We start from the raw sequence: 55489 nt of genomic DNA, 5'->3' as shown, positions 1-55489 counted from the left end.
CCTTCGCCTCGTACAGGCCCAGGTTTGCCCGGCGCGGCGCGGCGTCGACAGGCACTGCGCCCTGGAACTCCTCCTTGGAAACCGCAAACGGCTTGCCGGTATCCGTGCGGATGAGGCTCGTGCCTTCCTTCTTGACCGGAATCGTCTTCGCGAACATGCGCGGGGACTCAGGGATGCGGCCGGAGAACCACTTCATGAAGTAAAGAACCGCCAGCGGAATCAAAAGGCCCAAAAGGACCGCCAGCACGAATGCCAGGCCGAAGGCACTCTTGCTCAAAGGCGTGGTCATCGAGCCCTTCAGCTGCAGCGGCAGCTGCGCTTCCTGATTATCTTCCGCAGACTGCAAGCTCAGCGTTGGCTTGAGCGCCAAAGCGCCGTCTTCCATGTTCTCTGCAGAAAGGGTGATCGGCAGCGTCGCCTCTTCGCCCTCACCAAGCTCGAGCGCGTTATCCGCGGAATCGTGCTTGGACGTAACCTTGAGCGCATCCACGCCCTTCGGCAGCGTGGCCTCGTCAGCGCCGAAGCTTTGCTCCGCCAGCCACACCTTGCCCGGACCAGTTACCGGAACATCAACGGTGACTTCCTTTTCCGTCATCGACACCACCTGTGCCGAGCCGACGGAGGGCATGTTGACCGGGGTAATCGTCAGCGGGGTTTCACTCTTGATGGGGTTGAGCTTGGAGCCCGGCTGATTATCGACGCCCTTCGTGGTGATGTCCACGCTGGTCACCAGCTTGCCCGCGGCAACGTTTTCGACCTTGTCCAACGGGATATCCACCGCGTTGCCGTCCACGATCGGGGCGTTTTCGAGAAGCGTTACTGGCTCGCCCTCTTCGGGGACGAACTCCGCGCGCAGCGTGCCTTGGCCTTCGAGCTTGCGCGGCTCACCGCCGCCGTCGACAAGCTGTGCCTTAATAACTTGGTCGGAGTTGATGCCGCCGCTTAGCTTCTCACCGTTTTCGCGCTGCAGGTTGAGGTTCAGACCCGGAATCATCACCATGGATGCCTGGTACTCGCCCTCGGCGCCGCCCTCCAGCTTGTAGCCAAAGGTCCACTTGCCGGCCCAGCCTTCGCCGCCCTTCTTCATTGCGACGTCGACCATGCCCGGAAGGCGGTCATTGGTGGTGATCTCCACGTCAGCGCCGGCGACCTTCTTGGTATCCGGCTTCAGCTCTACCGTTTGCCCATCAGGACCGGTGAGGGTCGGAATGATCTTGCCTTCTTCTACGCTGGTCTTCGGAACCGCGGACAGGCGGACTGGGTCGACCGAATTATCCAGGAAGAAATCGAATTGCTCGGTGAAAGTGCCTTCCTTGCTCAAGCCACCGGAGGTAGGAATGAGGTTACGGAAAGCTGCAAACAGTGCGGCGGGATCCTCACCGCCGTTGAAGAAGGCGCCGTTGGGTTCGCCTTGGCCACAGCCCTCGCCTTCAGCCAGGTCGGTGAGAAGCTCCGTCTGCTCCTTCGCATCGCGCGCCGGTACGAGACCGACGTTGAAGAGGCGGATATTGGACTGGCGGAATGCGGACACCGTGGAATCCGGGGTGCACAAAATGTTGCGGGCTGCTGCGTTGTCCTTGCCGGTCTCAACGCCCACGTAGGCGCCGTCGGTGAAAAAGACAATGGCGCGGCAATCGCTGCCATCATGATCGCCGAATTCCTTGAGCGCGCCCGAGTAGGCCAAACCGTAGTCGGTTTCTAGATCGGAGGTGCGCTCCTTGTTGCGGAAAGCGTCAATCTCCTTGTCCAAGGCGCCGGCGTTTCCGGAAACATTGGTCCAGCCGCCGTACTCGCCGGCCTCGGAGTAATAGCCTGAACCGAATCCGGCAAGCTTGACATTGATATCCGCGCCGGCGTCCTTGCCTAGGCTGGCCAGCTGATTGACGATGTCCTTGGTGGCATCAACACGGAAGTGGGAGCCATCGGTGGCTGGTTCGCCTTCGTAACCGATGAGGGACTGCGACTGGTCGAGCACGAACAACAGGTCCGCGGATTTCTTATCCGCGATACACGAACTAAAGTCCGCTAGGTTTTTCTGCGAGGCCTCAGAGAGGCTGCTCTCGGAGGCCTGCGGTGCTTTATCCTGTGGAGCTTGTTCTGGTGGGGCTTGTTCTGCCGGCGGGGCCGCCTCGGGCGCTGGTGCTTGCTCAGGCGCTGGCGCATCTTGCGCGGAAGCTCCCAAGGAACCTGCGAAACCGCACAACAGTGCAGTGCTGCTGAGAGCGAGGAGACGATTTAGTTTTCGCATTAGGCGCCCATCACCTTTCCTACGTAGAAGGCGATCTCCACTGCGGAAGCGATCACAAGCAAGAAGCCGCCGATCATGACGAGGCGGTAGACCAGCGTCTGGCGCGTATCCTCAATGTAGAAGCTTTCCGCTTGGCGCCGAGTATTTTGCAGGGTGTATAGGCCAAGGAGCACAAAGGCGACGATGCCGGCAAGCACCCATCCCGCGATGGCCAAGCCAAAGAAAAGGCCTTGGGTTGCAGTGGAGGCCAATGGCGCGGCGATTACCGCGATTAAGGAGAAAATAGCGGCCACACCAGCGGCGATGAGCAAAGGCCACGGCCCCTTGGTGGGTGCGGCTGGGGTGGCAGGGCGCGAGCTGCGCGGCGCGCTGGGCTGCCCGCCTGGTGCGCCAAAACCCTGGCCGCCACCTTGTGCGGGGCCAGCTGCGCCAAACGACGGCGCGCTTCCTCCTGGTTGATTCGGCGAACCGAAGCTAGGGGAACTTGGGAATCCGAACCTCGGGCCGGCTGCATTGTTAGGGCCGTTGTTGGGGCCGCTACCCGCTCCGGGGCGCGGACCACCAAACTGGGGCGATGAGCCAAGCGAACCAAATGTCATAACTAATGACCTTTTCTCAAATAGCGCTCCCCCAGCCAAGAGAGCGGCCAGGGAAACCAAAGGGAACAAAATAGGCACAAGTGTTGCAAGCAAAAGAATGCCATACTTAAGGCCTCATTTCGCCTCTTCCTTGGGATTTACCCTCCACTACGCCAGCGCCACATCGATAATGCCGGATTCAGCTGCACATATCTCGCTGGATCTACCTTGAGGATCATTCCCCAGTCTCCCCTAAGATGTGTGAGCATTTCTGTTTTCTCAGGCCATAAGACAGCGCCATAAGACAACGCCATAAGACGGCATGGCAAGATAACTGCCCATGACAGAAAAATCGGCAACCGCAACCACTTCCAGTGGCGAGAGCATCCGATTCATCCCGGTACAGTCCACGCTGTACCCGTGGCTGGTTACGGTGTTCGTCGTTACGTTCCTCATTTCCAACATCAATGCCACAAAGGGCGTCCAGCTCGGTCCGCTCATCACCGACGGCGCCTTCTTCTTATTCCCGCTGGCTTATATCGCAGGCGACGTCCTGTCCGAATGCTATGGCTTCAAGTCCACGCGGCGGGCGGTCTACATCGGATTCGTCATGGCGATTCTGGCCGCGGTGTGCTTCTATATCGCGATTTGGCTGCCAGCGGCGGATTTCTATGAAGGCCAAGAGGCCTTCGCCGCTACCTTGGGCCTTGTGCCGCAGATCCTCGCCGCTTCCTTGGCAGGCTACTTGGTGGGCCAGCTGCTCAATTCCTTCACGCTGACCCGCATGAAGGCAAAGTCCGGTGAACGCGGGCTCATCGGCCGTTTGGTGGCCTCAACCGTCGTGGGCGAGCTCGGCGATACTGTGTTGTTCTGCATCATCGCCGCACCAGTCATCGGCATTTCCACATTCAGCGGCTTTCTCAATTACGTAGTGGTCGGCTTCGTGTGGAAAACCCTCATCGAGGTGGTCATGCTGCCGCTAACCACCGTCGTCATCAAGTGGATTAAATCCCGCGAAGACTACGTTCCCAGCAGCTAACCCGCAAATACCCAGACCTAGAAACCCAGGGCTGGAACTGCAGCTTCCTGGTGAAAAGGGCGGCGTCGGCAAGCGCGAGAAAAGCCGAACAGGAGGTCTGCAGTTCCAGCCCTGGGTATTTGCGGAAAAGAGGCGGCGAGCGCAGGGAGGTAGCTTACTTGCCGGCGTAGTAGCGGCCCATGAACTCGTCGCGGTAGGCCTCGTAGTAGCCGCCGTCGATGGAGGCGCGGATGTTGTCCACCAAGCGGATCATGAAGGTAAGGTTGTGCATGGTGCACAGCGTGCCGGCCAGGAATTCGTTGGCCTTGAGCAGGTGGTGGATGTACGCGCGGGAATAGTTCTCCGAGACGTAGCCGCCGAACTCCTCGTCGATGCCCGTGAAGTCGCGCTTGAAGCGCGCACCCTTGAGGTTCAAGCGGCCATCGAGCGTGTACACGCCGCCGCGGCGGCCCAGGCGGGTCGGCGCAACGCAGTCGAAGGTGTCGGCACCAGCCTCGATCGCGGTAAACAAATCATCGGGCTCGGAAATGCCCAGCAGGTGACGCGGTTTATCCTCAGGAAGCTCGTCGCAGACCCAGCCCACGATGGTGCCCAGGTTCTCCTTCTCCAGCGCGCCGCCGATACCAAAGCCGCCGAAACCGCGCTTGCCGTCCGCCTCGGCAGCCTGGGAAAGCTCCACCAGACCGCGGGTGGCTTGGCGGCGCAGGTCCTCGTACTGCGCGCCCTGGACGACGCCCCATAGGGACTGGCGCGGCTTCTGCGGGCCACGCTCCTCGGTCAGGCGGTGGTGCTCGTCGAGGCAGCGCTGCGCCCAGCGGTGCGTTCGCGCGACGGATTCCTCCTGATAGGCACGGCTATCGATGAGGGTGGTCAGCTCATCAAAGGCGAACATGATGTCAGCACCCAAACCATGCTGAATCTGCATGGAGACCTCCGGGGTAAAGCGGTGCTTCGAGCCATCGATAACAGACTTAAAGTCCACGCCATCCTCGTCGACCTGCGCCATACGCTCCTTCTTGGCCGCGCGGATGTCCTTTTCGGTCAGGTTGGCCGTGTCCATGGCCAGGACCTTCTTGAATCCCACGCCAAGCGACATCACCTGGAATCCGCCGGAGTCCGTGTAGGTGGGGCCATGCCAGTTTTCAAAGGTCGCGACGCCGCCAGCCTCATCCACGATGTCGTGGCCCGGCTGCAGATAAAGGTGATAAGCGTTGGACAAGATAGCCTGCGCGCCCGTCTGGCGGATCTGCTCCGGGGTCAGGGTCTTAACCGTGGCCTTGGTGGCCACGGGGATAAAGGCTGGGGTCTGAATATCCCCGTGCGGTGTATGAATGGTGCCGCTGCGACCATGCTTGCCAGGACCAGCCTGGTCGAGGCGCGTGCGCACGTCGAAGCTCAGGTCAGTCTCTAGCTTGGGTGCAGGAAAAGGCGGCTGTTGCTCGATCATAGAGGCTAGTTTACGTGTTGCGTCGTATCCGCAGATGCGCCGCCATGCTCACGCTCCCACTCTTCTTCCAGAGCTGTGCCTTCGATGTCGAGGGAAGGCATGACCTTATCCATCCACTTTGGCAGCCACCAGGTCGCGCGGCCCAATAGGAACATCGTGGCGGGGACGAGGGACATGCGCACAAGGAAGGCGTCGAAAAGCACGCCTGCGGCAAGGGCGAAACCGAAGATCTGGATAAACGGCAGCGGCTGGTTAATAAACGCCACGAAGACCGAAATCATAATGATGGCTGCGGCCGTGACCACACGCGCGCCTTCGGTAAAGCCCGCGATGGTGGCCTCATCCACGGCGTTGTACTTGGTGCCATTGCCGCGTGGATAACGCGCGATGTGCTCGCGCATGCGGGTAACCAGGAAGACCTGATAATCCATGGCCAAGCCGAAAGTCACGCCGATCAGGAAGATAGGCATGAAGGAAATCAGCGGACCAGGCGCCGGAACCAGGCCGAAGAGGCCGTCCTGCCACACCAGAACCGTAAGGCCGAAGGCCGCGCCCACTGAGAGCAGGAAGCCCAAGCCAGCCACCACGGGGACCAAGACCGAGCGGAAGACTAAGAAGAGCAACAGGATGGCCAAGCCCACCACGATGGCGAGGTAAGGCAGCATGGCGGCCTCCAAGCGCTCGGTGATATCTAGCTGCACGGCGGTCAGGCCAGTCATGCCGATTTCCGCGCCGGTGACCTCGCCCAAGCGCTCGTTCTCTGCACGCAGAGCCGACGCCGTGCCGACGGTCGTGGGATCCGTCGGGCCTGTGGTCGGTGCGACCATGATCTGTGCCGCGGTCTGATCAGAGTTGAGGCCAACGATCTGTGCGTGCTTCACGCCGCCTACCTGGTTAAGCTGCTGGGTCGCGTACATGAAGGAGGCGAAAGTTGCCTTCTTTTGTTGGTCTTCGCCTTCTTGACCCTGAATCAGCGGCTGGAGAGCCGGCGCGTCTGGGTTGGCTTCCTCACCGTTGACGATGACCAGGAATGGACCATTGACGCCTGCGCCGAAGCCTTCGGCCAGCAGGTCCGCGGACTTGCGCTGGGTGGTATCCGGATTCGAGCTGGTATCCGCCGGCAGCGCGAGCTCCATGTCCAACACCGGGGCGCTCAACGCGCCAAGACCCAACACGACCACGGCCATGACCAGGCCCGGGGCCTTCTGCACCGCACGCACCCAGCGGTTGCCCATGGTGGCGCCCTTACGGCGCTTGCCCTTCCTATTCGGGTTGCCGGCGATGCCGGGGATTCGACCGGCAAAGGCTTTATCGCCGGCCAGGCCAAGCAGCGCCGGCACCAGGGTCAGCGCGACGAGCACCGCCATGAACACGGTGCCCGCGGCAGCCAAGCCCATGGCGGTGAGGAAGCCAATCTTGGCCACGATGAGGGCGAAGAGCGCCACGAAGACCGTGGCGCCGGCGAAGACCACGGAGGAACCTGCCGTGCCCACCGCCATGCCGGCGGCTTCGGGCCCATCCATCCGCGAGCGCTCCTGGCGGTAGCGCGACATGATGAACAGCGCATAGTCGATGCCCACGGCCAGGCCAATCATGATGGCCAGGACCGGGGTCAAGTTATTGAGCTCAATCCAGTGCGTGGCAATCATGACGCCGAGCGCGCCCAGGCCCACGCCCACGACGGCCGAGATCAGCGGCATGCCCGCCGAAACCAAGGAGCCGAAGGTAAAGATAAGGACGAGGAAGGCCACGCCCAGGCCGATGATCTCCGAGGTGGAGTTGACCTTAATCTCATCGCCAAAGCCCGCGCCGCCAGCCTCGACCGTTAGCCCCTTCTCGCGGCCCAGCTCCATCGCCGCGGTGACGACGTCCTTGTCTTCTTGCTCAACGGTGTAGGAGCTTTCCGCATCGAAGTTGAAGGTGGTGTAGGCGATGGTCTCGTCCTCATTAACCATCGCGAGGTTATCCGCATCCTTGCGGGCGGTCTCTTCCGGCAGGCCCATTGAGGTGAATTGATCGATAACCTGCTGCTGCAAAGCCGGCGATACGTCGAGCGGGTTGCCCCAGCGTTGCTGGTCCTTGATGCCGAGCTCGTTGGTGATCTGATCGACCACCTGCTGCATCGCTTCCTTATTTTGCGGGTCAGAAAGCTTCTGTCCCTCCGGCGCCTGGAAGACCAGGTTCACAGAAGGCGCGCTGGCCAAATTGCCGCTTTCCGGGAAGAGCTCGGCGGCGCGGTGGGTAGCGTCAATCGCCGGCGTGCCCTTGATGGAGTACTCCGAAGTCATGGGCTTCATCAAGGCAATCGTGGCGCCCACAGCGGCCACAAAGATCACAAGCCACGCGATGATCACTTTCCACCTGTTGAGGAAGGACCAGCGCCCAAGACGGTACAAGAGTTTTGCCACAGGAGTTACCTTCTGTCTCGTTGATTAACTTCGCCCAGTCTAGCGGCCAGCCGCTGGCAGCTAAAACAAGAAAAGCCGTGGAGCAATTACTTGCCCCACGGCTTTCGCTATGGCGGTGGCGGCGGGATTTGAACCCGCGGTTGGGGGTTACCCAACATTCGCTTTCGAGGCGAACACCTTCGGCCGCTCGGACACGCCACCGTGGTCTAGGTTACGTGTTGAAGCGCGCGGCACAAAATCCCGCCGGATTTACTTGTCCTTCAGGCCGCCAATAACCTCGTTGGCCTTGTCCTTTACGCCCTCGACAGCGTCAGAGACTTTGTCCTTAGCCTGGGAAGTAACCTGGTCTGCCTTGCCCTCGTTAGCAAGATCCTCGTTGTCGGTTGCGTTTCCCGCAGCTTCCTTTGCCTTACCTACTAGGTCGTCCTTCTTGTTTTCGAAATCGCCCATGTTATTTCTCCTTTTTGTTTGCGGTGACCCCATCCTACGCAATGTCAGCGCAGCTCGCCGAAGAAGCCGGTGAGCAGTCCGGCGCATTCTTCCTCGCAAACTCCGGCGCGCACTTCGGGCACGTGCAGGGCACCGGGGGCACGCAGGACATCGACAAGCGAGCCACACGCGCCCGTCTTCGGTTCGAAAGCACCAAAGACCACGGAAGCCACGCGGGCCCCCTGGATAGCCCCGGCACACATCGCGCACGGCTCAAGGGTGACCACAAGTTCGCAGCCTTCTAAGCGCCAGCCATCGCCATGCTTGGCGACGGCCGCGCGAATCGCCTCCACTTCCGCATGTGCGGTGGGATCGCCGCGCTGCTCCCGGCGGTTGACGCCGGTGGAAAGCTCGTTGCCGGCGGCGTCGTAAAGCACCGCTCCTACCGGGATGTCTCCCGCGGGTGTCTGGCGTGCCACCTCGAGCGCGCGGCGCATGCGCGCCTCGGCGCTGGCCAAGCCTTGGGATTTAAGCAATGATCTCTTCGAGCTCGTCACCGAAGCCTAAATCGCCCGCGATGCGCAGGAGCATATCGGAGGGCCAATCTTCGTCATTGTCGATGATGTAGCCCAACTGATCTTCACTGAGCCCAAGATCAGCAAAGATATCGAAGTCGCCGTCGCCATAAGGATCTGGATCCTCGTCGTCGTCAACGATTTCGGGAAAGTCAAGGTCGCGCAGCTCCAGGAAGTCTGCGGCAAAATCATCCTCGTCGGCATATGTGGCGTCAGAGATCAGCATGCGCACATCTCCCGGCACTGGGCGTACGACAACGAAGTATTCATCCTCTACGCACAGCAGCGCGAAGGCCGCGCCCTCGGAGCGCAGCGCGCGCACCGCGCTGATGGAGGTGTTGATGTCCTCGAAGTCGTCATCAAACTCCCGAACCACCCATTGCCCCTCATTGCGGGCAACGGTAACTGCGAAGGAGATGTTGTCATCACTCATACCTCGTGAGATTAGTCGTGTTGTGCCAGAATTGTCACCGTGAGTTCTAAAGACGTTCAACGACCCGTATGCATCATCGGCCTCGGCCTCATTGGTGGTTCCCTGCTGCGCGATCTCGCGGCAAGCAAACACGCAGTATATGGCTATAATCACTCAACTTCCGGTGCCCGCAGCGCCATCAAAGCGGGCTATGACGTCACCGATGACCTGCAGGCAATTTTGACCCGCGCGGAGGCAGATGATGCACTAATCGTCATCGCTACCCCGATGAAAGCGGTCGCTTCTGTCTTGGACGAGATTCAACAGCACGCGGCGAGCTGTGGCATCACGGACGTAGTTTCCGTGAAGACTGAGGTGCGCGATCTCTTCTTGGAGCGCGGCATGGAATCGCGCTACGTGGGCGGCCACCCGATGGCCGGCACCCAGAACTCAGGCTGGGACCACTCGCAGACCAAGCTCTTTAAGGGTGCAGCATGGGCAATTACCTATGACTACGCCGCCGAGTGCGAGGCCCGCGGAGAGCGCATCCCGAAGAAGTGGATTGAGACCTTCTCCGATGTAGTGCGTATGACGCAGATGGTGCACGCTGAGGCCGTCCCCGTGCGCGTGGCAAATCACGATGCCGCGGTGGCGCGCATTTCTCACCTGCCGCACGTCTTCTCTGAAACCCTCGCCGTGGTGGGCGACAACGGCGGCGTCCTCGCGCAATCACTGGCCTCGAGTTCTTTCAAGGACGGCACCCGCGTGGCCGGCACCGCCCCAGAGCTAGTGCGGCAGATGTGTGAGACCAACGCACCCGCGCTTGTCGACGCCCTCGATGAAGCATTGCAGCTCCTCCAGGCCGCGCGCGACTCGCTCGCCGCTGAGCAGCCCTCGGTTGCTGAACTCGCGGAAAATGGCTTCCGCGCCCGCACCCGCATTGAGGCACGCTCCGGCGCCCGCAAGGAATCGGTCTCCCCGGTCAAGATTTCCTCGCGGCCGGTACTGCGCCTGCACCCGGGTGGCCCGAACTGGGTGGCGCAGCTGCGTCAGTCGGAGTCTTTGGGCGGGCGAATCGAGATTTTCTAGCCCCGTCTAGTCTTCTAGGCCTGTCTAGGCTTCCCGCCCTGTCTAGCCTTCCCGCCCCGTCTAGTCACGGAACGTATCGTCGCGCCGCTTGCGGGACTTCGATTCATCCCTGCTCACCGCAAGGATGGGAAGTCCCAGAAGGCCCAGCGCGAGCCCAATCGGGAAAAGCACCAGCATTCCCGAGGCAACCCACAGCACCACGCCGAGGATTGCGCCCGCTACCAAGCAGGGCACGAGTTTGTTGTTGTTCACGCTCACCTTTCTAGTTCCCGTGGCGAAGGCAAACTTTTTACTGGCCATGAAGCTAAGCACCTAAAAATGAGGTCTCGTAAAGCGGTTCCGGGCTCATAGTACGCCGCGGCCTCTCTCGCAGCAGCTTCCGCGCCTCGCGGGTCCTTCGCACGGCACCAGGTTCTCTGCACGGCCCCTGCGGCTGCAAATCGCAAATGGTGAGGTCGCCCCGCAACGGAAGTGACTGGTGTTAACGCCCGTGGCTGGTGAGCGGTCACCTCACCATCTACACCTCACCATTTGACTGGCTGGCCTCACCATTTGACTCCGCGCCGCCGCCAAGAGCCACCAAGCGCCTCCTTCGCGCCACCCATACAAAACGAAAATCTCGCGGCCTCCAAGAAGGAAACCGCGAGAAAATTTTGTGCGCCCGGAGGGATTCGAACCCCCAACCTTCTGATCCGTAGTCAGATGCTCTATCCGTTGAGCTACGGGCGCTAACCGCTACTGCGTTTGATTGCTGTGCAATCTCTCGCTGCAACGTGGATTAACTATAGTGCCGTTCTTTAAAGGCGGCAAATCGCCAGGCCAACACACGTTTTTACGCGTTGTTAACCTGTCGATAACTGCACTTAAACACCAGCCTTTAAAGCACCAGCCCAAAGACCGGCACGGCCAGCAGGTAGACCGTGAGAGTAATCAGCACGCAGCCAATGAGGTTGAGACCGACGCCGCCCTTGATCATGTCGCCAATCTTCACGTAACCCGATCCGTATGCGATGGCATTCGGCGGGGTTGCCACCGGCAGCATGAACGCGCAGGTTGCCGCGAGCGCCACCGGAATGGTCAGCAGCAGGATGTTGATCTCGCCGCCCTCGGTCAGGCCAATGCCAACCGCAACGCCGCCCATGATGGGCAGGAAGGTCGCCGCCGTTGCCGTGTTGGAGGTGATCTCGGTCAGGAAAAGAACCAGCAGCGCAACTGCTGCGATGAGCAGCACCGTGGGCAGGCCGCCGAGACCCTTAGCCATCTCGCCGATCCACAGAGATAGGCCCGAGTTGTTAAACATCGCGGACAGAGACAGGCCACCACCAAAGAGAAGCAGGACGTCCCACGGCATCTCATTCGCGGTCTTCCAGTCCAGCAGGCGCACGCCGGTCTTGGCGTCGGCTGGGATGATAAACAGCAGCAGGCCGGCAGCAATACCGACGATGGCATCGTCGTAGTTTGAGTCCTCGCCAACCAAGAAAGGAACGACCACCCAGGCGATAGCTGCGCCTAGGAAGATGATGCCGGTGAGAATCTGCGGAGCAGTCCACGGACCAAGAGCTGCGATTTCGCGGTCAATTAGCTCCTTGCCGCCAGGAATACGGTCCATCTCCGGCTTGAAGATGGTCACCAACAACAGCCATGCGATAAACAGGAAGATAACTGCCAGCGGCATTCCCACGATCATCCACTTGCCAAAGCCGAGGACGATGTCGTGAGATTCCTTCATATATCCGGCCAACAGAGCGTTCGGCGGAGTACCGATCAGCGTGCCCAGGGAGCCAATGGACGCGGAATACGCAATGCCCAGCATCAGCGCCGTTGCAAACTTCTTCTGCTTGGCCATGCCACCCACGGTGTCTGCGGTCAGCGCCAGCACGGAGGTACCGATAGGCAGCATGACTACCGCGGTCGCCGTATTTGAGACCCACATGGACAAAAAGCCGGTTGCCAGCATAAAGCCAGCACAATGCGCTTTGGCGAGGTGCCAACCACCTTCACCACCGCCAGGGCCATGCGGCGGTGCAAGTTCCAACGCTGCAACGCGAGCGCAATGAGGAAGCCACCCATAAACAAGAAGATCGTCGCCGAAGCATAAGGCGAGCCAACTTCCTTAATGGTGCCCACGCCGGCCAGCGGGAAGATAACCAAAGGCAAAAGTGCCGTAGCTGCCAGCGGAATTGCTTCGGTCATCCACCACACGCCCATCAGGATGGTCACCGCCGCAACCGCGCGAATCGCGCCATAAGTATAGGTTTCCTCTGGGTCCGCGCCCGAGGATTGCAGCACGGTATCCACCGCATTCGACGGAAAAATAAACCACACCAGGGCGGCCAGCGCTAAGCCTAGAAACAGGCCTATAAGCATGCGGCGCCATTCACGCTTGGCGACGCCGTGATCTTCTTCGCCTTCTACGTGAGCTGTTGATTCATGTGTTTGCGGGGTCGTCATTCAGTTCTCCTTGCCAAACCTTCTAGCACGCGGGGATAAGCAAAATGCGAACCATGCAATACCCACGTTTGCGAACACCATACAACTTTGAACCAAAGAAAAAATCGGTTTTTAAACGCGGTTACCCCCACCAAGGCCCACCAGAGCCAGCACTGCCAGCAGCATCACGGCCACGGCTAGGCCCGCCAGCGCCGCGGCGCCGGGGAGGGCGCCGCCGGTGTGAAGAGCGGCGTCGTAAAGCGCGTTACGGCGGCGCACCCGCCAACCCAGCCAGGCGCAGGCACCCGCGCCGCCCACGAAGGCGCTGAGCTCCGCAATGGTCCACGGCAGCTCACTGCGCAAAACCACCAGAACCACCAGCACGAACGCCAAAAGGCTGCGCTGCCACGACAGCCGGGTGCGCTCCGGCTGCAGCCCTGGGTCATACATTTATGCCCCCGCGCCCACGAGCTGACCTACCAGGATCAGCACGCCGATAAGCAGCACCACCAACACGAGCAGAGGCATCGCGACATTCGGCGGCAGGGGCTTTTGCTCACGCATCGCGCTTTCCGACGCCGCCCAATGCGCCCACGCCACCGCCGGCAATACGATGGCGACCACCAGCATGATCACGGAGATGATGAGGGGCAGCGTGCCATGAATCGGGAGGTCGAAAGCCTGCAGTGCAACGCCACCTGCGATGAAAGCGAGCGAGGTACGAATCCATGCCAAGAACGTGCGCTCGTTGGCCATGCTGAAACGCGGATCGGGCTCTGTGCCTTTTTCATAGACAAAGCGTGGGAACCGGCCATTAGATTTTTCCATTGCTTTTTATATTTCCTTAACGCACTGCCTCTTGCCACCCGGCAGGGCGCTGCGCCTTAGGCAGCTTTTGCACCACCGCGGCATAAGATTCCTGGACGAGCTCCCGAACTAACTTGGGGTTTATCGAATCCCCGGGATACACGGTGTACCAGTGCCGCTTATTCATGTGATATGCAGGGCCGATGTCGGCATAACCAGCCTGCAAAGCGGAGACATCCTCCGGCGGAGCTTTGAGAATGATGGCCTTCTTTCCACCGAAGGGCTTATTCGCAGGCATGGTGGTGGCCAGCATGAACCACTTTCCGCGCACCCGCCAGGCTCGCCAGCCTTCGACGAAGGGATAGGACTCGGCGTCAATGAGTTCTTCCGCCGCATCGCTCGCAGTAGAAATAAGCTCTTTTTCGTTCATACGCCGACCTAAAATCCATCGAATTGAAAACGACAATTCCCCAGCGTAATGCGTAGGACTATCGGACGTCCAAGGCGTGGGCTAAGGTGACTGCTACAGACCTAAGCTAAGCAAAAAATTAAAGGGCCAGTCATGAACAAGATTTTCTTTCTGCTCGCCGTGGTTTTGTTAATCGCGGCCATCTACATGTTCTTTAAATCGCGCCAAGCCAAGGCGGCTAGCACGCAGGAGACGGGCGATACCTTCTCCAAGGATTACTTCGCCGAGGCCAAAGGCCAAAACGAGTTCAATCCAGAAAATCTTGGTCCGGGTGCAATCATCCGTTACGGCGCCACCGACTACGTCGTCCGCGGCACCCTGACCCTAAATGAGGGCCCTTATTACTGGTACGAGTACCTGCTCGACGGTGGAGATAACTCCTCCTGGCTGGGAGTCGAGGTCGATGAAGGCCAGCTCAATCTCACCTGGTGGACCTCCCGCAAGGGCGCCGGCGTCACGCCAGATCGCGGCACCGTGGAATTCGAGGGAGTTACATATAGTGAGGACGAGCGTGGCCATGCGCGCTACACCTCCACCGGCACCACCGGCCTGCCAGAGTCCGGCGAGATGCGCTACGTAGATTATTCCGCGGGTGACAAGCTGCTGGGCTTTGAGGGCTGGGCCAACAATGACAGCTGGGAGGTATCCACCGGCCACACCATGCTGCCGGGTGAGTTCACCGTGTACCCAGCTCCGAAGGCATAGGCCGCAGTGGAGGTTCTAGATTGCCCCAGCGCGGACGTCAGTGCCGCTGACTTGGGGCTGCGCTTAAACGGCCCGCGCCCGCAGGCGTTAAGCACGACCATGCTTCACGGTTCCGACAGCCTGCGGCTTGAGCTGGATATCATCGGCGCTTCGCATACTGCCAGCGTTTATCGCGGCAAGACGCTACTCTTCCGCGAGGAGATCTCCTGCCACTGTGAGGGTCCGCTGCCGCAGACCTACGGTGAGATGACGGGCTACGAGCTGAAGACGGACGTCGCCAAGCATTGCGCGGATGGCTTCGCCGCAGAATTTCAACGGGTATCGGGCACGGATTGGCTCTCGGCGCAATTTCCCGGGCAGGGCGAATACCACGTCACCGCCCTCAAGGGCACCGCACTCGAAGACTGCGCAGGCTTCGAGTGGGAAACGGTGCATATGTACCCTGCAGAAGAAATAATCGTGAAGACTACAAGTAGGTGGATTCCATGAACTATGACAAAGGCTGGAAATGGTCACTGGTCTTCGCCGTACTATTCGCAGTAATTGGCGGTCTGACTTCACCCGGCGTTACTGGCGCTCCCATCAGGTCAGGCACCTGTCAAGCAAACAATGTTCAGGCAGAGGCCAACCGCCTTGCAGCAGAGCACAAGCCGAAGGCGCGCCAATTCGATCCCGCAACGGGCACGGAGTACCTGCGCTACCGCAAGCAGATTGTCAAGGTCGAGCCCACTGGCCCGCAGAACTGTTCAGTGCGCGTGGAAAATCTCGATCACTTCCACGACGGCACCTATATCTTCTTAGGTCCCGGTTTTAGTCCCTCCTCCCCTTCCCGCTCTTCCGGCGGCTCCTCCGGCTCTTCCGGCGGCGTGAAATAGAAAGGCTTTAGTTCATGCTCGATTCAATCCTGGCCACCTTTGCTTATTTCGGTGTTGCAGCGGTACTGCTACTTGCCGGCTTCGTAGTTCTGGATCTGCTCACCCCGGGCAAGCTTTACCGCGCTGTCTTCGTTGATCATCACGTCAACGCTGCGGTCATCGCTTCCGCCCAGCAGATTGCCCTGGGAGCGGTGCTGGTTACCGCCATCGTGCACTCTTTTGATCTGCTAGAAACCGCTGTCTACGGCCTAGTCGGCATCGTGCTGCAGGCACTAGCGTTGGTCATTTTGGAGGCGCTTATCCCCGGCCGTTTCCGGGATCTGGTGGAAGATACCAAGCCCCGCGCGGGCACCTTTTGCGCGAGCGTCATCCTCATCGTTGTCGGCGCAATTAATGCCGCATGTCTGACCTAAACGCTTCCCCCGCCGCAGATTCGCTGGTCCGCTCGCGCGCCTGGCGGGTAGCTCTGCTTATTTCAGTCTGTATCTGCGCAGCTTCGGGCTTGGTCTACGAGCTGGCCTTGCTGACGCTGTCCACGAGCCTCAACGGCGGCGGCATTGTAGAGACCTCGCTGATCGTGGCAGGCTACGTCGCCTCCTTGGGCCTGGGCGCGTTGATGGCCAAGCCATTCTTGTCGTGGCCGGCGAGTTCTTTCCTCATCGTCGAAACCTTGCTCGGCCTGTGCGGCGGCGTGAGCGCCGTGGTGCTCTACATGGTCTTCGCGCTTGTGGGCCAGTCCACCCTCATTTTGGTCCTAGCGACACTGCTCATTGGCGTTTTGGTGGGTATGGAAGTACCACTGCTTATGACGCTGATTCAGCGCGGGCGTACCTCGAATGCTGAGGATTCCGGCTCGGTGGTGGCAAACCTCAACTTCGCGGATTACGTCGGCGGCCTGCTGGGCGGTTTGGCATGGCCATTTGTCTTGCTGCCGTGGCTGGGCATGATTCGTGGCACCGCTGCGGCCGGCTTGGTCAACCTCATCGCCGCACTCGTGGTTGCGCTGCTTCTACTGCGCACGGTGCTCTCCGGCAAGCAGCTTCTAATGCATGTCCTCGCGCTGCTGGGCGCTATCGCCTTGCTGCTCACTCTCATCATCCGCAGCGAATCCATAGTGGTAACCGCCCGGCAATCGCTCTACGATGATCCTGTCATTTACGCCCATACCTCGGATTACCAGGACATCGTGGTGACCAAACGCGGCAAGGATTCGCGCCTCTATCTCAACGGCGGCCTGCAATATTCCTCCCGCGATGAGTATCGCTACACCGAGTCCCTGGTCTATCCCGTGCTGCCTGCCGAGCCGGGCGGGCGAGTGCTCGTCATTGGCGGCGGCGATGGCTTAGCCGCGCGCGAGCTTCTCAAGATGGACTTTAAAGTCACCCAGGTCGAGCTCGATCCCGAGGTGGTGAACGTGGCCAACACGGTCCTGCGCGAGAACAACGGGGGCGCCATGGAAGATCCACGCGTGCGGATCCTCAACGAGGACGCGTTTACCTGGTTGCGATCGGGTGGTGATCACACGCTTTACGACGCCGTCCTCATCGATCTACCCGACCCCGACTCCGCCGCCATGGCCCGCCTTTACTCGGAAGAGTTCTACTCCATGGCGCACAAGATGCTCGCTCCCGGCGGCAAGATGGTCGTGCAGGCAACCAGTGCCTTTAGTACTCCCGATGTGTTCTGGCGTATCGATTCCACACTGCGTTCCGCCGGCTGCCCCACCGTGCCTTATCACGTGCACGTGCCCACCTTTGGTGACTGGGGCTTTGTGGCCTGCGCGGAGGAAATCTCCGTGCCCAACTACGCTCCCCCGCTGCGCTACCTCGATGATGCGACTCTTGAGGCCGCGCAATCATTCGGCTTAGATAACCAGCCGCGCAACCTGCCGGCCTCCACGCTCGATCATCCTTATGTGGTCGATGACCTGCGCCGCGGATACCGCCAGGCAGGGGACTAAGAATACTAAGACCCAGCCTCGGAGAACTTCTCCAAGGCGACGGGGCTGCCGGCAATCACGATAAGATCCGTCGGGTTCAATTTCTGGCCTTTCTCAACAGGCATCCAGTGGCCATAGTCCTTGCGCACTGAGACCAGCTGCACGCGATGTTTTTCCCACGTTTTCTGCGGATCTAGTGGGGTTTGAACCAAGTGCGCGGGCGGGGTGAGCTTGGTAACGCCATAGTCCTCAGCGATTTCGGCAAAATCTTCGAACTTGCCGCCGAGCAAGTGTGCAATGCGGCGACCAGTGTCGCGTTCTGGGCGGATGACGTGGTGTACGCCCAGCTGCAGCAGGATGCGTGCATGCGCGTCGGAGTCCGCCTTCGCCCAAATGTCCTTTACGCCGAGTTCTACCAAATTTGAGGCGGTCAAAATGGAGTCCTCTAGGTGCGAGCCGATGGCCAGCACCACGCGGTCCACCTCGTCGATGCCCAGCTGGTGCAAGACCTCGGCGTCGGTTGTATCAGCTTGTACTGCCTCGGTGAGAACCGGCGAATAATCACGCACGAACTTCTCGCAATTGTCGATGCCGAGCACCTCAACGCCATGATCCATAAGTTCACGCGCCAGGGAAAAACCGAAGCGCCCCAAGCCGATGACGACCACTGCGGGGATGTCGATGGATTGCTTTTCGTGGCGCAGCGCGCCGAAGATGTTAGCCAATGAACGGCCTTTCTACTGGGTAGCGATAGTGACGAGTTACTGTGCGCGCGGCCAAAGCGGCCACCAACGTGGTCGGCCCAACGCGGCCAAGGTACATGATGAAGCACAAAATAATCTGGGAAGGCGCGGTCAGGCTGGCCGTAATACCTGTGGACAGACCAACGGTGGCGAAAGCCGAGAGCACCTCGAAGGTGATCTGGTCGGTAGAGAATTGCGGGTTCAAAACCACTAGGGTTCCAACTCCGAACATCGCCACTGCCGCACCGGCCACAGTCAGGGCGAGCGCCTGGCGCGTAATCGAATTCGGCAAACGGCGCTTACCGATGGTGGTGTCCTCACGGCCCAGGAACTCCGCCGCCATCGCCGCAACGAGCACGCAGGTGGTGGTCACTTTCACGCCGCCGGCCGTACCGGCGGAGCCGCCGCCGATGAACATCAAGATGTCCGAGGCCATCAAGGTAATGGAATGTACATGCCCGTAGTCGATGGCATTAAAGCCCGCGGTACGCGGCGAAGCACTCATGAAGAAGCTATTGAGCAGCTTGGTGCCAAACGGCATATCTGCCAGCACGCCGGACCACTCGGCCACCAAGAAAAACGTCATGCCGCCGAAGAGCAAAATGGCAGTTCCCACCAGCGTCATCCGCGCGGTAATGGACATGTGGTGCACGCGCGGCGCACGCCCTCGCAGGGCGAGCTTGATCCGGCCGCGGATACGGCGCACTATCTCCGCCAACATGGGATAGCCCAAGCCACCCACGATGAGCGCAAAGGCCACCGGCAGCAGAATCCACGCATCGGTATTAAAACCAATCATATTGTCCGAGTACGTACTAAAACCCGCGTTGTTAAATGCCGAAATCGCGTGGAAGACACCCTCCCACATCGCGCGCAGTACTGGGACGCCATGTGCGAAATGCAGGCGTAGGGCCAAGAGGACAGCAACTGCAGCCTCGCAAACGAGGGTGACGAGAAAGGTAAGCAAGAGGGTACGGCGAATGCCGCCGGCTACGGGGCGGCCCTCGGCGGCCGTCGAGCGCCGCGCCTTCAAGCTGATGCGTCCGGTTAAAAGCATGCCGGACAAGGAAGCAAGCGACATGATTCCCAAGCCGCCGAGCTGGATGAGGGTGATAATTACCACTTGGCCGAAGGGAGTCCAGTACGTGCCGGTATCTTCAACGATAAGACCGGTCAGAGAGACAGCGGAAGTCGCTGTGAAGAAAGCGTGCAAGGGAGGCGTCCACTGCGATCCTTCGGTAGAAAAAGGCAGCATCAGCAGGAATGCCCCCAGCATGATGAGCAGAAAAAAGCCCAAAGCTGTCACGCGTGCAGGGCCAAAGATGCGGCTTCGGTTCTGCAAAGATCTTCGTTTCACAAATAGGGATGATAGACCTGTTAGGGCGATTTACCATTTTATAAGTGACTAATTTTTCTTGAAGGCTCGGCACACCGCGGGTACACAGGGGACATGAGTACTTTTGCACTTGAGAACCCAAACACTGGCGTCTCCGAGGAGACCTTCGACCGCATCAATGACTCTGACCGTGACGCGATCCTGGACCGCTCCACGGAAGCCTTCAAGAGCTGGTCCCGCACCTCAATCGAGGAGCGTGCAGCCATCCTCTTCCGCACTGCAGATCTCTATGAAGAAAATGCAGACAAGCTAGCCGAGCACATCGGCCGTGAGATGGGTAAGCTCACGCGCTGGGCAAAGGGCGAGATTCAAATCGTCGCTGACATCTACCGCTGGTACGCCGAGCACGCTCACGAGCTGCTCGCGCCCGAGTACTTGGCGGCCCAGGGCGCGCAAAAGACTGTTGTTCAAAAGGAGCCGCTCGGCCCGCTGCTGGGCGTTATGCCATGGAACTTCCCGTACTACCAGGTTGCCCGCTTCGCGGCGCCGAACCTTTTGCTGGGTAACACCATCGTGCTCAAGCACGCTTCCATCTGCCCGCTGTCTTCCCAGGCCTGCCAGGATCTCCTGGAAGAGGCAGGTCTGCCGAAGGACGCTTTCATCAACATCTACGCTTCCGGCTCCCAGATGGATGCCTTCGTGGCGGACAAGCGCATCAAGGGCGTTTCCCTCACCGGCTCTGAAGCAGCCGGCGCTGCGGTGGCAAAGACCGCGGGTGAGAATTACAAGAAGTCCGTGCTGGAGCTCGGCGGCAACGACCCGTTCATCATCATCGATGACAAGAAGCTCGAGTGGACCCTCGATCAGTTCGTACCAATCCGCATGTACAACACCGGCCAGGCCTGCAACGCCCCAAAGCGCCTGATTGTGTTGGAGGATTTCTACGATCGCACCCTCGACTACCTGGTAGAAAAGATCGGCAACCTCAAGGTCGGCCCATACGACGACAAGAATGCCGACATCGGCCCACTGTCCTCCATCGGTGCCCGCGACGAAATCATCGAGCGCCTCGACAAGGCTGTTGCCGATGGCACCGCCACCGTCCGTGTGGGTGGCAAGAAGGTAGACCGCGACGGCGCCTACATGGAGCCAACGCTGCTTAGCGACGTCGATCCTTCCGCCGAGATCGCCTGCAACGAGATCTTCGGCCCAGTCGCAGTCATCTACAAGGCAAAGGACATCGACGAGGCCATCGCGATTGCCAACAACTCTGACTATGGCCTCTCCAGCTCCGTGTGGGGTTCCGACCTCGACAAGGCCTTCGAGGTGGCGCAGCAGCTTAACGACGGCATGACCTTCGTCAACGAGGCTTCCGTCACCGCTGCCGGCCTCCCGTTCGGCGGCATTAACCGCTCCGGCTATGGCCGCGAGCTCGAGCGCTGGGGCGTGGGTGAGTTCGTCAACGAGCACCTCTACCGCGTCAGCGGCCAGGACGACGCGGGCCTCTCCCCGGCGATGTAAGTACACGAGCCCGCTCTTCCGGAGCCGCACCCCCCGTCCTGCCAGCTCATCACTGGTGGGGCGGGGCTTCGTCTTTTACTGTGTCCACACATGGTGAGGTCACCATCTAGCAGCAACCACGGTGCAGCACACGGACGCCCCTAAGACCGATAAAGAGTCCAAGCGCAGCATCCACGCAAAACATGCAAACGCTCCCGGAGGCAGTGCGATTGAACTAGCCTGCGGGAGCGTTTGAAGGTTTTAGAAGCTCTTACTTCTGCAGACCTTCAGCGATTGCCTCGAAGATGCCGCCGAGGATTTCGAGAACGGTGGATGCGATTTCCATGATGGAGTCCTAACTGTAAAAGGGTCATTAACAAGTGGAACTGGGCTTTGCCTGAATCCACCTAGGACCATACTTCCGCTACCGTAAGTAAGCTACCCCTAACCGCGCTTGAACCACCGGAAATGGCCCAAATTTAGCTTTATATTCAGGCGAAATATACTTTAGTATCCTCCTTCGCGCGTGCCCAATGCGCGAGGTTTTAATTGAGCTCAATGATGGTACAAATAAAGTGTGCATAAATAAGAGTTTTAACTATGAAAGTAGATACCTATGGCTATTTTCCAAGTCGGTGATCCAGCATCGATGAGCACCGCTGACACTGATAGCCGCATTGCGACGTTGATCGTTGATGACGATCCCCTCGTACGCTCGTCGCTGAAGACCTACTTCTCATGCACTGCCGACATTCACGTCGTCGCCGAGGCCAGCACCGGCGTCGAAGCCCTTTCGCTTCTCGACCAAATCGACATCGATGTCATCATCGCCGATATTCACATGCCCGAGATGGACGGAATAACGCTCTTGCGCGAGGCCAAGAAGCGGCCCACCCCACCGGCATTCGTAGCAATCACCGCTTTAGACACTGACAAAACAATGATCGAGGTCTTAACCAACGGAGGGGCCGGCTACGTTGTAAAAAGCAGCAAGCCGGCCACAATGTATGCCGCTGTGCGCGAGGCGGTAAACGGTGGCACAGCCGTATCGCCGCACGCGCTAACCCGCCTGGTTGACTACCTTCCCCAATCCGATTCCCATGCAGAGGGCGATAACGACAAAGAATCCAGCGTTATCGAGTTCAATGAGAAGTACGCCTTACTCACCGATACTGAGAAGCAAATCTTGAGCTACATCTGCGAAGGGCGCTCAAACGCAGAGATTGCCAAGTCGATGCACTACGCACAATCGACCGTTAAGAAGCAGGTTTCCCATCTCATGTCCGTCTTCGCGGTGAGCTCCAGGCTCAGCTTGGCAATAACCGCACTGCCCCACATCGGGGTCTAAGTAAAAAGTCTCGAGACAGCGGGCAAACGATGTCTCGAGACTTCTCAAGTGGCGGAGACGAGAGGATTTGAACCTCCGGACCTGCGCAAGCAAGTCAACTCCTTAGCAGGGAGCCCCATTCGGCCGCTCTGGCACGTCTCCAGCGATTCGCAATGAATCTTCGCTTACTCTACCCGAGCCCCTCCACGCGTGCCAAACAGCCCCCTCACTACCGTCTAACTGCTTAGGTTTTAGCGGCGATTAAGCGCCGCATGCAGCTTCAATGCCACATACAAAGCGGCACAGCGCCAGCCATCTTCGAGGGCAGCCGTGCCCAGGATCTCACGGACTCGGTCTAGGCGATAATGCAAAGTAGCACGGTGAATATACAGCGCGGCGGCTGTGTCATTGACGTTGCGGGAATGCTCGAAATAACAAAGCAGACTTTCCCAGTAGCTTTTGCGCTCGGCGTCTAAAAGCAGTGCGGCATCGGGGCTCAGCGCACGCACGGTAGCCGGACTCAGATCCCATCCCAACAGCGCGCGCCAGGCGCCAGCCGCAGCCCAGTCCATCGCAGGTTGCCCGGTTAGCCGCGCAACGTCGGCCATGAAACGAGCCCGACGCGCAGTGGGCGCACTGCCCCGCGCACCAATTTGCGTCCCCGCCGTGAGGGCCGCGGAAGCAACCTCCTCAATCAGCGTTTTCGTGTCTTGCTCGTCGCGCGGGGATTCCACAATGATGAGCGAATCATGCAAGTCCAGGGCCAGAAACGGACGCCGCCGCAGCGGACGGGCGAGCTCCATCGTCAGCTGGACTAAATCACCGTCTACGTCGATACGGTGAATGAGCACTTCCCCATCACGCGGCAAAAGGTCGCGCTCGCGGGCTATAGCCAGCGCACTTTCATCCCCCGCAACGATGTCACGGGTTAAGTCACCAAGCTGCTGCGCACGAGTGGCCAGGTAAGCATCGCGCTCGTCTACCAACTTGGTCAGCGTGCTCAGTTGCGGGGAAACGGAGGCAAGAGCGGCGTCGGAAAGCGCGTGCTCATCAATGATCCACACGTGCCCTACCAGGTCAGGGCCGTGGCGCAAAGGAATAACCACGCGCGGGAGCATGTCATATTCCGCATTCGCCGGCAGGCGCACCGGGGCAGAAGATTCCTGAATGCCATAACTGAGCATCCACGGGATCGGCTCCGGCGGCGGGGTGCGCTCCAGAATCGAGGCCACGCGGTGACTATCCACGGCGCCCAACTGCGCGCTTGCTGCAATCACGTTGATAGAGGGAGTGGTTACCTCCACCGAACATTGCAACTGCCGCGCGATGTCATCGGCTAACTCTTGAATCCGTGCCAGGTTCGGCGCCGTCAGTTTCGACATATGTCAAAGATAGTTCTCTATTTTGACTAATGACAACAAAAATGTGACCTACGATAATCGGATAAGCACGTTTTATCGCTAACAAAAGAAAGGACTCGCAATGCAGACTACTGTCGGCGAATTTATCCTTGATCGCTTGAAGGCCATCGGCATCACCGAAATCATCGGTGTCCCAGGTGATTTCAATTTGAGCTTCCTCGAGCAGATCGACGAAGACAAGGACATCCGTTTCGTCGGCGCCTGCAATGAGCTGAACGCGGCCTATGCCGCTGATGGCTACGCCCGCCAGCGCGGCGTCGGCTGTCTGCTCACCACCTACGGCGTGGGCGAGCTTTCTGCGCTCAACGGCATCGCGGGTGCTCGCGCGGAGCACGTTCCGATGGTCTCCATCGCTGGCGCACCGCCGCAGTACGCCACCGAGTTCGGTTGGAACCTGCACCACTCGCTTGCCGACGGCGACTTTGCCAACATGCTCGACGCCATCGCACCGTTTACCGAGGTAGCCACCCGCGTTTCCCCGATGAACGTGGTCGAGGAATTCGACCGCGCCCTGCACACCTGCCTGCGCGAGAAGCGCCCGGTGCACATCCAGATCCCTTCCGATATCACGCACCTGACCATCGAGGTCCCGGATACCCCGTTCAGCACCGAGCTGGCTACCTCCGACCAGGAGCGTCTCAACGCCGCCGCCGATCGCGTGATCGAGGCGCTGGCTGCGGCCAAGGATCCCATCTTCCTGATCGACCAAGACACCGATCGCCACGGTTTTACCGAGAAGTTCCGCGCCATCATCGACAAGGCCCAGCTGCCGTACTCCCAGCTTTCTTCCGGCAAGGCCATCCTGTCCGAGCGCGACCCGCTGTTCATCGGCACCTACAACGGCGCCGCTTCCGCCCCGGGCGTGCAGGAGCGCATCGAAAACTCCGACTTCCTGGTCACCACCAACCCACGCTTCATCGAGGTCAACTCCGGTTCCTTCACCCACAATCTGGATAAGGCGCACGTGTTCAACTTCGGCGATCAGCACCTCAACGCTGACGGCGAGTACTTCGTGGGCATCAATACGCTTGAGCTTCTCGACGTCCTCGTCGAGCGCATCCCAGCCAAGGAAGCCGCCGCGGGCGAGAAGTTTGAGCTGCCGGCCTTCGAGCCAGACGAGTCAGCGCCGCTGACCCAGGAGCGCATCTGGAACCAGATGGTTCACTTCCTCAAGGAAGACGACGTGGTCATCGCCGAGGCTGGTACTTCCAACATCGGCCTGGGCCCGCTGCGTATGCCGGAGGGCGTGCAGTACATCAACTCCACCATCTGGGGCTCCATCGGCTTTACCCTGCCTGCCGTGCTCGGCTCCCAACTGGCTAACCCGGAGCGCCGCCACGTGCTCTTCATTGGCGATGGTTCCTTCCAGCTGACCGCTCAGGAGCTTTCTACCATCCTGCGCCAGGAGCTCAAGCCAATCATCGTTCTGGTCAACAACGATGGCTACACCATTGAGCGCTACATCCTGGGCATGGAGCAGGAGTACAACGCCATCCAGAACTGGAGCTACAACGAGCTGCCGAAGGTCTTCAAGGCAGATACCACCATGGAGTCCTACGCAGCGAAGACCGAGGGCGAGCTGGCTAAGGCGCTCGCGGACATTTCTGAGCACCCGGAGCGCGGCGCCTTCCTTGAGGTCCAGCTCGACGCTTTTGATGCACCGAAGGGACTGCAGGCATTCGGCCCGCTCACGGCGGAGTTTGACTACGGCCCTCGCGGTCCGCGCAACCCGGAAACCTCTTCCCAGGGCTAAGGTGGTTGCCATGATTCGATCCGATCTTTCCTCCCTGCCCGTCTATGTTCCCGGTGCCCGCAATGAGACTGCTTTAAAGCTGTCTTCCAATGAGGCCACCCAGCCTCCGCTTCCGGAGGCGCTCAAGGCCATGGAGGCCGCGGCTGGCGACGCCAATCGTTACCCAGACATGGGCGTCGTCGAGCTGCGCACTGCACTCGCAGAGCACCTTGGTATGACCCTCGATGAGGTGGCCGTGGGAACGGGTTCTTCTGCCATCTGCCAGCAGCTGGTACAAATCACCTGCCAGCCTGGCGATGAAGTGGTTTTCCCGTGGCGTTCCTTCGAGGCCTATCCAATCTTCGCCCACGTGGTTGGCGCGACGCCGGTTCCGGTCCCACTGAATGAGGAGCACCGCGTGGACTTGCCAGCGATGGCCAAGACCGTGACGGAAAAGACCAAGGTTATCTTCGTGTGCAATCCGAATAACCCCACCGGTTCGATCATCACCCGCGCGGAATTCGACGAGTTCCTGGCGGTCGTACCGGATGACATCATCGTGGCATTGGACGAGGCTTACATCGAGTACAACCGCAACGACTCCCTGCCGCTGGCCACCGAGTACGTCAAGACGCACCGCAACGTCGTGGGCCTGCGCACTTTCTCCAAGGCCTACGGCCTAGCCGGCGTGCGCGTGGGCTATGCCTTCGGCGACAAAGAGATCATTGAGGCGTTGAACAAGGTAGCCATCCCGTTCTCCGTGAACACGGTGGCTCAGGTCGGCGCCCTGCACTCTCTGGCGGCACAGGACTCCCTGCGTGAGCGCACCGATGAGACCGTCCGCCAACGCGAGCGCGTCACTGAGCACTTTGCTAAGTTCGGCGTTCCTGCTTCCGAGGCCAACCACATCTGGTTCCCGGCAGCAAACATCACCGAGCTGGGCACCCCACAAGAAGTCGCTGCCAAGCTCGCCGCAAACGGCGTGCTGGTTCGCGCCTTCGACGAAGGTGTGCGCATCTCCATCACCACCGCCGAGGAGACCGATGTACTCCTCAAGGCGTGGGAGGCTGCTTTCGGCGCCTAAAACGACAACGCGGGTAAAAGATCACCAAAAAGGGGTTGCTACCAAGGCGGCAACCCCCTTTTTTTAGAATAAGCATCATGTTGCTGCGTGCGTTGTTGACGCCTATTCCTCGTCGTATTCGTAAGGCATCTTGTGCTTATCCGGATGCGGAACAACCATAAGCGCCATCAGTAGGCCAGCTCGGTCTTTTTCAAGGATGAATCGGCTCAATGCTGCTGCGTCCACGTCCCGAGGCAGTGGATTGCCACCAAAATTTGTTCCAATTTCACTTGATGAAGGGCTTGCAGCGTCATATATAACAAGGTCATCAAAGCTCATGACTTTTTCAATGACATCCTGAAGCTGCTCACTAGTCAATGCGTCGTCATCGTAGCCGGTATCTTGGACGACGTAGACGAGATTGACCCAATCATCATCGGCTTTAAACCAATCAATGACAGCGTCGTAGACTTCATCGGCAGTGAGAATCTTGCGCGGTTTATCGGGCAACATGGACTTTATAATTTTCGGCTCCCGAAGACACTTCAAACGGGACTCATTGATGAATGAAACACGTAAACTTAGCGTTCTTCATTTCACTATCTGTGCTAAGCGTGTTTTTCCCCTTCGCTTCTCTTTTTCACAGGTATAGCAACCGAAAGAGCGATGCCTAGCAAGGCTATGGGAACCCCAAGATTGGTAAGCTTATTTTCCCAATATAGGCCCGCTACGCACAACAAAACCCCTGCAATGAGAACGACAAGGGTAAAAGCTTTAAGCAATTTCATTTCCGCATCGTCCTTACAATTTTCGTCATCAACTGAACTTAAGAATCGCCCTTTAGACTAACAATTCTTTTCCCACCAATGAGTCCTGTTTCTAAATCGGATACTTTCGTATACTCTTCTCGGATTTTGTGGTTTGACTAGATCATGTAGGTGAAAATGGGCGTGTTCCATTAGCCAGCATTGTGGAACTCGTCTATCAACCAGAAAGGTTCACTTCCATGAAATCTTTGCGCAATCCAGGAGTCCTCTTGTAGACTGTGATGCTCGGTCTTGCAATTGGCGCAACACCATTGGCACAGGCAGACACTGCTCCCGCTACTGAAGCAACGCATAATCAAACAACGAAAGCATCCACATCGAAATTGCCAGTGGAAGAGTCCGATAAAACCTATGTCGAATACCGATCTGAAGCAGATCGTGAAGCTTTCGAGAAGCTCGGCCAATATATCAAGTATGACGAAAAAGGACTCGCCACTGCGGTTATCCCCGCGGATGTTCGCTCAGCAAATAAAGACGGCGCTACCAGGATCGATGAATTTATTCAACAGAATAATTCAGCCGTCGACCCGGCTGGACACCCTACTTTTACCACATACGGAAATGAAACAAAGGTGTCCCACTGGGGGCCAGTCGTAAAAGTTTATCTGAGTCACAATGTGGTTTCTAAAGCTACTAAAATTTTCACTGCCGGAGGCGCCGCTGGCGCGGTGACAAAAGAAATCATTGCAGAAGGACTCGCAGCTTCAGTTGCTGGATGGGTTGCAGTAGGACTAGGGGCCCTTGTTGCAGCAGGAGCTTTATGCGACTGGAATGACCAGGGAATCATCCTTTGGCAAAATCCTGTCCCAGGAATGAACCCCCCTTATGTTTGCACACCACAGAAGTAAGTAAACTGCTCCCCCTAGTTGTACTGAAACAGACACCCTCACAATGCAATACCGGAATCAGCTCCTTGAAGTGCTAAACGCCTAGGAACAGACCAGACCAACTTTGTTGGAGGCTAGTTGATACTCGGCAGAGTTTGTTGTCGGACGTAAATGCCCTGAGGGCCGATACAGGACACTAGACCAGCAGCCCTACCCGCCTGCAAAAGGCGGCAACACGTCAACACGCGTCGCACCCGTGAGGGTGGCGGCGCGTTCGGCGTTTTTGCCATCCACCAGGAAGGTGCAGCGGTCTAGCACCTCGCCCAAGCTCATGCCGGCCTCGGTGGTGCCACTGTGCTCTGCGGCCACGGTGTCCAGCAGCTCGCCTAGCGTTGCAGGAGCTGCAATCTGTTCGTGGCTTACACCTGCCGCTGCGCGGGCGGCGGCGAAATAGTGAATTTCAACCATGTCTGCCACTATGCCAGTTTTTGCATTGAAAGTGCCGTTAAAATTGGGGAGGTTAACCAGACACATAAGGAGAGGCACGCCAGCATGCGTAGTTACGAAGAACACCTAGCAGCTATCCGTGGGGCACTACCTGCACCGACGGTGGTGACGCGCTCGTTGCTGGAGGTCAATGGCTTGATCCTCGCGCGCACCATCGCCGCGGCTTATGACATGCCGCGCTTTAATAACTCGCAGATGGACGGCTACGCCATCACCACGACGGAAGGCGGCACCTTCACCGTCGGCCAGACGGTAGCTGCCGGTGCTATGCCCAGCGCGGCACAGGATGGCATCGCGGCCCCAATCATGACCGGCGCCAAGGTTCCAGAGGGCACCGTGACCATCGTCCCGGTGGAGCAATGCGAGCCACCGCAGTTCCCGCGCGAGGGTGAAAAGGTCACCATTCCGGCGGCTCCGGCGGGCCAGTTCATCCGCGAGGCCGGATCCGACATCGCGGCTGGCAAGGTGCTGGTGGAGGAAGGCACGCGGCTGGCCCCAGCCATCATCGGCACGCTGGCCTCCCAAGGCATCACTGAAGTCGAGGTCTATGCCCCAGCACGCATCGTGGTCGCCACGGGTGGCGCGGAGATCGGCGGCCAAGGTGCGACCAGCATCCCTGATGCGAATGCACCGATGATTGCTGCTCTCTGCCGCGAGTACGGCATTGAGGTCGTCGCCTTTGTACGCACCAACGATGACCCAGGCGTCCTGCGCTCCGATCTGGAAGGCGTGGTCCGCGTTTACCAGCCCGACGCCATCGTCACCTCCGGCGGCGTATCCCACGGCAAGTTCGAAGTCGTGCGCCAAGTCTTCGAAGAAGACGGCTGGTTCGGCCACGTGGCACAGCAGCCCGGCGGACCGCAGGGACTGTCCAAGCTAAGCAGCGTCCCGGTTATCTGCCTGCCCGGCAACCCCGTCTCCACGCTGGTCAGCTTCCGCATCTACGTAGGCCCCACACTGGGTCGCGCCAGGGCCGCACACACCGCGCAGGTCACCGTTCCAGTCACCGGCTTGGAAAGCCGCGACCAGTTCCGTCGCGGCATCATCGACTATGAAAACGGCATCGCCACGGCCGAGCTCTTCGCCGGCACTGGTTCGCACCTGATTTCGCAGGCCATGAGCGCCAACGCCCTCATCCGCATCCCGGCCGGCGCACAGCTGCAGCCGGGCGATGTCGTTGAGGTCATCCCGTTCTAATGGCGCGACGTGCAGTAGTAGTGGTTGCCTCCACCCGCGCGGCGGCGGGCATCTACGAAGATCGTTCCGGCCCCATCGCGGTGGAGTTTCTGCGGCGGATGGGCTTTGATACCCCGGATGCGCTCGTGGTACCCGATGCCGAAATCGCCGAGGCCCTCGATAAGGTCTTCGCCGCCCAGCCCAGCGTCATTTTAACCTCCGGAGGCACGGGCATTTCGCCTGACGACGCCACGGTGGAGGCCGTCTCCGCGCATCTGGCACGGGAGCTGCCGGGGATAGCGCATGCTTTTTACGCGGCGTCGGCAAGCGTGCCCACTGCCGCGCTCTCGCGTACCGTCGCCGGCGTCAACGCGCACACCTTCGCCATGGCGCTGCCCGGTTCCACCGGCGGGGTGAAGGATGGTTGTAAGGTTTTGGAACCTTTGCTGCCGCACATCGTCGATCAATTGGAAGGAAGGCATGAGCACTGATCCCGCCTTTGTCAGCGCCGATACCGGAAAGGTAATCGGGGCGATGATGACGAGCTCGCCCATTGAAAAGCCCGATATTTCCACCCCGGCGATGGGTGCCGTGGTCACCTTCGACGGCATCGTGCGCAACCATGATGGCGGGCGCGGCGGCGTGGAGCTCTTGCGCTATACCGCGCACCCCACTGCCGAATCCGAGATCTCCCGCGTGGCGCAAGAAGTCATCGCCGCGCATCCGAATACCCGCCTGTGGTGCGCACACCGCACCGGTGATCTGCGCGTGGGCGAGGCAGCATTCGTGGTGATCGCTGCCGCGGCCCACCGCGGGGACGCTTTCGCGGCTGCGGAAGAGTGCGCCAACCGCGTGAAGGCAGAGGTGCCGATTTGGAAAGAACAGCGTTACGCGGATGGTTTTAGCAATTGGGTGGGCTTGGAATGAGTAGGCGCTACGCACGCCAAGAGGCCCTGTGGGGTACAGAGGGCCAGGCCAAGCTAGCTAATGCAACGGTGGCGGTCATCGGTGCCGGCGGGCTTGGCTCGCCTGCCCTGCTCTACCTCGCGGGTGCAGGTGTGGGGCGCATCCTACTTTTCGACGACGACGTGGTCTCCTTATCCAATCTGCAACGCCAAGTCATCCACGGGATGGACGATATTGGTGGGCCGAAGACAGCGTCGGCCGCGGAGACGATCCATCAGCTCAACCCGGAGGTACAGGTACTGCAGTACCCGCGCCTAAGCTCCGCCACGGCGCTTGCGCACTTGGCTGAAGCCGACGTTCTCTTGGACGGCACCGATAATTTTGAAGCCCGCTACCTGTGCTCTTGGGCGTGCCACGAGCTGGGTATTCCGCACGTGTGGGCGTCGATTTTGGGATTCGATGCGCAGCTTTCCGTCTTCTGGTCTGGGCACGGTCCGGTCTACGAGGACGTCTTTCCCACGGCACCTGCCCCTGGCTCGGTGCCTTCGTGTTCCCAAGCCGGCGTGCTGGGCCCCGTGGTGGGCACGGTAGGTTCTGCCATGGCATTGGAGGCACTCAAGTACCTCACGGGTACGGGCACGCTGCTGACCGGAAAGATTGGATACTTCGATGCGCTGACCTGCACTTGGGAGTACATTCCGGTGGTTGCCGGCGGCGCAACGCCCACGCAGCCTGCCGACGCCCCCGAAGTACGCACCGTCCCCTCCGGCTACCGCATCATCGATGTGCGCACCGAGGAAGAACGCGCGGAGCATTCCATTCCCGGCTCCGAGCACTTCCTTTTGGACCGCATCCTGGCGGGTGAGAATCCCCGGCTCGGCCACGACGAACCCGCCGTGATCCACTGCGCCGGCGGCATCCGCTCCGCCCAAGCCGTAGCCGCACTGCGCGAGCGCGGTTACACGCAGGTCTACTCCCTGCGCGGCGGCATCAACGCATGGCTGGAGCAGAATACCGCGTAGGCGCCCCATATTAAGGACACCGAAGACAGTCCACGGCGTATGTACCTCTGTGTGTATATAGCGTGCCTGAATCACCAGGTTTCTGGCCGCTATTTACATATATCGGTACATGAAACCACGCCTGGCAATGCGAAGGGCGTTTGAAGGAAACAAAAAGTCTCGAGACACCATCCAAAGGAACGATGTCTCGAGACTTCACACGGCGGAGACGGCGGGATTTGAACCCGCGGTGGTTTGACCCACGCTGGTTTTCAAGACCAGTGCATTCGGCCGCTCTGCCACGTCTCCTTGTCTTGCGACCCACTAAGCCTACTAAACCTAGCGATGCAGATCATATTCGGCCTCGGAGTTTTCGTTAAGCTGGGTGGGCATGAAAGCTATCGTGCAGACCAACCCTGAAGATCCCGGCGCGCTGGAGCTAGGTGCCGTCGAAAAGCCGCTGCTCCACCCCGGAGAAGTTCTAGTAAAGGTCCATGCCGCGGGTGTGAACCGCGCCGACCTCTTGCAAGCGCGCGGACACTATCCGCCACCAGCAGGCGCTTCCGAGACCATCGGCCTAGAGGTGGCCGGTGAAATCGTGGATGCAAATGGCACCGAGTGCAAAGAAGGCACCCAGGTTGGCGCGCTGCTTGCCGGCGGTGGTTACGCCGAATATGTCGCGGTTCCAGCGGGCCAGCTGCTGCCCATTCCGAAGGGCTTTTCGCTTACCGATACCGCCTCAGTCATCGAGGTGGCCTGCACCGTATGGTCCAACCTCGCCATGGAAGCGAACCTGCACGCTGGGCAGACCATTCTCATTCATGGTGGAGCGGGCGGCATCGGCTTGTTCGCCATCCAGGTAGCCAAGGCGCTGGGCGCTACTGTTGCGGTGACGGCCGGCTCCGCGGAAAAGCTGGAGACCTGCAAGAGCTACGGCGCAGACATCCTTATTAATTACAAGGAACAAGACTTCGCCGAAGAGCTAAAGAACCAATGCGATGTCATCCTCGACATCATTGGCGCGAAGTATCTCAAACAGAACCTGAAGGCACTGGCTACCGACGGCCACATGGTCACCATCGGCTTGCAAGGCGGCACGAAGGAAGAGCTCAACATGGGCATCGTCCTAGCAAAGCGCCTCACCGTGCAGGGCACGACGCTGCGCTCCCGCAGCATTGAGGACAAAGCCGCAATCGTGGCAGACACCGTCGCCAACGTGTGGCCATGGCTGGAAGATGGCACGGTCAAGCACCATCTCCACGGCACTTACCCGCTGGCCGAGGCCGCCGCTGCGCACGAGGCACTAAACTCCGGCGCCGTCACCGGCAAGTTGGTGCTGACGGTGTCTTAAACGTCTTGTGTCTAAGCTACCGGCTTAGGCCAAAGACGCCACCACGCGCGTGAGGTGTTCAATATCGTGGCGGGTGTTGAACGGGCCCAAGGCCACGGTAACGGCGCCGCCGATTTCGTCGGCGCCCATCTCCGTAAGAAGCGGGGTGCGCAGCGCCAACGTCGTGACCAGGCCGTTGTCGATGAGGCGGCGGTGCACTGTTTCTGCCGGTACGTTCTGCACCGCGAAGGTAAGCCGCGGCAGGCGGTCCTTTGAAGCGCCGGCGGCGGCCTCACCCGTCACGCCCAAGATGTGGACGGCCGGCAAGGTCTCCAAGTAGGCGTACATGTCATTGGTCAGATCGCCCAAGTACTCATTCAGCGCCTCCATTGACTTGTGCACGCGCACACGGCGCGAACCAGCTTCACCGCCAGCCAACGCTGCCAAGTGATCAACTAGAGGGCCAACGCCACCGGCCAGGCCGGTAGATACCGGGGTCTCTAGTTTTTCCGCAGAATTAGAAGCCTTCACCGGGCTATGCGCATCGACGCGGCGGAACATCGCTTCATCACGGAATACTAGGGCCGCTAACTGCGGGCCGCCGAGCATTCCGATATCAATGCCGATGATGTCCGCGCCGAGTTCATCAAAGTCCAGGGGACGATAAGGCGCGAGCGCGGAGACATCGACAAGCGTCCACGCGCGCGAGCGCGAACGAATCTTCTCAATAATCTCCGCCGTGGGTGTTACCGTGCCCAACAGCTCATGCGCTGCGGAGAAAGAAACGAGGCGTGTCGAGCCGTCGACAAGCTCGGCGTACTGGAAAGTCGGCAGCTCACCCGTGCCCAGATCCGGCTGTGCCCAACGCACTTCTGCATCAAGCTCCGACAACGCGGAGTACAGCGCCGGCGGATCCAACTTGGACAGAACCACCGAAGAATTATGACGCAACATCGGGCGCAGGCTGCGCGCCAAGGTCTGGTACAAAGCCGGCAGCGAAGGGCCTAAGACCACGCGGCTGGCCTTCGAGCCCACGAGATCCGCAATCGCCATGCGCGCGGCGTCGTAATGCGCAGAGCCCTCCAACCGGCCCGGCGCGCTATTCGCGGAATGCGCGCCCGTGGCATCTTCCTGCGGGGCTACTGCTGGGGACATACGGAATGAGCGAGCCACGCCGGCCGCTACTCGTTCAGAGATCTGCGGCGCAGCATTCGCGTTGAGGTAGGTCCACCCGTCCGATAGGCCAGTGTAAAGACCTCGCACACTGGCGACGTCATACCGTGCTGGCAAGCCTAATGGCATGTATAAAACCTTCCTCTACGCCTTTCATTGGTACCCAAACGCAACGTTTGTAGGGGCCGCTGTGGGGCAGTCGACTCCCTACTCTATACGGCTTTGGGTTTGGTTTCCTAAAAAGGAATTTTTGCAGGTTACAGCCATTCCCCCAGTACAGACGGCGTGTAGATACCCGTTTGTCCAGCACGCGCGCTAGGGTGTTTTGACGTGCAAGATAACAACCAACTGCGCGCCGACATCGCCCGCATGACCTCCACCCCGGAGGAAAGCGCGGTACCGGCCTCCCAGTCCATGACCATGAAGGCGGCTTTTGCCGATCTTATCCAAGGCGCCAAACAGCGCGAATTGTGGTTCATGCTGGGCATTCAGGACATCAAGCAACGCTACCGCCGCTCGGTTCTAGGACCTTTCTGGATCACCATCGCCACCGGTGTGATGGCAGCAGCACTGGGCCTTTTGTACTCCATGCTCTTCCAGATCCCAGTCGCGGAGTTCCTGCCTCACGTCACCGTGGGCCTTATCATGTGGAACTTCATCTCGGGCGCAATCAAGGAAGGCTCCACCGTCTTCATTGACAACGAGGGCCTCATCAAACAGCTCCCGGCTCCCCTATCGGTGCACGTCTACCGCCTGGTGTGGCGCCAAACGCTATTCTTGGGCCACAACCTCATCATCTGGCTGCTGCTCATCCTTATCTTCCCGCGTCACCTGGGTTGGGAGTTCTTCCTCTTCATCCCGGCACTTGGCCTCCTACTGGTCAACGGCGTGTGGGTAGCAATGTTCTTCGGCATCGTGGCAACCCGCTATCGCGACATTGCACCACTGCTCGAGGCACTCACGCAGCTGCTGTTCTACGTCACGCCGATTGTCTGGATGACCAACACTTTGAAGGAGCAAGGCGGTGCCGTGGGCAACCGCGCTCGCATCGCAGAGATCAACCCGCTGTATCACTACATGGAGATCGTGCGTGCCCCCATGATCGGTGAGCCCGTCGCGGGCTACCACTGGCTTATCGTCATCGCGTGTACCGTCGTGGGCCTCCTCGTCGCCGGCCTAGCCATGCGCCAATGGCGTTTCCGCGTGAGCTACTGGGTATAGCGCAAGCTGCACGAAAGGATCTTCAACAATGGTTTCTATCGATACTTATAACGCTTGCGTGGACTTTCCCATCTTTGATGCCAAGTCCCGCTCCTTAAAGAAGGCTGTACTTTCCTCAGCCGGCGGTGCGATTGGCCAAAACTCCGACAAAACCGTCGTGGTTGAGGCCCTCAAAGACATCAACCTTCACCTCCGCGAAGGTGACCGCGTAGGTCTCGTGGGCCACAACGGCGCCGGCAAGTCCACGCTGCTGCGTCTGCTTTCTGGCATCTACGAGCCCACGCGCGGCACTGCCGACGTTCGCGGCCGCGTCGCCCCCGTCTTCGACTTGGGCGTGGGCATGGACCCAGAGGTCTCCGGCTACGACAACATCATCATCCGCGGCCTATTCTTGGGCCAGACCATCAAGCAGATGAAAAACAAGATGGATGAGATCGCCGAGTTCTCTGAACTGGGTGACTACCTCGCCATGCCGCTGCGCACCTACTCCACCGGTATGCGCGTACGCTTGGCGCTCGGCGTGGTTACCTCCATCGAACCGGAAATCCTGCTGCTCGATGAGGGCATCGGCGCAGTCGACGCCGCCTTCATGGCCAAGGCCCGCGTGCGCCTGCAGGAGCTGGTTAAGCGCTCCGGCATCCTCGTCTTTGCTTCCCACTCCAATGACTTCCTGGCCCAGCTGTGCAACACTGCGCTGTGGATTGACCACGGCACCGTCCGCTCTGCCGGCGAGGTCTCTGAAGTCGTGGGCCAATACGAAGGCCCCGAGGTAGGCGAATACGTCAAGGACTTGCGCCGCCGCTTCGACAACGAAGACGACTAAGCCCCAAGCATCTCCTTTAACTCACCGGTTACGCCTTCTACTTCGATGGTGTAGCCGGTGTCGCCGTAAAGCCACTGGCATCAATCCGCACAGCAAACGGCGGCCACATCTGTTCTAATTCCATGTCCAAAGCCTATCCCCGGCGCCACGGGTGGCAGAATAGAGCTCATGACTGCCACCTTGAACGCCGCCGGTTCGACGGCCGCCGTAATCGTCACCCACCAGCGCGTGGAACTGCTTCGCGCCTCATTGGAGCAGGTAGCGCACCAAACCCACCCTGTGCAGTGGATCATCGTGGTGGACAATGGGGCCGAGACCGCAGTCGAGGAATTGGTCAATGAGATTGCCGGTGACCGCGCCGTCTACGTTCCTTCCCAGACAAACCTGGGCGGCGCGGGCGGCTTCGCCCTTGGCTTCCTCACGGCTCTTTCGTTGGGCGCCGACGCCGTGTGGTGCGCCGACGACGACGGCCGCCCCGCCGATAAAAACGTGCTCGCAGAGCTCTACCGCGTGGCAGAAGCCAACGGCTTGCACGAGGTCTCCCCTGCCGTGTGCAACATCAACGAACCAGCCCGCCTGGCCTTCCCGCTGCGCCAGGGCCTCGTGTGGCGCCGCTACATGAGCGAGCTCGAGGGAGACTTCCTGCCAGGTATTGCATCGCTTTTCAACGGCGCACTGATTTCGGCGGAAGCCATGCAGATAATCGGTGTACCGGATTATCGCCTCTTCATCCGTGGCGACGAAGTGGAATACCACCGCCGCTTAGCAGGCTCGGGCCTCAAGTTCGGCACCGCGCTGACCACCAGCTACCTACACCCGGATGGTTCCGACGAGTTCAAGCCGATTCTTGGCGGCAAGATGCACACCCAGTACCCAGACGGCGAGTTCAAGAGGTTCTTTACCTACCGCAACCGCGGCTATCTGCTCTGGCAGCGCGGCATGCGCAAGCTCCTGCCCCAAGAATTCGCGCGCTTTGGCTGGTTCTTCCTCGTCCAAAAACGCGATCCACAAGGCTTTGTAGAGTGGCTTCGCCTGCATAACCAGGGCCGCAAGGAAGACTTCCGCCGGCCCTAACTAATCCTCCACCACGAAGGATTTCCGGGTGCGGCGGAAGATCACCCAGCGCTGCACGAAGAAGTTGATGATGGTGGCCGTGCCCTGCGCAAGTACATACGCCGCGACCAGCGCCAACGTGGATGACCAAGCCAGGTCCTCGTCAAAGAAGTTAAAAGCCCGGCGGTAGATCACCATGTTGACCAAATAAGTCAGGGCGTACGTCGCCGCCACTGCCACAAGGCGGCGTTTGGAGGCTTTGGCGTTGAACGTCCAACGGCGATTGAGCAAGTACGCCACGAGCGTGCCAAAGATAAAGCCAACGGTGCGGGCGCCATCTTTATCAAGCAGCCCCAAGCCCAGCTGCAGAAGCCACGTTAGGCCAGCATCAACGATCGCAGAGATTACGCCCGTAATAACAAACTTGGTTCCCTGCGCCTGCAGGGAATTCGAGCGTGAGAGTTTCTCTGCGTTGGTCACCATTAATCTCCCTTAAAGATGAAGATGCGCTGAATGGCAAAGTTGGTTACTGTAGCCACACCCTGCGCGATGACAAACGCGATGGTGTCTTTGACTGCTCCCTCAAAGCCCATAGAAATCAGCGGCTCGTTGAGCACCCAGTACAGGAAGTTCTGTACCGCAAAGGTCGAGGCATACAACGCCGCCACGGCACCCGCAGTACGGCCGGAGACCTGCGCGCCGAAAGTCCAACGCGCATTGGCAACGTACGCAGCGATGGTGCCAAAGACCCAACCGATTGCCTTTGCCGCAGAACGGTGCAGGCCAAAATGGGTCAGCAACAAAGTAAGCCCGTAGTCAATTGCCGCTGTGAACACGCCCACGAATACGAAACGGAAAAGCTGCGTCGCCAGCGAGGTGCGGCGCACCTCGACGTCGCGGGGCGCCGCGTCAGAAGGATTTTTATCAGTCACGGCTAAAAAGCCTACCTGCGCAGTAGGGCACGGTAAATGTCAAGACGATCCACCGGTGCTAGTGCCTCATCCCCATAGGCGCCCACGCTTGCAAGCACAGAAAGCGAAGCGCTACACAACTCGCGTATTGCTTCGCCTGTTAAGAGCTTGCCTTCATCAGAGACCCAACCCAAGGCATCCATCGTGGACTCTGCCACGGAATTGCTAAGCTCCCGCCCGCCCATGCAGGTCAGCGCTAAGACCATGGACCAAAACGAGTCCTGGCCTTCTGCGGTAACTTCCCGCGGCAAAGAATCTAGGACTGATAAAGGCGCGTTTGAATCACTGCGCTCTAAATCGAGCGCCTGCAGCAGCGGCACGAAATCAAAAAGCTTGCTGCGCTGGATGAGCGCACGCACCGGCGGGGTCACGATGTTGAGCACTTCATCGATGGTCTCTTGGCCAGTTAATTGCGCATTGATGGCAGTAAGATCGAAAGGCTGCGTGAAGGCGCCCGATCCGCCTACACACAATGATTCAGGGGTACCGGAATCGCGCGGGTAAATGTCAACCACAACCAGGCTAAAGTCCCACAACCCCCAGGCATAGTCCAGCTGCACGCCCTCACGCCACAAAAACTCGGAGACTTGATGCTTGGGATCGATGCGGGCCCCGCGGGCTTCATGGTGTTCAAAGAAGTGCCACGGCGAATCTTCATCGGGGAGCCCGAAGCAGACTTCGAGCACGTGGTGGAGTTGCTCAAAGGTAAGGGCGTCAGAAAACCCGATTTGGCGGTGGACTTCGACGTCCGCGCTCACGTTGGAAACCTGGCAGATGACGGTGAGGGGCTCGCGGCGCAGGGTCACGATAGAGTTGTCACGCTTGGCGCGTGCCGTACTCAAATCTGTGACCCCGAGGCTCATGGGCCCCACCATACGCAAAGTTGCGGGTCAAAGTTGTGGAGGTAAGCGCGTGAGGCTACGCCGCGCGCTTGGCGATGTCGCGTGCTTCCAGCTCGCTCACCACAAAAAGCAGGCCCGCGCCGATGGCCCCCAGAGTGGTCCATGGCTTCTGCACACCGCGCTTGCGCAGGGGCTTGACCATGGCCTGCGCAACCTTGACGTTGATGAAACCACCGGCGATGAGAACCAGTACCACGGCAACAAATGCTGCCCAGGCCTTCACGTCCATCTCTTGTTCTTGTGCCTGCACCGGCTGCTGTTCTTCCTGCTCGCGCTGTGCATTGGTCACCGCAACCAGCGCGCCGAAGCCCAGAAACGAGCCGATATAAGCGGCGACGAGTGCCTTCTTATTCTTGATCCAATCTGGATAGGAGGTCATAAGGCCCAAAGCCAGCGATTGCGTTATGCGGCCAGACAGGGTGTCATCGAGTGCGTAGCGGTCGACGCGCTCGGTTTCTTGTGCGGAGTCTTGCTCAGTCATGGGGATTACTTTATGCGGCACTAAGCTAAAGCGCATGTACTCCTCAAAGAAAGAGCACCTAACCCCTGCCCAGCGCGCAGCCCAAGACGAACGCGCTGAAGACGACAAGTACAACGGCCACTTCCTGGCCACCGAGCACACCAATCTCCCGCTCGACGGGTTTATGACGCGCCTGATGGCTGAGGAGCTGCCTATCCTCGATTCCACTTCGCGCCGTCGGGTCTATGAGATTCTGCGTTCCTACAAGGGCCCGGAGATTACCTCCCAGGAGCAGCTCCCAGCAGAGATCCGCGAGCTCATGGATCTGTATTAGATCTGTTTTAGAAGGCCAAATCAACACATTCGGGCACGGCCGATGCCCGAACATGTTCCAAATATCACTAACGTCACACACGTCACGTGTCCGTGTTGGTGAGTAGGCTAGGAACGACATATCACGTCGAGTAAAGAGTAAGAGATGGAACTACATACCACCGAAAAGTCCCTGCACGGCTGGGGCCGCACCGCGCCGACGACTGCCCACGTACTGTCCACCGAAGACGTCGAGGTCATCAAGAAGGCCGTCGCCCAGGTTGCAGAAGATAACTCCGACAAACCAGCACACCTGCGCCGCGGCGTCATCGCCCGCGGCATGGGCCGTTCCTACGGTGACCCTGCCCAAAACGGCGGCGGCCTGGTCATCGACATGCAGCCGCTGAACAAGATCCACTCCATCGATCCGGAAACCGCAATCGTCGACGTAGACGGTGGCGTAACTCTGGATCAGCTGATGAAGGCCGCCCTGCCATACGGCCTGTGGGTCCCGGTTCTGCCAGGCACCCGCCAGGTCACCATCGGCGGCGCAATCGGCCCGGATATCCACGGCAAGAACCACCACTCCGCCGGTTCCTTTGGCAACCACGTCACCTCCATGGAGCTGCTCGTGGCAGACGGCCGCGTACTCCACTTGGAGCCTAACGGTTCCAAGGATGATCCAGACGGAGAGCTCTTCTGGGCCACCGTCGGCGGCATGGGCCTGACCGGCATCATCCTGCGCGCGCAGATCCGCATGACCAAGACCGAGACCGCCTACTTCATCGCGGACACTGACCGCACCGAGAACCTGGATGAGACCGTAGCCTTCCACTCGGATGGCTCCGAGCACAACTACACCTACTCCTCTGCTTGGTTCGACGTCATCTCCCCAGAGCCAAAGCTCGGCCGCTCCACCATCTCCCGCGGCAGCCTGGCCACCCTGGCGCAGCTCGAAGAGCTCGCACCAAAGCTGGCGAAGGATCCGCTGAAGTTCAACGCTCCACAGCTGATGACGGTGCCGGATATCTTCCCGAACTTCACCATGAACAAGCTCTCCCTGATGGCCATCGGCGAGGCTTACTACCTCATGGGCGCGCCGGCTCGTAACAAGATCAAGAACCTGACGCAGTTCTACCAGCCGCTGGATCTCATCGGCGAGTGGAACCGCGGCTACGGTTCCAACGGCTTCCTGCAGTACCAGTTCGTGGTACCGACCGAGGCAGTTGAGCCTTTCAAGGAGATCATCCGTGACATGCAAAAGTCCGGCCACTACTCCGCACTGAACGTGTTCAAGCTCTTCGGCCCAGGCAACAAGGCACCACTGTCCTACCCAATGCCGGGCTGGAACGTCTGCGTGGACTTCCCAATCAAGCCAGGCCTCGGCGCCTTCCTTGATGATCTGGACAAGCGCGTCATGGAATTCGGCGGCCGCCTCTACCTGGCCAAGGAATCCCGTACCTCTGCGGAGAACTTCCACAAGATGTACCCGGGCATGGAGGGCTGGCTTGCCACCCGCAACGCCATCGACCCAACCGGCGTCTTCGCATCCGACATGTCCCGCCGCCTCGAGCTGCGCTAAACGTCCGCACCGAACACAACGCAGAAGATTTTTAAGGAATAACCCACATGCTCAATGCAGTAGGCCAAGCACAACACATCCTTCTCCTTGGCGGCACCTCCGAAATCGGCCTCGGCATCGTCGAGGAATTCTTGGAGCGTGGCCCGGCCAAGGTCACCCTCGCTGCCCGCGCACAGTCCCCGCGCATCGCCGATGCCACCGCCGCTTTGACCTCCCGCGGTGCTGACGTCGAGGTCATCGACTTTGACGCAACTGACTTCGAGGCCCACCCGGACGTCGTCAAGCAGGCATGGAACCGCGGCGACGTCGACGTTGCCATCGTCGCCTTCGGCACCCTGGGTGACCAGGAAGAACTCTGGCAGGACCAGGCCAAGGCCGTCGCTTCCGCACAGACCAACTTCACCGCCCCGGTCTCCCTGGGCGTGCTGTTGGGCCAGAAGTTCAAGGAGCAGGGCCACGGCACCATCGTCGCCATGTCCTCCGTGGCGGGTATGCGCGTGCGCCGCTCCAACTTTGTCTACGGCGCTTCCAAGGCCGGCGTGGATGGCTTCTTCATCAACCTGGGTGAGGCACTGCGCGGCTCCGGCGCCAACGTCCTCGTGGTTCGTCCGGGCCAGGTGCGCACCAAGATGTCCGCAAACGCTGGCGAGGCACCGCTGACCGTCAACGTTGACGATGTTGCCAAGGCCACCGTCAAGGCAATCTTGAACGGCACGCAGTCCATCTACGTGCACCCACTGTTCGAGTACGTCTCCTTGGCCTTCAAGTTCATCCCACAATCCATCTTCCGAAAGCTGCCTTTCTAATTCCAGCAATCCTCCCGAATGTGGGAAACTAGTGTGCATGACTAGCCCAGCAACCATGCACTCCATGCACACTGAACACACCCGTGCCACGGATTACAACGCCGACGAGCTTTCAACTAAGTCGGCTCTGCTGGGCATAGCGGCGGCTGCCCTTGGCGGGGCGGTCGTCGCTCTCCTCGGTTTTTATGCCTTCAAGACGGTCTCCCTGCCAGCTTTTAGTACCTCCATGGTCACCCGTGCACTGTGCACGGTCGGCATTGTTTTGACCCTCTTGCTGGTCGGCGTGCTCTGCGTGAAGTGGATTTATGACACCCACCGTCCTGCTTTCACACGGCCTAAGTGGCGCACGTGGCTGACCTACGCGGCGTGCTATCTCTCGCCTGCCTTGCTAGTGCTTTCTGCCATCGGTCTGCCGCTTTCCGCCTCCAAGCTGTGGCTGGACGGAGTGCAGGTGGACCAGGTCTTCCGCACCCAGTTCCTGACCCGCACCACGGATCAGATGGGCTACGCCGACATGAACTACGAGGGCCTTCCCACCTTCTACCCCATGGGCTGGTTCTGGCTCGGCGGCCGCGTGGCCAACCTTTTGCACATGCCTGGTTGGGAGGTCTTCCAGCCGTGGGCGCTGATTTCTATCTCGATGTGTGGCTGCCTGCTCGTTCCGCTCTGGCAGCGCTTGGTGGGCTCGCTTCCAGTTGCCACCGCAATCGCGCTCGTGACCACCGCCGTCACGCTCACGGTCAACGCTGAGGAGCCTTATTCCGCGGTCATCGCCATGGGCGTTCCGGCAGTAGCTGTGCTGGCTGCCCGCGCCTTCAACGGCTCCTGGCTTTCTACCTTGGGCGTGGCCCTGTACCTGGGTTTCTCCGCCTGCTTCTACACCTTGTTCACCGGCGCCATCGCACTGACCGTGGTCTCGTTGGTTGCTATCGCCACCGCAATCTACGAGCGCTCCCTGCGCCCCCTCATGCACCTGGTGGTCATCGGCGTCGGCTCGCTGGCCATCGCCGCCGTTGCCTGGACGCCTTATCTGCTCGCCACCTTCCGCGCAGAGGCGCCACTGGAGTCCGCCGCTCAGCATTACCTGCCGGAGGAAGGAACCCAAATTCCGGTGCCTTTCCTCTCCTTCAGCATCATCGGCGCGCTCTGCCTCATCGGCCTTATCTACATGGCCATGCGCCTGGAAGACGCCGCAGTACGCGCCCTCGTCATCGCCACCTTGGGTACCTACCTCTGGGTCGTGATGTCCATGGTGGTCACCCTGGCCGGCTCCACCCTGCTGGGCTTCCGCCTGGAGAGCATCATCGTGCTGCTTTTCGCCACCGCCGGCGTTCTTTGTCTGGCAGAAATCCGCCTGCTGGGCATTCCCACGTTGTACCCGGCGCGCTTTAGTGAGACCACCAACAAGCGCATCACCGCGGTGTTCGCCATCTTCTTGGTATTCGGCGGAATCTACTACGCGCAGCACATCCCGGAAGCCAACGAGGATGCCCTCGACCACGCTTATACCGATACCGACGGCAACGGCGAGCGCGCCGACCGCTTTGCCAGTGATTCCTCTCAGGACTACCTGAAGATCCGTGAGTTCATCGACTCGCACGGCTACGCGCCGAATGCGACCACGGTCATGACGGACGAGAAGCTGTTTATGGCTTATCACCCATACTGGGGTTTCAACGCCTTTACCAGCCACTACGCCAACCCGCTGGGTGAGTTCAGCGCCCGCAACGCGCAGATCGAAGCCTGGGGCAAGGACTCCTGGGAGCAAACGCCGGCCGAGTTCCAGAAGGCGATCGATTCCGCGAAGTGGAATGGTCCCGATGTTGTCATCTTCCGCGGCAGCCTCGAAGAGCCGGGCGATGGCTTCAAGATCCACCTGGCTGAGGATATCTATCCCAATCAGCCCAACGTGCGTTACCGTGCGGTCTTCTTCAACCCAGATGTCTTCGAGGAAGGCTGGGATACCAAGCAGGTTGGCCCATTCGTGGTGGCGGTGCGTTCTCACTAACTCTAGGGGCCGTGCCGTAAACTGATCGCCGTGTCAGTTAGCCTTCCTAGTACCGAAAATACCCGCTTAGCCATAGCGGACGCCCCGCGTTCGCTGCGGCTAACCGCCATTATTGCCGGCCTGATTGGCTTCATTTGTTTTGTAGCGACCCCGCTACTTCCGGTGAACCAAACCCAGTCCTCTTTTGATTGGCCGCAGAATAATTCGCTGCAGTCCATAAACGCCCCGCTGATTTCGGTGGCGCCGGAGGACATCAAGGCCGAGATCCCGCTGAGCGCCGCAGACCAGCTCCATAATGATCAGGACCTGCTCTACGGCACCATCCCGCCGGAATCCACCAAGGCCTCCAACCGCGGCATGTTCGTCCGCGTGAGCGACCAAGGCCTTTCCGTCGTCTCCTTGGACGAGGTGCTGCTTGCCCTTACCCCCAAGGAAGTAGCCGCACTGCCTGACGACGCCGTGCTCAAGATCGACTCCTCCGGCTCCGGCACCACGGTCAGCGTGGATAAGCATTCCGAGACCACGAAGGACGACGTTCGTCCGCAGGTCACCGGCGTCTACACCGAGCTAGAAGATAAGGATGCCGCAAAGCTTGTCGACGAAGGGCTAAACGTCCACGTCGATATCAATTCGCGCTTTACCTCCTCGCCTTCTTTGCTAAAGAAGATTGCGATGTGGCTGGGCGTAGCCATGACCATCCTGAGCCTTATCTGCCTGTGGCGCATTGACCGTCTAGACGGGCGCAAGCTGGGCTTTATGCCTGCCACCTGGAAGCAGATCCGCCCGCTCGACGGCGTGGTTGCTGCCGTCCTCGTCTTCTGGCATATCTTCGGCGCAAATACCTCGGATGACGGCTTCATCCTGACGATGGGCCGCGTTTCCGGTCACGCCTCCTATATGGCGAACTACTACCGCTGGTACGGCGTTCCCGAGGCCCCGTTCGGCTCCCCGTACTACGACCTCGTGGCCTTCTTGTCGGAGATTTCCAGTACGTCAATGTTCGTGCGTCTGCCTGCGCTCATCTCCGCATTCATCGTCTGGTTCATTCTCTCGCGCGAGATTCTGCCGCGCTTTGGTGACCTAGTTAATGGCCGCCGCGTGGCGCACTGGACCGCCGCCTTTATGTTCTTGGCATTCTGGCTGCCATATAACAACGGCATCCGCCCAGAGCCGATCGTGGCTCTCGGTGTCATGGTGACCTGGGCTTCCTTCGAACGCTCTATTGCCGCCCGCCGCCTGCTGCCAGCAGCCGTGGGCACCATCGCCGCAACCTTGACGCTGGGCGCTGGTCCTACCGGACTCTTCGCCGTCGGCGTGTTCTTGGTATCACTGCCGAAGCTATTTGCCTTCATGGCCGAGCGCGCCCCGCACGTGGGCTGGCTCGCCATGATTGCACCTTTCCTCGCTTCCGGCACCGCCATCATGGTCGCAGCCTTTGGTGATCAGACGCTGGCTTCGGTCATGGAGTCCACCCGCGTGCGCTCTGAGGTCGGCCCTTCGCTGCCGTGGTACTCGGAGTACGTGCGCTACACCACGCTCTTCCAGCAGTCCGTGGACGGCTCGATGACCCGCCGCTTCGCCATGTTCACCATGATCTTCTGCTTGGCGCTGATCATCTATGCCTTCATCAAGGATCGCCGCATCGTCGGCGCAGCGGTCGGCCCAACCCAGCGCCTGCTGCTCATCATTGGGCTTAGCACCTTCTTCTTGATGTTCACCCCAACCAAGTGGACCCACCACTTCGGTATCTACGCCGGCGTCGCGGGCGTGATTGCGGCATTGGGCGCGGTTGTCCTCTCCCAGATCGCGATGCGCTCGCCACGCGCGCGCACCTTCGCCCTCGCATCGGTCATCTTCCTGCTGGCTATCTCCATGGCTGGCTGGAATGCCTGGTGGTACGTCTCCTCCTTCGGCATCCCGTGGTGGGATCGCACGGTTCAGCTCAAGGCCATTGAGGCCAACACCGTGCTGCTGTTTATTGGCTTGGTGGTCCTTGCCGTCGGCGTCGTCCAGGCGATGTTCCACAGTTACCGCAAGGCCCAAGCAGAAGAGGAAGGCCGCCTCGAGGAGTTCAAGGCACAGGCCGCCGCCAAAGTTTCGCGCTGGGCAGGCATCATGTCCGCGCCGCTGGCTTTGGCCTGCGCGCTGATTGTGGCCTTCTCGTGTGCATCCTTCGCTAAGGCTTATGCTTCGCAGCAGAATTCCTACTCCGTGGGCAAGGGCAACTTGGCCTCGCTGAAGGGCAACCAGTGCTCGCTTGCCGACGCCACGATGGTAGAGACCAACACCAACGACTCCTTCCTCAGCCCGGTTGAAGGCGAGCTCAAGGACTCGCTGGAGGACCCAAGCGAAGATTCCTTCGGCTTTGGCCCCGATAACATCCCGGAATCCATCGAGCCGGAGAATCTGAACTCGGCGTCGGTTGGCGCAATTGCGAATACCTCAACCGAGAAGGCAGAAAATGCTGACTCTGCCGATGCCGCGCAGTCGGAGGAAAGCAGCGAAAAGTCTGCCAATGAGCAAAGCGGCGGCGTGCGTGGGACCAAGGGCGTAAACGGCTCGACCCGTCACTTGCCTTTCAACCTGGATTACAACAAGGTACCGGTTTTGGGCTCCTACGATGAAAAGCAGCGTTCTACCTCTACCGTAACGACCCAGTGGTACAACCTGCCTGAGGCCAAGGAAAACGCCCCGATTCTGGCTGTTTCTGCGGCGGGCAACATCTACCACCACGATGTCAACGGCATCGAGCAGGACGGCATGGAGCTCAAGCTGGAGTACGCCACCTACAAGGACGGCAAGGCCACCAACAAGGGCGAAGCAGAGCTTTCCGACGTCGGCGCTACCCCGAAGTGGCGCAACCTACGCATCCCGTTGGACAAGCTGCCAGCTGAGGCCAACGTGGTCCGCCTGGTGGCCGTGGATGATTCCACTGACGAGGACGAATGGCTCGCCTTCACTCCGCCGCGCGTGCCGGAGCTTGCGACCATCAACTCGCAGTTCGATTCACAGACCCCGGCGCTGATGGACTGGTCTGTGGCTCTGCAGTTCCCATGCCAGCGCACTTTCGACCACTATGCGGGCGTGACGGAGATTCCGGAATACCGCATCCTGCCGGATGCAGCGGCGCAGACGTCCTTGACTGACTTCCAGTCCTTCTCGGGCGGTGGCGCGATGGCCACGGCTGAGGCAGTCAACTACTCCTACGAGATCCCGAGCTACCTCAACAATGATTGGGCTCGAGACTGGGGCGCAATCGAAAAGTACGAGCTGCGCACCAACTCCAAGGGCGAGGCACCTGCCGAGGCGAACATCGATCATGAGATCGTTTCGCGCTCCGGACTCTGGAAGGAATCTGAGATGAAGATTCGCCCGGAGGGCTCTGAGGAGAAATAACGCTGGGTGGCATAGCACCCAGCGTGTAATAGCACCCAGCGTGAAAAAGCACCCAGCGAGAAGTAGGACCCAGCGAGTACGAGAGAGGGAGGACCAGGTGGTCCTCCCTCTCGTTACTTTATGGCAATCGTCCTAGACAGGTTGCTTGATGCTTTCCCCTTCTTGGGTTTCGCGTGGCTCGGTCTGTTTCGCCTTCTTAGCGCGCTGCACTGCCCAATCCACAAGGAAGAACAGCACCAGGGATGCGCCGAAGAGCGGAGCGATGATGGAATACAGCACCGCGCCCACGACCAGCGCTGGCGAGAGCTTCAGGTGCTGGAGCGAGCGCTTCGGGCGACTAAACCACATCCACAGGCCCATGACGCTGACCGCCAACAGGCCTAGCGCGAGAAGCGCAAGCGCAACCTGGTTGTAGATTCCGAACAAGGTGCCCATATGCAGCTGGATGAGCCATGGGACCACCTTGGCCATGAGCGGCCAGTCCTTAAAGTCCACGCGGTCCACCACTTCGCCAGTGTGCGGGTCGACAGCGATGGCATCGTAGCTCAGCTTGTAGTCTTGGCGTGCCTCAGTGACGGTCCACGCTGGCGTCTCCGCGGAAGGCGGCGTCATGTCGAGGATGCCGGTCAACCCTGCCGAACGCGCGGCCGCCAACGCGTCTGCGCCGCCCATCACGTTCATGTCCCCCGTCATGTCCATATGGTGATGCTCGGCATGCGGGTCCGCGGCGGCAGTTGCTGCGGGCTTGGGCTGCATCCAGTCCATCTTCTCGCGCAGGGTAGAGATGTTTTCACCAGCAACCAAGGACCAGGTCAGGCCAGTGATGGTGAGGAACACGAAGCCGGGCAACAGCCACGCGCCGATCTTGGAGTGCAGGGTGAGCATCTTGCCCGCTTTCCGACGCCGCTTGAACCACAGGTAGATGCCCATGATCGCCAGTGCGCCCAGCCATGAGGCGGCGAGCTCGGAGTAGATGCGGCCGGCGTCGCCAAGCCAGAGGCGGCGGTGCCCCTCGGAGAGCCAGCTGCGCAACGGCAATGCGCGAGAGGAGCCATACTGCACGAGGTCACCCTTGATTTCGAGCGTGGCGGGGTCCACGAACACTGCGTGGGCGTAGCTGGAGGATTTCAGTGCGTCATCCGCGAAGAGCACGCGGGTGTTCTTCTCGCTGTCGTCGAAGGCCTGCACCTTGCTTACTGCGAGATCCGGATAGACCTTCTGGGCTGCTGCGATCTGCTCGTCGAGGCTGTGTGCTTCACCGCTTCCTGACGCCGCGATCTCATTCTTGTACACCACCGACTCGATGCTGGGGGCCAAGGCGTAGAAGAACCCGCTCAGCGCTGCAACGATGAGGAACGGCGCTATGAGAACACCGGCTGTCTTGTGTAAGCGCGACATCGCACCATGATTGGAAATACTCATGGGTGAATAGTCGCGACGCTATTAGCAATAGTTCCCGATAAAGTTTTCTTGTGATCCTTTCGAATCGCGGGAACTTTTGCCGGCAGTGGTCAGGTTGCCCTCAATTCGGTTTGGTTTCCCTGGTTGGGTCCCCCTCTAATGGTCCCTTTACGAGTAGCGAAGCCGTGCGGGATGCCCCATTGGGTAGCTTTACCCCCAAGGGGATCCAACCAATGGGACCAAACCGCTAAACGCTAAAACCAGGCGGCTTAGACGGAGCGCAGGAAGTCCGCGGTGTCCATGATGCGCTGGCGGGCCACTGCCGGAGTTGAGATGCGGTGAGTGGAGACGTAATCGGCGGTCTCGGCGGCAGGGATGGTGACTCGCTCGGCGATTTCGTCTTGCACCGCAGTCTGGACGAGTGTGCGCGGGTACTCGTTTGGCAGCTCGTAGCCGGCGCGCAGCTCCTCGGGGAGATTGGAAAGCGCAGCGAAGTCAGGGAAAGTAAGGATGAGCGCATCGGCAGGTACGAGTGCAGCCAAGGCGCCGCCCGAGGAGTAGCCCCACACGGTCACGGAAGCCGCACCTTGTTCGCAGGCATAAGCGATGGCCTTGTTGACGGATTCCACCATGTCCGCCACGGTGTGCTCAGGCGCTAGCGGGTAATCTACGTCGATGATGGTGGTGCCGGACAACTGTGCTGCGGCGGCGACTTCGGGGCGCCACTGCATCTCTAACGCGGTTCCATCACCGCGCCACCAGCCGCCAGAGTGCAAAGACACCGCCCACTTGCCGGTCGGCGCGGCCGGGGCAAAGATGGCGCCGACCTCAGTGTCACGCTGCGTGATTCCATCAGTGAACTTGGTGCCCGGCAACGCGTGGTCAACTGCAGTGCCCAAGACCATCATGGAAGCCTGCGTGATGCGATCCGGCAAAAGCGCGCAGTAGCGGTCAGCATCCGGCGAGCCGCCGCCAGCCCACGGCGGACGAAAATCCGGCAGTGGGTAGTGGACCTGCATGTAGGAATAGAGCTGTTCCAGCTGCTCTTCCTCGCTCAACTGGCGGTCCTGGCCACCAATCTGCCACTGCTCAATCGAAGTCATGCATTCGAGGTTACCGCTACCATGGCTGCCATGACGAAGGTAGCCAAACTCCACCCCACCGCCGAACTATCCCCCACTAAAGCCGAAATCGCAGCTAAGTACGCCCACATCGACGAGATCATTGGAAGCTACCGCGCAGTAGATCCTGATGACGAAGTTGGCATCGAGGTCCTCCTCGGCCACGATTACGCCGGCAACATCGTCCAATTCCCCGTCACCTACCGCGCCGCCGACAATGCCACCAACAAACCACTGTGCGCCATGGACCACTCCGTGCTCGGAAAGCGCTCGGTAGCCCGCGCCGAAGACGACCCAGTCGCCATCACACAATGGGTCCATCTTGTACAAAACGAGGAAACCTCCGCCGCATACTCCACCGGCCCACAGCGCTTCCACGCCTATGGCACCGGCGGACTACCTGGCGAAATCGAGTTCTTGCCCACCCTTACCGTTACCCCACCGGAGGCTGGGCAATTACGAGTAGTCGACTCCGAGACCGGAACCGACTACCTCGCGGCGCGTCTTACCAGATTGTGACGCGGTCTTCCTCGGCCAGGTAGAACGGAGAATCCTTCTCTACCTCGAAGGCCTCGTAGAACTCCGCCACATTCGCCGCGATAAGGTTGCAGCGGAACTCCGCCGGGGAGTGCGGATCGATGGCCAAGTACTGGGTGGCCATCTCCGGACGGATTGCGGTGCGCCAAACGCGCGCCCAGGACAGGAAGAGGCGCTGCAGGCCGTTGTACTCGGCGTCGTAAAGCGCAGGAGATGCGTCCTCCACCTCGAAAGGGGCCACTTGGCCAGCGATGTCGAGGCCGTTGTCCGCGCAGTAGTTCTTGTAAGCCACCACTGCGATGCCCAGTCCACCCAGGTCACCGATGTTCTCACCCAGGGTGAAGCTGCCATTGACGCCCGCGGAATCAGTACCTTCCAGAACGGAAGGCACGCGGCCGTTGAACTGCTCCACCAACTTCGCGGTGAGCTTTTCAAATGCCGCGCGGTCCTCTTCAGTCCACCAGGAGTTCAGGTTGCCCTGGCCATCGTACTGCGAGCCCTGGTCATCGAAACCGTGGCCGATCTCGTGGCCGATGACCGCGCCGATTGCGCCGAAGTTCTCGGATACGTCGCCGCCCTCAGCGGAAGGGACAAAGAATGGCGGGCGCAGGATGGCGGCCGGGAAGGTGATGTCATTGACCACCGGGTTGTAGAAAGCGTTGACCGTCTGCGGGGTGGAGAACCACTCGTCGCGGTCCGCGGGCTTGCCAATCTTGCGCAGCTCGAAGTCGTGCGCCCATGCGTTGCCCGCGCGGACGTTGGCCACGAGGTCCTTGCCCTCAGAGCTGAAGCTCAGATCGGAGTAGTCGCGCCACTTATCCGGGTATCCAATCTTGGCCTTGAACTGGGCAAGCTTCTCCAAGGCACGCCCGCGGGTAGCGGGCGTCATCCACTCGAGCTGGGAGATGCGCTCGCGGTAAGCAGCGGTTAAGTAATCAACCAGGGTGTCCATCTCCGCCTTAGATGCCGGCGGGAAGTGCTGGTCCACAAAGACCATGCCAATCTCCTGGCCCACCAGGGACTCCGCTAGGCCCACGGCGCGCTTCCAGCGGTCACGCTGAGTGGTAGCACCGGAAAGGCGGGTGCCGTAAAACTCGAAGTTCTTCTTGCCCACCTCTTCCGGCAGGTACGGCGCGCGGGACAGCAGGATGTGCCAGGTGGCCCACAGCTGCCAATCTGCCATGCGGTCCGCGGTGAAAAGCATCTCGAAGTGCTCGAGGTAGGAAGGCATCATGTTCACAACGCGCTGTGCTTCCAGGCCACCACCTGAAAGGATGGCGCGTGCCAACTCCGGCAGCTCCTCGAAAGGCATCGGGTTATAAGTCTTCACGGCATCGCGCGTGGAAACGACATCCCAATGACCGGCAGCCAGCTCCTTTTCCAAACCCACGATGCGCGTGGCGGCAACGTCGGCGCCCAAGCCGAACAGGCGGGCAGGATCGAGGAAGCCCAGCATCTGCGCCACGTGCTTTTCATATGCAGCCAGCGTCTCCGCATGCGCTTCCTCGCGGTAATAAGCCTCGTCCGGCAGGCCCAGGCCAGACTGGATGACATAAGCCACGGCTTCCTCGGAACCGGAATCCTTTTCCACCCAGAAGGTCACCGGGGCGCCGACTCCCTCGCGCTCGAGTTCGCCGAGGCGCTGCGCCAGCTCTTGAGGGTCGGCTGCGGTGAGGTGGTCGAGGTCGGCGTCAATTGGCGCCATGCCTGCACCATTTACGCCCTCGGTATCAAGGTGCGATGCGTAGAGCGCGCCCGGGCGCCCAGTGTCATTTTTAACAATCTCGTGCACGAGCTCTTCCGCCTCGTCACGCAGGTTGTGGAAGGTGCCATCAACGCCCCGATCATCGGGGATGACGTGGGATTGTAGCCATGGTCCGTTGACAAATTGGTAGAGATCTTTCATGCCAGCCACTCTAGGCGAATCAATCCGGTTAAGGTGTGGACTATGCCAACTTATCGGTTCCCACCATCACAACTCCGCGGATATTTTCTCGCGGTCGTTAGCTTCGTGCTGGTAGTGCTCGTCATCCCCACGCTTATCGCAGCAACGGTGACCCCGCCCGAGCCGAAGACCGAGGAAGTGGTGCTTGATTCTGCGACAACAGGTTTCAGTGAGGATGAAACCTGGACCATTGAGGTCCCGGGTCTGCGTTGCACGCCTAATTCGGAGACCATGGCGAACCAGGCCTGGGACTGCGGTGCGACGCTCGTGCAGGTGGTCAGCACTGAAGGCCTCGACGGTGCCGACGAGGAGGTGGCGATGCATCGCGCCGTCCGCGGCTATGCTTACGGCGAAGTTTCCACGGCAAAGATCCACAGGGAGGGCGATGCACTCGCGCTTTACGACGCCCCCGCCGACGCAATCGTCCTCTCCCGCGACGGAGAGGGCGACTTTACCGACTTTGACTACATCGTGGTGCTCACCGGCGGCGATTTCACCCACGCCGCGGAACTCATCTGGCAGGCCTTTGGACACCGCGAGCTGCCGGTGAAAGCGGAGACGGGAGTAGTGGCATCATGAGCAAACTCTTCCGCAACTCGCTGTGGGTACTACTGGCTCTGGGCATGGTGAGCATCATGGCTAACCTAATCAGCTACCTGCTGATTGCTCCTGCTTTGGTGGTACCCAGCGTGCTCATCGGCGGCGCCTACGTGGCCCTCATCCTCTTTTTGCTTCGCCTAAGCCCCATGTTCCCGGCGCGCGGATGGGTCTGGGCGGCGCTCCTGTGGGGTGGCGGTACCGCGGTGGGCATGGCTTTGCTCTCCTCTACTCCGCTGATGACGCTGGCGTCATCCTTCGGGTGGCAGGCCGCCACGATGTCGTGGGCGGGTGCCTACCCAGAGGAGATTTCCAAGGCCACCGGAGTCTTCTTCATTCTTTTGTCATTCCGGCAGCTCAACCGGCCGTGGCACGGCTGGGTCGTGGGCGCCACCGTGGGCTTAGGCTTTGAGACCCTCGAGAACGTGTTGTACAGCGTCGTCGGCGGCACGATGCACCCGCTTTCTGACTGGACCGGAATGTTTCAGATGTGGGGTCTGCGCCTCATCGCGGGTCCGGCGCTGCACGTCTTGCTCACCGCGCTGGCGGGTTGGGGAATAGGCTGGGCGCTATTCAGCGCGAACAAGACAGTCTGGTGGCGCCTGGGCTCCATCTTTGGCTTCCTTTTGCTAGCCTTTGGCCTGCACTTTTGCTGGAACTACCTGCCGGAGAACACCACGCTGATGCCAGTTCAATACGTGCTGGTGGGGCTGGTGCTCTACCCACTGAACATCTACCTGGTCTATCGCGGCAACAAGTTCGCGCGGGAAGACACCACATACAGCGTGATGCATGCTGGCACCGCGGTCAGCAAGAGAAAGAACTAAGCTCTCAACCGATCAACCCTTCCAAGTCGCGGGCATCTAATCCATGGCGACGCATGCTTACGCGGCCGTCTTTATGAGTAATTCCTTCGGCTTCCCAGCGTAGGATTGAGCGCTCAGGCGCGTGCGAGGTGCCGTCGGCGCGCACCACGCGCCACCAGGGCAGGCCGGGGACCTTCTTCATCACCCAGCCCACGTAGCGGGCATGGCAGCCCGCCGCTTTAGCCACTTCCCCGTAGGTAGAGACGTTGCCGGCCGGAATGCGCCGAACGACCTCCGCTACTTCCTCTACCTTGTCTTTCATCTAAAAGTCGAGGTTGAGAACGTCGTCCGACTCGCGCGGCTCTTCCTCCGGCGCGTCCTCGACCTCGGCCAGAGTGACCGTAGCGCCGGTGGAATCAGCCAGCAGGCATAGGCGCCCGAAAGGCGAATCCCACGGCTCGCGGATAACCTCACCGCCAAGCTCTACTGCCTTGGCAGCAGCCGCCTCGAGATCACGCACGCCGAGGTAGGTCTGCCAGAAGCTCGGCACCTGCGGCGGGAACTGGCCCTCCGCGTTCCAAAAGCCGGCGAAAGGCGCGCCTTCTTCCTCCGCGGTGGCATAAGCATCGCCGCCACGGACCTCCCAGTTAAACAGCTCGCCATAAAAGTCCAAGGCCTGCTGGTAGCTGGTAGTGGCAGTCAGTTCGTGCCAGACCGGCGTGCCCGGTTCGCCGCCGGCCACGAACTGGTCCGCGCCCGCCGGTTGGATGAGGCCAAACATGCCACCCGCGACGTCGACAAGCAGCGCCATATGGCCCAGCTGCACCTGCATTGCCGGCGCCAGCACGCGGCCACCAAGCTGCTCCGCACGCGCACAATCGCCGTCGATGTCCTTGCTCAAAAAGTAGGTCACCCACGTATCCGGCATGGAAGCCTGCTCGGGCTGCGGAATGAAGCCGGCAATCGGCAGGCCCTGCACGCGGCCCACGCGGTACTCGTTAGCGGAATCAACTTCCCAGCCCAGCACCTGCTCGTAGAAGTTCACGGATTTCCGCGGCTCAGAGGTGGTCAGGTCAATCCAGTAGGGCATGCCTACTTCAGCTTCGAAAGCGGGCATTACATGTTCCTCCACTTCTCCGGATCAAAGTCATCGTCTGCTGTGGCCTCATCGAAGTAATCGTCCTCGTCCTCATCTGCGGCGGCCACGCGCGCAGAAGTGCCATCGATAC

56 protein-coding genes, 4 tRNA genes and 1 pseudogene (2 of these 61 cut by a window edge) are annotated in these 55489 nt (G+C 60.0%); 28 read left to right on the top strand and 33 right to left on the bottom strand.

What is annotated here, in order from left to right; genetic code table 11:
• Window positions 1-2248: the 5' portion of a vWA domain-containing protein gene (locus tag HMPREF3158_RS04915; protein WP_070497533.1), read on the bottom strand. It extends 626 nt beyond the left edge of the window; 2248 of the gene's 2874 nt are visible here — the first part of the coding sequence; it begins with the start codon at window positions 2246-2248; the stop codon falls past the left edge of the window.
• Window positions 2248-2847: a hypothetical protein gene (locus tag HMPREF3158_RS13120; RefSeq protein ID WP_246816180.1), complete on the bottom strand. Its 600-nt coding sequence runs from the start codon at window positions 2845-2847 to the stop codon at window positions 2248-2250. Before HMPREF3158_RS13120 ends, HMPREF3158_RS04915 begins: the two co-directional genes overlap by 1 nt.
• Before the next feature lie 319 nt (window positions 2848-3166).
• Between HMPREF3158_RS13120 and HMPREF3158_RS04905 the strand changes: the two genes are divergently transcribed.
• Entirely contained in the window at window positions 3167-3865 is a 699-nt protein-coding gene (locus HMPREF3158_RS04905; protein WP_062036237.1) for a queuosine precursor transporter, read from the top strand.
• Window positions 3866-4019: 154 nt separating this feature from the next.
• Here HMPREF3158_RS04905 and tgt read toward each other — a convergent pair whose 3' ends face one another.
• The 6 genes from tgt to HMPREF3158_RS04875 form a co-directional block, all read right to left on the bottom strand.
• Window positions 4020-5312 (bottom strand): tRNA guanosine(34) transglycosylase Tgt, encoded by a 1293-nt coding sequence (gene tgt, locus HMPREF3158_RS04900; protein WP_061920062.1) that lies wholly within the window; start codon window positions 5310-5312, stop codon window positions 4020-4022.
• Window positions 5313-5317: 5 nt separating this feature from the next.
• Window positions 5318-7720: an MMPL family transporter gene (locus HMPREF3158_RS04895; RefSeq protein ID WP_070497531.1), complete on the bottom strand. Its 2403-nt coding sequence runs from the start codon at window positions 7718-7720 to the stop codon at window positions 5318-5320.
• 110 nt (window positions 7721-7830) lie between these two features.
• Window positions 7831-7921 (bottom strand) — tRNA-Ser (locus HMPREF3158_RS04890).
• A gap of 48 nt (window positions 7922-7969) precedes the next feature.
• Window positions 7970-8170 (bottom strand): CsbD family protein, encoded by a 201-nt coding sequence (locus HMPREF3158_RS04885; RefSeq protein WP_061920058.1) that lies wholly within the window; start codon window positions 8168-8170, stop codon window positions 7970-7972.
• Window positions 8171-8214: 44 nt separating this feature from the next.
• Window positions 8215-8646 carry a nucleoside deaminase gene (locus HMPREF3158_RS04880; protein ID WP_046645837.1) on the bottom strand — a complete coding sequence of 144 codons (432 nt, stop codon included), beginning with the start codon at window positions 8644-8646 and terminating at the stop codon, window positions 8215-8217.
• Between the two features lie 31 nt (window positions 8647-8677).
• Window positions 8678-9157 (bottom strand): tRNA adenosine deaminase-associated protein, encoded by a 480-nt coding sequence (locus tag HMPREF3158_RS04875; protein ID WP_070497529.1) that lies wholly within the window; start codon window positions 9155-9157, stop codon window positions 8678-8680.
• Window positions 9158-9196: 39 nt separating this feature from the next.
• Here HMPREF3158_RS04875 and HMPREF3158_RS04870 point away from each other — a divergent pair, with 39 nt between their 5' ends.
• The gene (locus tag HMPREF3158_RS04870) at window positions 9197-10225 is read left to right on the top strand and encodes a prephenate dehydrogenase (RefSeq protein ID WP_070497527.1); all 1029 of its coding nucleotides are present in this window, start codon (window positions 9197-9199) and stop codon (window positions 10223-10225) included.
• Between the two features lie 60 nt (window positions 10226-10285).
• Here the strand turns inward: HMPREF3158_RS04870 and HMPREF3158_RS04865 are convergent, their stop codons facing one another.
• From HMPREF3158_RS04865 to HMPREF3158_RS04840, 6 genes and pseudogenes are all read right to left on the bottom strand, one after another.
• Window positions 10286-10477, bottom strand: coding sequence for a hypothetical protein (locus tag HMPREF3158_RS04865; RefSeq protein WP_235590976.1), 192 nt, complete (start codon window positions 10475-10477; stop codon window positions 10286-10288).
• A 404-nt stretch (window positions 10478-10881) separates the two neighbouring features.
• Window positions 10882-10954 (bottom strand) — tRNA-Arg (locus tag HMPREF3158_RS04860).
• Between the two features lie 148 nt (window positions 10955-11102).
• Window positions 11103-12676: pseudogene (locus HMPREF3158_RS04855) on the bottom strand (DASS family sodium-coupled anion symporter).
• A gap of 111 nt (window positions 12677-12787) precedes the next feature.
• A complete protein-coding gene (locus HMPREF3158_RS04850) occupies window positions 12788-13105 on the bottom strand; it encodes a DUF202 domain-containing protein (RefSeq protein WP_062036242.1) in 318 nt (105 codons plus the stop codon).
• Complete coding sequence (locus HMPREF3158_RS12735) at window positions 13106-13483, bottom strand: YidH family protein (protein ID WP_070497525.1); 378 nt, start codon at window positions 13481-13483, stop codon at window positions 13106-13108.
• A gap of 16 nt (window positions 13484-13499) precedes the next feature.
• Window positions 13500-13892: an MmcQ/YjbR family DNA-binding protein gene (locus HMPREF3158_RS04840; RefSeq protein WP_061920044.1), complete on the bottom strand. Its 393-nt coding sequence runs from the start codon at window positions 13890-13892 to the stop codon at window positions 13500-13502.
• Between the two features lie 132 nt (window positions 13893-14024).
• Between HMPREF3158_RS04840 and HMPREF3158_RS04835 the strand changes: the two genes are divergently transcribed.
• From HMPREF3158_RS04835 to HMPREF3158_RS04815, 5 genes are read left to right on the top strand one after another with little or no spacing between them, the layout of a single operon-like run.
• Complete coding sequence (locus HMPREF3158_RS04835; RefSeq protein ID WP_061920042.1) at window positions 14025-14636, top strand: DUF4178 domain-containing protein; 612 nt, start codon at window positions 14025-14027, stop codon at window positions 14634-14636.
• 6 nt (window positions 14637-14642) lie between these two features.
• Window positions 14643-15125, top strand: coding sequence for a DUF2617 family protein (locus HMPREF3158_RS04830; RefSeq protein WP_062042714.1), 483 nt, complete (start codon window positions 14643-14645; stop codon window positions 15123-15125).
• A complete protein-coding gene (locus HMPREF3158_RS04825) occupies window positions 15122-15511 on the top strand; it encodes a DUF4247 domain-containing protein (RefSeq protein WP_061920038.1) in 390 nt (129 codons plus the stop codon). The genes HMPREF3158_RS04830 and HMPREF3158_RS04825 overlap by 4 nt, the downstream gene beginning before the upstream one ends.
• Before the next feature lie 14 nt (window positions 15512-15525).
• On the top strand, window positions 15526-15924 hold the full coding sequence (locus HMPREF3158_RS04820; RefSeq protein WP_070497523.1) for a DUF350 domain-containing protein: 399 nt from the start codon (window positions 15526-15528) through the stop codon (window positions 15922-15924).
• A complete protein-coding gene (locus HMPREF3158_RS04815) occupies window positions 15912-17471 on the top strand; it encodes a polyamine aminopropyltransferase (protein WP_070497521.1) in 1560 nt (519 codons plus the stop codon). Before HMPREF3158_RS04820 ends, HMPREF3158_RS04815 begins: the two co-directional genes overlap by 13 nt.
• 5 nt (window positions 17472-17476) lie before the next feature.
• On the opposite strand, the gene HMPREF3158_RS04810 is transcribed toward HMPREF3158_RS04815, so the two are convergent.
• Together HMPREF3158_RS04810 and HMPREF3158_RS04805 are read right to left on the bottom strand one after the other, a co-directional pair.
• Window positions 17477-18175: a potassium channel family protein gene (locus HMPREF3158_RS04810; protein ID WP_179294263.1), complete on the bottom strand. Its 699-nt coding sequence runs from the start codon at window positions 18173-18175 to the stop codon at window positions 17477-17479.
• Window positions 18168-19469, bottom strand: a complete 1302-nt coding sequence (locus tag HMPREF3158_RS04805) for a TrkH family potassium uptake protein (protein WP_246816185.1) — start codon at window positions 19467-19469, stop codon at window positions 18168-18170. Before HMPREF3158_RS04805 ends, HMPREF3158_RS04810 begins: the two co-directional genes overlap by 8 nt.
• Window positions 19470-19643: 174 nt before the next feature.
• Here HMPREF3158_RS04805 and HMPREF3158_RS04800 point away from each other — a divergent pair, with 174 nt between their 5' ends.
• Entirely contained in the window at window positions 19644-21050 is a 1407-nt protein-coding gene (locus HMPREF3158_RS04800) for an NAD-dependent succinate-semialdehyde dehydrogenase (protein WP_070497520.1), read from the top strand.
• Window positions 21051-21645: 595 nt separating this feature from the next.
• The gene (locus HMPREF3158_RS04795) at window positions 21646-22377 is read left to right on the top strand and encodes a response regulator (protein ID WP_246816179.1); all 732 of its coding nucleotides are present in this window, start codon (window positions 21646-21648) and stop codon (window positions 22375-22377) included.
• A gap of 49 nt (window positions 22378-22426) precedes the next feature.
• On the opposite strand, the gene HMPREF3158_RS04790 is transcribed toward HMPREF3158_RS04795, so the two are convergent.
• Both HMPREF3158_RS04790 and HMPREF3158_RS04785 read right to left on the bottom strand, forming a co-directional pair.
• Window positions 22427-22518, bottom strand: a tRNA-Ser gene (locus HMPREF3158_RS04790).
• Window positions 22519-22607: 89 nt separating this feature from the next.
• A complete protein-coding gene (locus tag HMPREF3158_RS04785) occupies window positions 22608-23738 on the bottom strand; it encodes a PucR family transcriptional regulator (RefSeq protein WP_070455672.1) in 1131 nt (376 codons plus the stop codon).
• Window positions 23739-23838: 100 nt separating this feature from the next.
• Here HMPREF3158_RS04785 and HMPREF3158_RS04780 point away from each other — a divergent pair, with 100 nt between their 5' ends.
• Entirely contained in the window at window positions 23839-25530 is a 1692-nt protein-coding gene (locus HMPREF3158_RS04780; protein ID WP_070497518.1) for an alpha-keto acid decarboxylase family protein, read from the top strand.
• 10 nt (window positions 25531-25540) lie between these two features.
• Window positions 25541-26593 (top strand): histidinol-phosphate transaminase, encoded by a 1053-nt coding sequence (hisC, locus tag HMPREF3158_RS04775; protein WP_070497516.1) that lies wholly within the window; start codon window positions 25541-25543, stop codon window positions 26591-26593.
• 102 nt (window positions 26594-26695) lie between these two features.
• Here the strand turns inward: hisC and HMPREF3158_RS04770 are convergent, their stop codons facing one another.
• Window positions 26696-27085: a hypothetical protein gene (locus HMPREF3158_RS04770; RefSeq protein WP_062042731.1), complete on the bottom strand. Its 390-nt coding sequence runs from the start codon at window positions 27083-27085 to the stop codon at window positions 26696-26698.
• Between the two features lie 95 nt (window positions 27086-27180).
• Entirely contained in the window at window positions 27181-27360 is a 180-nt protein-coding gene (locus HMPREF3158_RS04765; protein ID WP_070433371.1) for a hypothetical protein, read from the bottom strand.
• A gap of 257 nt (window positions 27361-27617) precedes the next feature.
• Between HMPREF3158_RS04765 and HMPREF3158_RS12730 the strand changes: the two genes are divergently transcribed.
• Window positions 27618-28247: a hypothetical protein gene (locus tag HMPREF3158_RS12730; RefSeq protein WP_168161745.1), complete on the top strand. Its 630-nt coding sequence runs from the start codon at window positions 27618-27620 to the stop codon at window positions 28245-28247.
• A gap of 189 nt (window positions 28248-28436) precedes the next feature.
• Here HMPREF3158_RS12730 and HMPREF3158_RS04760 read toward each other — a convergent pair whose 3' ends face one another.
• Window positions 28437-28694 (bottom strand): MoaD/ThiS family protein, encoded by a 258-nt coding sequence (locus HMPREF3158_RS04760; RefSeq protein ID WP_070497564.1) that lies wholly within the window; start codon window positions 28692-28694, stop codon window positions 28437-28439.
• An 84-nt stretch (window positions 28695-28778) separates the two neighbouring features.
• Here HMPREF3158_RS04760 and HMPREF3158_RS04755 point away from each other — a divergent pair, with 84 nt between their 5' ends.
• The 4 genes from HMPREF3158_RS04755 to HMPREF3158_RS04740 are packed head-to-tail and all read left to right on the top strand — an operon-like array spanning window position 28779 to window position 31837.
• On the top strand, window positions 28779-29930 hold the full coding sequence (locus HMPREF3158_RS04755; RefSeq protein ID WP_070497514.1) for a molybdopterin molybdotransferase MoeA: 1152 nt from the start codon (window positions 28779-28781) through the stop codon (window positions 29928-29930).
• The gene (locus HMPREF3158_RS04750) at window positions 29930-30400 is read left to right on the top strand and encodes a MogA/MoaB family molybdenum cofactor biosynthesis protein (RefSeq protein ID WP_070497513.1); all 471 of its coding nucleotides are present in this window, start codon (window positions 29930-29932) and stop codon (window positions 30398-30400) included. Before HMPREF3158_RS04755 ends, HMPREF3158_RS04750 begins: the two co-directional genes overlap by 1 nt.
• Window positions 30390-30836, top strand: a complete 447-nt coding sequence (locus HMPREF3158_RS04745) for a molybdenum cofactor biosynthesis protein MoaE (protein ID WP_070497511.1) — start codon at window positions 30390-30392, stop codon at window positions 30834-30836. Before HMPREF3158_RS04750 ends, HMPREF3158_RS04745 begins: the two co-directional genes overlap by 11 nt.
• A complete protein-coding gene (locus tag HMPREF3158_RS04740; RefSeq protein ID WP_070497509.1) occupies window positions 30833-31837 on the top strand; it encodes a ThiF family adenylyltransferase in 1005 nt (334 codons plus the stop codon). The genes HMPREF3158_RS04745 and HMPREF3158_RS04740 overlap by 4 nt, the downstream gene beginning before the upstream one ends.
• A 203-nt stretch (window positions 31838-32040) precedes the next feature.
• Here HMPREF3158_RS04740 and HMPREF3158_RS04735 read toward each other — a convergent pair.
• A tRNA-Ser gene (locus HMPREF3158_RS04735) sits at window positions 32041-32125 on the bottom strand.
• 82 nt (window positions 32126-32207) lie between these two features.
• On the opposite strand from HMPREF3158_RS04735, the gene HMPREF3158_RS04730 reads away from it, so the two are divergent.
• On the top strand, window positions 32208-33167 hold the full coding sequence (locus HMPREF3158_RS04730) for an NAD(P)H-quinone oxidoreductase (protein ID WP_070497508.1): 960 nt from the start codon (window positions 32208-32210) through the stop codon (window positions 33165-33167).
• 24 nt (window positions 33168-33191) lie between these two features.
• Here HMPREF3158_RS04730 and HMPREF3158_RS04725 read toward each other — a convergent pair whose 3' ends face one another.
• Window positions 33192-34448, bottom strand: a complete 1257-nt coding sequence (locus HMPREF3158_RS04725; RefSeq protein ID WP_070497506.1) for an aminotransferase class V-fold PLP-dependent enzyme — start codon at window positions 34446-34448, stop codon at window positions 33192-33194.
• Between the two features lie 240 nt (window positions 34449-34688).
• Here HMPREF3158_RS04725 and HMPREF3158_RS04720 point away from each other — a divergent pair, with 240 nt between their 5' ends.
• The 3 genes from HMPREF3158_RS04720 (at window position 34689) to HMPREF3158_RS04710 (ending at window position 37437) form a co-directional block, all read left to right on the top strand.
• Complete coding sequence (locus HMPREF3158_RS04720) at window positions 34689-35540, top strand: galactan export ABC transporter permease subunit Wzm/RfbD (protein WP_061920156.1); 852 nt, start codon at window positions 34689-34691, stop codon at window positions 35538-35540.
• Between the two features lie 28 nt (window positions 35541-35568).
• Complete coding sequence (locus HMPREF3158_RS04715) at window positions 35569-36363, top strand: galactan export ABC transporter ATP-binding subunit Wzt/RfbE (RefSeq protein ID WP_061920004.1); 795 nt, start codon at window positions 35569-35571, stop codon at window positions 36361-36363.
• Window positions 36364-36531: 168 nt separating this feature from the next.
• Window positions 36532-37437 (top strand): galactofuranosyltransferase GlfT1, encoded by a 906-nt coding sequence (locus HMPREF3158_RS04710; protein ID WP_062036276.1) that lies wholly within the window; start codon window positions 36532-36534, stop codon window positions 37435-37437.
• Here HMPREF3158_RS04710 and HMPREF3158_RS04705 read toward each other — a convergent pair whose 3' ends face one another.
• The 4 genes from HMPREF3158_RS04705 to HMPREF3158_RS04690 all read right to left on the bottom strand — a co-directional run bounded on the left by HMPREF3158_RS04705 (window position 37438) and on the right by HMPREF3158_RS04690 (window position 39770).
• The gene (locus HMPREF3158_RS04705) at window positions 37438-37899 is read right to left on the bottom strand and encodes a GtrA family protein (RefSeq protein WP_070455679.1); all 462 of its coding nucleotides are present in this window, start codon (window positions 37897-37899) and stop codon (window positions 37438-37440) included.
• Window positions 37899-38288 (bottom strand): GtrA family protein, encoded by a 390-nt coding sequence (locus tag HMPREF3158_RS04700; RefSeq protein ID WP_061920154.1) that lies wholly within the window; start codon window positions 38286-38288, stop codon window positions 37899-37901. The genes HMPREF3158_RS04705 and HMPREF3158_RS04700 overlap by 1 nt, the downstream gene beginning before the upstream one ends.
• 71 nt (window positions 38289-38359) lie before the next feature.
• Window positions 38360-39250: a plasmid pRiA4b ORF-3 family protein gene (locus tag HMPREF3158_RS04695; protein WP_070497505.1), complete on the bottom strand. Its 891-nt coding sequence runs from the start codon at window positions 39248-39250 to the stop codon at window positions 38360-38362.
• A gap of 55 nt (window positions 39251-39305) precedes the next feature.
• Window positions 39306-39770: a hypothetical protein gene (locus HMPREF3158_RS04690; RefSeq protein ID WP_061919995.1), complete on the bottom strand. Its 465-nt coding sequence runs from the start codon at window positions 39768-39770 to the stop codon at window positions 39306-39308.
• A 34-nt stretch (window positions 39771-39804) separates the two neighbouring features.
• On the opposite strand from HMPREF3158_RS04690, the gene HMPREF3158_RS04685 reads away from it, so the two are divergent.
• From HMPREF3158_RS04685 to HMPREF3158_RS04665, 5 genes are all read left to right on the top strand, one after another.
• Window positions 39805-40083: a hypothetical protein gene (locus HMPREF3158_RS04685; RefSeq protein WP_061919993.1), complete on the top strand. Its 279-nt coding sequence runs from the start codon at window positions 39805-39807 to the stop codon at window positions 40081-40083.
• A gap of 144 nt (window positions 40084-40227) precedes the next feature.
• A complete protein-coding gene (locus tag HMPREF3158_RS04680; RefSeq protein WP_061919991.1) occupies window positions 40228-41643 on the top strand; it encodes a decaprenylphosphoryl-beta-D-ribose oxidase in 1416 nt (471 codons plus the stop codon).
• Between the two features lie 47 nt (window positions 41644-41690).
• A complete protein-coding gene (locus tag HMPREF3158_RS04675) occupies window positions 41691-42449 on the top strand; it encodes a decaprenylphospho-beta-D-erythro-pentofuranosid-2-ulose 2-reductase (RefSeq protein WP_061919989.1) in 759 nt (252 codons plus the stop codon).
• 37 nt (window positions 42450-42486) lie between these two features.
• The gene (locus HMPREF3158_RS04670; protein ID WP_070455680.1) at window positions 42487-44457 is read left to right on the top strand and encodes a galactan 5-O-arabinofuranosyltransferase; all 1971 of its coding nucleotides are present in this window, start codon (window positions 42487-42489) and stop codon (window positions 44455-44457) included.
• A 30-nt stretch (window positions 44458-44487) separates the two neighbouring features.
• On the top strand, window positions 44488-47853 hold the full coding sequence (locus HMPREF3158_RS04665) for an arabinosyltransferase domain-containing protein (RefSeq protein ID WP_210385667.1): 3366 nt from the start codon (window positions 44488-44490) through the stop codon (window positions 47851-47853).
• 132 nt (window positions 47854-47985) lie between these two features.
• Here the strand turns inward: HMPREF3158_RS04665 and HMPREF3158_RS04660 are convergent, their stop codons facing one another.
• Window positions 47986-49275 (bottom strand): PepSY-associated TM helix domain-containing protein, encoded by a 1290-nt coding sequence (locus HMPREF3158_RS04660; protein WP_239240472.1) that lies wholly within the window; start codon window positions 49273-49275, stop codon window positions 47986-47988.
• A gap of 248 nt (window positions 49276-49523) precedes the next feature.
• Window positions 49524-50357, bottom strand: coding sequence for an alpha/beta hydrolase (locus HMPREF3158_RS04655; RefSeq protein WP_070497503.1), 834 nt, complete (start codon window positions 50355-50357; stop codon window positions 49524-49526).
• A gap of 30 nt (window positions 50358-50387) precedes the next feature.
• Here HMPREF3158_RS04655 and HMPREF3158_RS04650 point away from each other — a divergent pair, with 30 nt between their 5' ends.
• Window positions 50388-50894 (top strand): CG0192 family protein, encoded by a 507-nt coding sequence (locus HMPREF3158_RS04650; protein ID WP_141740996.1) that lies wholly within the window; start codon window positions 50388-50390, stop codon window positions 50892-50894.
• Here the strand turns inward: HMPREF3158_RS04650 and HMPREF3158_RS04645 are convergent.
• Window positions 50881-52818 (bottom strand): M13 family metallopeptidase, encoded by a 1938-nt coding sequence (locus HMPREF3158_RS04645; protein WP_070497499.1) that lies wholly within the window; start codon window positions 52816-52818, stop codon window positions 50881-50883. The genes HMPREF3158_RS04650 and HMPREF3158_RS04645 overlap by 14 nt on opposite strands.
• Window positions 52819-52860: 42 nt before the next feature.
• Between HMPREF3158_RS04645 and HMPREF3158_RS04640 the strand changes: the two genes are divergently transcribed.
• Both HMPREF3158_RS04640 and HMPREF3158_RS04635 read left to right on the top strand, forming a co-directional pair.
• Window positions 52861-53436, top strand: coding sequence for a hypothetical protein (locus HMPREF3158_RS04640; RefSeq protein ID WP_070497497.1), 576 nt, complete (start codon window positions 52861-52863; stop codon window positions 53434-53436).
• The gene (locus tag HMPREF3158_RS04635) at window positions 53433-54281 is read left to right on the top strand and encodes a PrsW family intramembrane metalloprotease (RefSeq protein WP_070497495.1); all 849 of its coding nucleotides are present in this window, start codon (window positions 53433-53435) and stop codon (window positions 54279-54281) included. Before HMPREF3158_RS04640 ends, HMPREF3158_RS04635 begins: the two co-directional genes overlap by 4 nt.
• A gap of 4 nt (window positions 54282-54285) precedes the next feature.
• Here HMPREF3158_RS04635 and HMPREF3158_RS04630 read toward each other — a convergent pair whose 3' ends face one another.
• The 3 genes in view from HMPREF3158_RS04630 to HMPREF3158_RS04620 are tightly spaced (each overlapping or abutting the next) and all read right to left on the bottom strand, a layout consistent with a single transcriptional unit that may run on beyond the window.
• Complete coding sequence (locus tag HMPREF3158_RS04630) at window positions 54286-54582, bottom strand: MGMT family protein (protein WP_062036301.1); 297 nt, start codon at window positions 54580-54582, stop codon at window positions 54286-54288.
• Window positions 54583-55377: a VOC family protein gene (locus HMPREF3158_RS04625; protein WP_070497493.1), complete on the bottom strand. Its 795-nt coding sequence runs from the start codon at window positions 55375-55377 to the stop codon at window positions 54583-54585.
• On the bottom strand, window positions 55377-55489 hold the 3' portion of the coding sequence (locus HMPREF3158_RS04620) for an RNA-binding S4 domain-containing protein (protein ID WP_070497491.1). Its footprint extends 175 nt past the window's final position; the window shows 113 of its 288 coding nt (coding positions 176-288); its start codon lies off the right edge, out of view; its stop codon occupies window positions 55377-55379. The genes HMPREF3158_RS04625 and HMPREF3158_RS04620 overlap by 1 nt, the downstream gene beginning before the upstream one ends.

This window comes from Corynebacterium sp. HMSC06G04, assembly GCF_001807365.1.
In the GTDB taxonomy this organism is placed as follows: Bacteria; Actinomycetota; Actinomycetes; order Mycobacteriales; family Mycobacteriaceae; genus Corynebacterium; species Corynebacterium simulans.
The sequence above is the reverse complement of the archived record's forward strand: the minus strand, read 5'-3'. Positions and strand labels throughout refer to the sequence as shown.

Coding starts and splice junctions, on each gene's coding strand:
- HMPREF3158_RS13120 (WP_246816180.1), bottom strand. CDS start 2,847: ATGACATTTGGTTCGCTTGGCTCATCGCCCCAGTTTGGTGGTCCGCGC.
- HMPREF3158_RS04905 (WP_062036237.1), top strand. CDS start 3,167: ATGACAGAAAAATCGGCAACCGCAACCACTTCCAGTGGCGAGAGCATC.
- tgt (WP_061920062.1), bottom strand. CDS start 5,312: ATGATCGAGCAACAGCCGCCTTTTCCTGCACCCAAGCTAGAGACTGAC.
- HMPREF3158_RS04885 (WP_061920058.1), bottom strand. CDS start 8,170: ATGGGCGATTTCGAAAACAAGAAGGACGACCTAGTAGGTAAGGCAAAG.
- HMPREF3158_RS04880 (WP_046645837.1), bottom strand. CDS start 8,646: ATGCGCCGCGCGCTCGAGGTGGCACGCCAGACACCCGCGGGAGACATC.
- HMPREF3158_RS04875 (WP_070497529.1), bottom strand. CDS start 9,157: ATGAGTGATGACAACATCTCCTTCGCAGTTACCGTTGCCCGCAATGAG.
- HMPREF3158_RS04850 (WP_062036242.1), bottom strand. CDS start 13,105: ATGTATGACCCAGGGCTGCAGCCGGAGCGCACCCGGCTGTCGTGGCAG.
- HMPREF3158_RS12735 (WP_070497525.1), bottom strand. CDS start 13,483: ATGGAAAAATCTAATGGCCGGTTCCCACGCTTTGTCTATGAAAAAGGC.
- HMPREF3158_RS04840 (WP_061920044.1), bottom strand. CDS start 13,892: ATGAACGAAAAAGAGCTTATTTCTACTGCGAGCGATGCGGCGGAAGAA.
- HMPREF3158_RS04835 (WP_061920042.1), top strand. CDS start 14,025: ATGAACAAGATTTTCTTTCTGCTCGCCGTGGTTTTGTTAATCGCGGCC.
- HMPREF3158_RS04825 (WP_061920038.1), top strand. CDS start 15,122: ATGAACTATGACAAAGGCTGGAAATGGTCACTGGTCTTCGCCGTACTA.
- HMPREF3158_RS04820 (WP_070497523.1), top strand. CDS start 15,526: ATGCTCGATTCAATCCTGGCCACCTTTGCTTATTTCGGTGTTGCAGCG.
- HMPREF3158_RS04815 (WP_070497521.1), top strand. CDS start 15,912: ATGTCTGACCTAAACGCTTCCCCCGCCGCAGATTCGCTGGTCCGCTCG.
- HMPREF3158_RS04805 (WP_246816185.1), bottom strand. CDS start 19,469: ATGCTGGGGGCATTCCTGCTGATGCTGCCTTTTTCTACCGAAGGATCG.
- HMPREF3158_RS04800 (WP_070497520.1), top strand. CDS start 19,644: ATGAGTACTTTTGCACTTGAGAACCCAAACACTGGCGTCTCCGAGGAG.
- HMPREF3158_RS04795 (WP_246816179.1), top strand. CDS start 21,646: ATGGCTATTTTCCAAGTCGGTGATCCAGCATCGATGAGCACCGCTGAC.
- HMPREF3158_RS04785 (WP_070455672.1), bottom strand. CDS start 23,738: ATGTCGAAACTGACGGCGCCGAACCTGGCACGGATTCAAGAGTTAGCC.
- HMPREF3158_RS04780 (WP_070497518.1), top strand. CDS start 23,839: ATGCAGACTACTGTCGGCGAATTTATCCTTGATCGCTTGAAGGCCATC.
- hisC (WP_070497516.1), top strand. CDS start 25,541: ATGATTCGATCCGATCTTTCCTCCCTGCCCGTCTATGTTCCCGGTGCC.
- HMPREF3158_RS04770 (WP_062042731.1), bottom strand. CDS start 27,085: ATGTTGCCCGATAAACCGCGCAAGATTCTCACTGCCGATGAAGTCTAC.
- HMPREF3158_RS04765 (WP_070433371.1), bottom strand. CDS start 27,360: ATGAAATTGCTTAAAGCTTTTACCCTTGTCGTTCTCATTGCAGGGGTT.
- HMPREF3158_RS04760 (WP_070497564.1), bottom strand. CDS start 28,694: ATGGTTGAAATTCACTATTTCGCCGCCGCCCGCGCAGCGGCAGGTGTA.
- HMPREF3158_RS04755 (WP_070497514.1), top strand. CDS start 28,779: ATGCGTAGTTACGAAGAACACCTAGCAGCTATCCGTGGGGCACTACCT.
- HMPREF3158_RS04750 (WP_070497513.1), top strand. CDS start 29,930: ATGGCGCGACGTGCAGTAGTAGTGGTTGCCTCCACCCGCGCGGCGGCG.
- HMPREF3158_RS04745 (WP_070497511.1), top strand. CDS start 30,390: ATGAGCACTGATCCCGCCTTTGTCAGCGCCGATACCGGAAAGGTAATC.
- HMPREF3158_RS04740 (WP_070497509.1), top strand. CDS start 30,833: ATGAGTAGGCGCTACGCACGCCAAGAGGCCCTGTGGGGTACAGAGGGC.
- HMPREF3158_RS04730 (WP_070497508.1), top strand. CDS start 32,208: ATGAAAGCTATCGTGCAGACCAACCCTGAAGATCCCGGCGCGCTGGAG.
- HMPREF3158_RS04725 (WP_070497506.1), bottom strand. CDS start 34,448: ATGCCATTAGGCTTGCCAGCACGGTATGACGTCGCCAGTGTGCGAGGT.
- HMPREF3158_RS04720 (WP_061920156.1), top strand. CDS start 34,689: ATGACCTCCACCCCGGAGGAAAGCGCGGTACCGGCCTCCCAGTCCATG.
- HMPREF3158_RS04715 (WP_061920004.1), top strand. CDS start 35,569: ATGGTTTCTATCGATACTTATAACGCTTGCGTGGACTTTCCCATCTTT.
- HMPREF3158_RS04710 (WP_062036276.1), top strand. CDS start 36,532: ATGACTGCCACCTTGAACGCCGCCGGTTCGACGGCCGCCGTAATCGTC.
- HMPREF3158_RS04705 (WP_070455679.1), bottom strand. CDS start 37,899: ATGGTGACCAACGCAGAGAAACTCTCACGCTCGAATTCCCTGCAGGCG.
- HMPREF3158_RS04695 (WP_070497505.1), bottom strand. CDS start 39,250: ATGAGCCTCGGGGTCACAGATTTGAGTACGGCACGCGCCAAGCGTGAC.
- HMPREF3158_RS04690 (WP_061919995.1), bottom strand. CDS start 39,770: ATGACTGAGCAAGACTCCGCACAAGAAACCGAGCGCGTCGACCGCTAC.
- HMPREF3158_RS04685 (WP_061919993.1), top strand. CDS start 39,805: ATGTACTCCTCAAAGAAAGAGCACCTAACCCCTGCCCAGCGCGCAGCC.
- HMPREF3158_RS04680 (WP_061919991.1), top strand. CDS start 40,228: ATGGAACTACATACCACCGAAAAGTCCCTGCACGGCTGGGGCCGCACC.
- HMPREF3158_RS04675 (WP_061919989.1), top strand. CDS start 41,691: ATGCTCAATGCAGTAGGCCAAGCACAACACATCCTTCTCCTTGGCGGC.
- HMPREF3158_RS04670 (WP_070455680.1), top strand. CDS start 42,487: ATGACTAGCCCAGCAACCATGCACTCCATGCACACTGAACACACCCGT.
- HMPREF3158_RS04660 (WP_239240472.1), bottom strand. CDS start 49,275: ATGAGTATTTCCAATCATGGTGCGATGTCGCGCTTACACAAGACAGCC.
- HMPREF3158_RS04655 (WP_070497503.1), bottom strand. CDS start 50,357: ATGACTTCGATTGAGCAGTGGCAGATTGGTGGCCAGGACCGCCAGTTG.
- HMPREF3158_RS04650 (WP_141740996.1), top strand. CDS start 50,388: ATGACGAAGGTAGCCAAACTCCACCCCACCGCCGAACTATCCCCCACT.
- HMPREF3158_RS04645 (WP_070497499.1), bottom strand. CDS start 52,818: ATGAAAGATCTCTACCAATTTGTCAACGGACCATGGCTACAATCCCAC.
- HMPREF3158_RS04640 (WP_070497497.1), top strand. CDS start 52,861: ATGCCAACTTATCGGTTCCCACCATCACAACTCCGCGGATATTTTCTC.
- HMPREF3158_RS04635 (WP_070497495.1), top strand. CDS start 53,433: ATGAGCAAACTCTTCCGCAACTCGCTGTGGGTACTACTGGCTCTGGGC.
- HMPREF3158_RS04630 (WP_062036301.1), bottom strand. CDS start 54,582: ATGAAAGACAAGGTAGAGGAAGTAGCGGAGGTCGTTCGGCGCATTCCG.
- HMPREF3158_RS04625 (WP_070497493.1), bottom strand. CDS start 55,377: ATGCCCGCTTTCGAAGCTGAAGTAGGCATGCCCTACTGGATTGACCTG.